This window comes from Streptomyces caeruleatus, from assembly GCF_001514235.1.
Classification (GTDB): Bacteria; Actinomycetota; Actinomycetes; order Streptomycetales; family Streptomycetaceae; genus Streptomyces; species Streptomyces caeruleatus.
On the sequence record NZ_KQ948926.1, the window covers coordinates 4,537 to 60,814 of the forward strand.

The window sequence follows — 56,278 nt, forward strand, 5'->3', positions numbered from 1 at the left end:
CGTGCTCGGGGGCGGACTGGTGTCCTCCGGATCGGGGCCGCGGCTGCGGGTGAGCCCCGGTTGCCTGCTCGGTCATCGGCATTCTCTTCTCGATGCTGAGGGTTTTTGCGAGGTTTGAGCGGAGTTGCGGTGCTGCACGACTGGCGCCTGTGCAACAAAAAACCCCTCGTGCCAAAAGGCAAGCGAGGGGAGCGCGCCGGGTGGGTTCGCTGGGAGTTCCGGGTCTGTCCGGACGTCACCAGCTTCAGCCGACGCGCTTTCCAAGTACGAGAATTCGGGTGCGCATGACACTGACCCTCTCCCCGGCGCACACCCCATGTCAAGTACGTGGGACGGGAGTCTCATTATGTGAACGCAGGACACTTCCGCCTCCCAGAACGGCGGGCATACCACTGGTGTACACCCCGGCGCCGCCCCTTGCCACGGACGTTCATCTCCGGGGCGCCACTGTCGGTGTCGAGGCCGCGAACGCGGGCTCGACCGGCCCGTGCGGCACCGGATAGCGGCCCGCACCGATCGCCCGGCGCAGCCGGTACTCGTCCAGCGGCCCGGAGAACGCCATCCCCTGCCCGTGAGTGCACCCCAGCGCCCGCAGTGCGACGACCTGCTCGGGCAGGTCCACGCCGTCGGCCACGGACTGGAGCCCGAGGTCGCCGGCGATCCGCAGCAGCCCTCCGGTGATCTTGTGCAGCCGCGCGGACTCGACGACCCCCTCGACCAGACCGCGGTCGAGTCTGAGTACGTCGACGGGGAGCCGGCGCAGCGCCGTGAGCGCCGCGTATCCGCTGCCGAAGCCGTCCAGGGCGATCCGGACGCCGAGTCGGCGCAGACCGCTCAGACGGCGCTCCAGCTCATCCAGCGCGACACGGGGGTCGAGGTCGGCCAGCTCGATGATCAGCGACCCGGGCGGCAGCCCGTGCCGGGTCAGCAGCGCCTCGATCGAGCCGAGCGGCATCGACCGGTCCAGCAGCCTGCGCGCGCTCATCCGTACGGCCACGGGTACGGCGAGCCCGGTCGCGGTGCGCTCGGCGGCCTGCTCGACGGCCTCCTCCAGGATCCAGCGGCCCAGCTCGGCGGTCTTGTCGCTGTCCTCGGCCACCCGCAGGAACTCGGCGGGCGTGAACAGCACCCCTTGCGAGGACCGCCAGCGCGCCTGGGTGGCGACCGACGTGATCCGGCCGTTCTCCAGGCACACCACCGGCTGGTGCAGCAGCGCGAACTCGCCGTCGTGCAGCGCGGCACGCAGGCGCGTGGCCAGCTCCGCCTTGCGTACGACGTCCTGCTGCATCTGCGGCTTGTACAGCTCGACGCGGCCCTTGCCGCCCGCCTTGGCGCGGTACATCGCCAGGTCGGCGTTGCGCAGCAGCTCCCCCGCGCCGAGGCCCGGCTCGGCGAAGGCGACGCCGATGGAGGCGTTGACACGGACATCGTTGCCGTCGATGAGGTACGGCTGGGACAGCGTCAGCCTGAGGCGGTCGGCGAGCTCCAGGATGTGTCGTTCTCGCGCGGTGCGGTCACGGGTGCCGTCACCGGCGATCAGGGCCGCGAACTCGTCGCCGCCGAGCCGGGACGCGGTGTCCCCGCCCCGCACGGCGTCCTGGAGTCTGCGGGCGGCCTGGACGAGCAGTTCGTCCCCGGCCTGGTGCCCGATGGTGTCGTTGACGCCCTTGAAGCCGTCGAGGTCGATGAAGAGGACGGCCGTGTTGCGCAGGGCGGGGCCCCGGTCGGAGGCACGGCGGCCGGACAGGGCCTGCTGGACGCGCTTGGTGAACAGTGCGCGGTTGGGCAGGTCGGTGAGCGGGTCGTGCTCGGCGTTGTGCTGGAGCTGCGCCTGGAGGCGCACTCTTTCGGTCACGTCCCGGCTGTTGAAGATGAGGCCGCCGTGGTGCCGGTTGACGGTCGATTCGACGTTGAGCCAGCCGTCGTCGCCGGAGCGGAAGCGGCATTCGATGCGCGTAGTGGGTTCCTCAAGTGGACTGGCGGCGAGGAAGCGGCGCACCTCGTGCACCACGCAGCCCAGGTCCTCCGGGTGGATGAGGTTGGCCAGTTCCGTACCCACCAGGTCCTCGGCGGCGCGGCCGTAGACCCCGGCGGCGGCCGGGGAGACGTACCGGAGGAGGCCGTTGGGTGCGGCGATCATGATGACGTCGCTGGAGCCCTGCACCAGGGAGCGGAAGTGGTTCTCCTTCTGCGCCAGTTCCTGGGTGAGGGTGATGTTGTCGAGCAGCATGATGCCCTGGCGCATCACGAGGGCGAGCACGACCGTGCCGCCGGTGATGAGCACGACGCGGTCGACGCTGCGGCCGTTGAGGACGTTGTAGAGGATGCCCAGGGTGCAGACGGCGGCGGCGAGGTACGGCGTGAGCGCGGCCAGGGAGCCGGCGATCGGCCGGGTGACCGGATACCGGGTGTGGTCACCTCCCTGGGCGGGCGGCGTGTGGTGGTGGCTCGCGCCGCGCTGTCCGGGCACGTGCTCGTGCACCACGCGCGTGTGCCCGGTCCCGTCGTGCCGTTCGCCGTCCGCGTTTCTCGGCGCGGCCCACGGGGCGTACGCCAGGAGCAGCGAGCCGGCGAACCAGCCCGCGTCGAGGAGCTGACCGGAGCGGTAGCTGTTGTGCAGCAGCGGCGAGGTGAACAGGGCGTCACACATCACGGTCAGGGCGAGTGCGCCGATCGCGGTGTTGACCGCGGTGCGGTTCGCCGAGGAGCGGCGGAAGTGCAGTGCGAGCACCATGCTGACCAGGGCGATGTCGAGCAGCGGATAGGCGAGCGAGAGCGCGGTGTGCGCCACGCTCTCGCCGCCGCTTGAGTCGATCTTGGCCGCCTGGGCGAGGGCCAGGCTCCAGGCCAGCGTCAGCAGCGAGCCGCCGATCAGCCAGGCGTCCAGGCCGAGGCAGACCCAGCCGGCCTTCGTCACCGGACGCTTGGCGAGCACCAGGAGTCCCACGATGGCGGGCGGCGCGAAGCAGAGGAAGAACCCGTCGGCGTAGGAGGGGCTGGGCACGGGCTGCAGGAGGACGACCTCGTACCACCCCCAGACCAGGTTTCCGAGGGCCGCCATCGCGGAGGAGAGGGCGAACAGCAGCCAGGCGGGCCGAAAGCGGATACGGCGGCTACGGGCGTAGCGGAAGCAGGACACCGCGGCGGCGCCGGCCGCGGCTGCCAGCCCGAAGTCGCCCATGATCAGCGCTACTTGGTTCGAACCCCAGCCGAGCGCGGAACCGACGGCGTATCCCGCGCACACCAGGGCCAGAACGAGTTGCGGGACGAGTCCCGTGCCGCCCCCGAACGAGGGGCGGGGCAGTGTCGCCGCCGACGAGGGCTGTGCCCGCAGCCCCGCGTCGAGCGTGCTCGTGGGGGGCGGTGGCGAGCTCACCGGGTCCTCCCGGTCCGCGCCGTTCGGGGGTCCCGAGGGTCCCGGTGCGCCGGATGCGCATGCCGCCCGCGGCCGCCGTGTCCCTGGTGGTGGTGAGTGTGACGGCAGCTGTGAGTGCCGTGGCGACCGCGCCTGCGCGCGGCCGTCCGCCAGGGTCGCCGTCGACGGCCCCGCCGCGTCGGATCGCTCGTCCATAGGCCGTGCATCGCCCGTCGCCCCCCTCACAAATCTGAAATGTCCATCCCAAGGCGCCGATCAGTGCGCGGCGCAGCCCCTGTCGGGACGATACACCAGTCTCGTCACTCAGGGACATAGCACCTCTACGCTCCGTGACGACCAGCGCATATGTGAGTACGGACCGCTTCCGAGGGATTGCGGACGGTACTCGAACCGGATGTCCGGCTTGTTGCGCGCGGCGCACGCGACACGCGCTCGATGGTCAGCGGATGAGCCTCACGCGTGTGTCGCGCCCGTCGTAAGGATCACGTTGCGCAGGGGCTCGCGGTTCACGAACCGCGTCAACTGGTCCACCAGGAGCCGCTTGGCGCGGGGCAGGAACGCGGAGGTCGGGCCGCCCACATGCGGGCTGATCAGCACGCCCGGCGCCCGCCACAGGGGGTGGTCGCGGGGCAGTGGTTCCGGGTCGGTGACGTCCAGGGCGGCGGTGAGGCGCCCGGTCTCCAGCTCGGCCAGCAGCGCCTTGCTGTCCACGACGGGGCCGCGGGCGACGTTGACCAGCAGCGCGCCGTCCTTCATGCGGGCGAGAAAGTCGGCGTCGACCAGGTGGCGGGTGGTCTCCGTCAGAGGCGTGGAGAGGATGACGACGTCCGCTTCCGGCAACAGGGCGGACAGTTCGGTGAGCGGATGCACTTCGCCGCGCGCCGTGGTGCGCTCAGAGCGCGCGACGCGCGCCACCCGCGCGAGTTCAAAGGGTGCGAGCCGGTCCTCGATGGCGGCGCCGATCGAGCCGTATCCCACGATGAGGACGTTCTTGTCCGCCAGCGCCGGCCGGAATCCGCCGAGCCACTCCCCCCTGTCCTGGGCCCGGACGAAGTCGGGGATGCCGCGCAGCGAGGCGAGGATCAGCGTGAGTGTGAGCTCGGCGGTGCTCGCCTCGTGCACCCCGCGCGCGTTGCACAGTCGCACGCCGGGTCGCAGGTGCTTCAGGCCCGGTTCGACGTGGTCGATGCCGGCGGAGAGCGTCTGCACGACTTCCACGGAGCTCAACTCCGGCAGGGGACGCTGCCCGAGTTCGGGGGCCTTCATGTACGGGACGACGTAGAAGGCGCACTCGGCCGGGTCGGCGGGAAAGTCCTCGGCGCCGTTCCAGTAGCGGTAGGCGGGGCCCATGGGAAGGCCCTCGATCTCGTCCGGCGGGATGGGGAGCCACACGTCAGCAGTCATGCCTTGGAGGCTAGGGCCTTCCCGTCGGGACAGGCCGGTCGGGCCGGAGGAACGGGACGGCGCCCGCTCATGATCCATGCGCCGGGCCCTTGGTCGGCCGAACAGGTGTGCAGAGGTTAGGTTGGGGTGCCGGAAGAGGGAGGGTTACGGCCAGGTGGAGCGCAGGACGATCGGCGCGGCGGCACTCGCGGTGGGAGCCGTCGGGCTCGGGTGCATGCCGATGAGCTGGGCGTACAGCTCGTCGCGGCAGCGGGGCGAGGAGTCGGTCAGGGCGGTGCACCGGGCGCTCGATCTGGGCTCGACGCTGCTGGACACGGCCGACATGTACGGCCCGTTCACCAACGAGCTGCTGGTGGGGCGGGTGTTGAAGGAGCGCCGGCAGGACGCGTTCCTCTCGACCAAGGTCGGCCTGCTGGTGGGCGAACAGCACATCGTGGCCAACGGCCGCCCCGGCTATGTGAAGCGGGCCTGCGACGCCTCCCTGCGCCGCCTCCAGACGGACGTGATCGACCTCTACCAACTGCACCGCGCGGACCCCGAGGTCCCCGTCGAGGAGACGTGGGGCGCGATGGCGGAGCTCGTCCAGGCCGGAAAGGTACGGGCGTTGGGGTTGTGCGCCGTCGGCGCGCGAGGTGGCCGCCGCTCCGGGACCCGCCTGCACGACGCGACGATCCGCCAACTGCAGCGCGTGCAGCAGGTCTTCCCGGTGAGCGCCGTGCAGGCCGAGCTGTCAGTGTGGTCGCCCGACGCGCTGGAGGGCCTGCTGCCGTGGTGCGAGGCACGCGGCGTGGGCTTCCTCGCGGCGATGCCCCTGGGCAACGGCTTCCTGTCCGGCACCCTCACCCCCGGCCAGGGCTTCGAACCGGACGACGTCCGCGCCCGGCACCCCCGCTTCACCGCGGAGATGATGGCGGCCAACCAGCCCATAGTCGCCGGCCTGCGCCGCATCGCCGCCCGCCACGGCACCGGGGCCACACCGGCCCAGATCGCGCTGGCCTGGGTGCTGTCCCAGGGTCGACACGTGATCGCCCTCCCCGGCACGAAGCAGGAACGCTGGGCCACCGAGAACGCGGCAGCCGCAAGCCTGCGGCTGACGGCAGAGGACCTGGCAGAGGTGGCGGAGCTGCCGAGGGCACTGGGGTCCTGGGACTGACGTTGGCGGTCAGCCCCCCCCTGGCTGGACACCGCCGGGTCCGGGCCCAGCGGCGGTCGCCGGGCAGGGGGTGATTCGAGATTCATGGATCGGGAACCTGTGAGGCTCGAGCGGTGTAAGAAAAGTAGAACCTGCCGCGTCGAAGGGACCGTGATCGTGCAACGTCGAGTGGTGACGGCCGTAATGGCCGCGGCCGTAATGGTGCTGACGGCCGGATGTTCCTCCGACGACGGGGAATCGCCGGGTGGCGGCGGGGCGGCGGCGTCGAGCAGTGACAAGGGAGCGTCGCCCACTGGGCGGGCCGCCGAGGAGACGCCGCCGGCACAGGGGTCCGTGAAGGTGGTGCGTACGGTCGCGGAGGGACTGGACACCCCCTGGGGCCTGGCCCCGCTGCCCGGCGGTGATCTGCTCGTGTCCTCCCGCGACGACGCCACGATCACGCGGGTCGACGGGGAGACGGGCAAGAAGACCGAGCTGGGCGAGGTGCCGGGGGTGTCCCCGGCGGGCGAGGGCGGCCTCATGGGCCTGGCCCTGTCGCCGGACTACGCCTCGGACCACATGGTCTACGCGTACTTCACCTCGGCCTCGGACAACCGCATCGTCCGCATGCTGTACGACGAGCAGAAGCCGAGCGGCGAGCAACTGGGCGCACCCGACACCGTCTTCAAGGGCATCCCCAAGGGCTTCATCCACAACGGCGGCCGCATAGCGTTCGGCCCGGACAAGATGCTGTACGCGGGCACGGGCGAGAGCGGTGATTCGGGCCTGTCCCAGGACAAGGACTCCCTGGGCGGCAAGATCCTCCGCCTGACACCGGAGGGCGAACCGGCCCCGGGCAACCCCTTCACGGACTCTCCCGTGTACTCGTACGGCCATCGCAATGTGCAGGGCCTGGCCTGGGACCCCGAACAGCGCCTGTTCGCCGCGGAGTTCGGCCAGGACACCTGGGACGAGCTGAACGCGATCAAGCCGGGCGACAACTACGGCTGGCCCGAGGTGGAGGGCAAGTCCGACGACGCCAAGTACCACAACCCGCTGGCCCAGTGGGGCACGGACGACGCCTCCCCCAGTGGCATCGCCTATGCCGAGGGGTCCGTCTGGATGGCGGGGCTGAAGGGCCAGCGCCTGTGGCGGGTCCCGCTGAAGGGCACAGCGGCGTCGGCGGACCCGCAGGCCTTCCTGGAGGGTGAGTACGGCCGGCTGCGGACGGTCGTCCCGGCCGGCGGCGACAAGCTGTGGGTGACGACGAGCAACACGGACGGGCGGGGCGACCCGAAGGACGGGGACGACCGGATTCTGGAGGTTCAGGTGAGCTGAGCGGCCTCACTGCGGCCCGTCGATCTTCCTCTCCCCCTCGCCGTCGCCCTCGGCGGTGTCCTCACCGGCCGACGGCTCCGGCATCCGTACGACGACCTTCCCGGACGCGAGGTCTATCGGCCCGCGCCCGGGGTCGTTGTCCCCGACGTCCTCGCGGGTCAGTTCCAGGCGTTTCTGTTCGTCGCGGGTGTGCTTGCGGCCGGGCGCGAAGAGTTCCTCGAACGCGTTGAACACGGAACCTCCCAGGACCAATGTCCCTTACAGCGTAAACCTGGGGCTCATGCCCCCGAGGTGAGGGATTCGGACACGAACAGCCCCATCCGATGCGCCAGCGCCGCGGCCTCGCCCCTGCCGGAGACGCCGAGCTTGCCCAGGATGTTCGACACATGGACGCTGGCTGTCTTCGGGGAGATGAAGAGTTCCTCGGCGATCTGGCGGTTGGTGCGGCCCGCGGAGACCAGACGGAGGACGTCGCGCTCGCGGGTGGTGAGACCGAGGGCGTCGGCCGGGTCGGTCGGGGGCGGGGGCGGGGCCGCCGTGAGGGTGAGGCGGGCTCGCTGGGCCAGGTGGGTCGTGGCGTCGACGAGCGGGCGGGCGCCCAGATGGGTGGCGGCGGCCCGGGTCAGGCGGAGCAGCTCCGTGGCGCGGGAGCGTTCGTCGTCCCCGCCGATCGCGAGCAGCGCCTCGGCCAGGCGGTGGCGGACCTGGGCGAGGTCGTAGGGGCGCTCCAGGGCTTCGAAGGCCGTGACCAGGTCCGACCAGGTGTCGGGTTCGGGGGCCCGGCTCGCGGCCCGGTCGAGTTCGGCTCGGGTCCACTTCTCGTACGCCAGCCACAGGGGCGCGCCCGTGGTGAGCTTGCGGACGGCCTCGAAGAGCCGGTCCAGGAAGGCGGTACGACCCTCCTGTGCGGCGGGCAGCGCGTGGGCGCGGGCGTCGGACTCGGCGATGGCGGCGGCCAGCAGCAGGGGCCAGGCGTAGCGCTGGGTGCCGGGCGGGAAGCCGGCGCTCAGGGCCCGGTCGGCCTCCGCGCGGGCGTCGAGGAGCCGGCCCTCGGCGGCGGATATCCCGAGGGCGACGTAGGACATCGGCAGGTTGTTCTGGGGCATGGGGTCGTGGGTGCCGTAGAAGGCGCGGGCGGCGGCCAGATGCCGGCCGGCCTCGGCGATGTCGCCGCGGGCGAGCGCGAGGCGGGCCAGGCTGTTCGAGCCGCCGCCGCGCGGCTTCGCCGCCTGGCCGGTGCGCTGGGCGTTCACCGCGGCGTCGGCGGCCTCGTCCCAGCGGCCCAGGGAGATCAGTGACTCGGCGAGGTTCGCCCAGACCCAGGCCTCGGAGTCGCGCAGGCCCCACTGCTGGGTGAGCCGCAGGCCCTCGCGCAGGATGCCGACGGCGTCCTCGGAACGGCCGACGCCTTCGAGGACGGACGGCAGGTTCACATGGCTGCGGCCCACCACCGCGGTGAGGCCACGGGCCAGTACCTCGTCCCTGACCTCGTGCATCTGGGCCAGTCCGGCCTCGGTGTCCCCGGCTTCGACCATGAGGCCGCCGAGGGTGAGGCGCGCGTTCAGTTCGATGTCCTCGGCGCCGACCATGCGCGCGTACTCGACGGCCCGTTCGGCGGCCGACATGGCGTCGGGGCCGGGGTCGCGGAGCATCGACCAGTTGGCGGCGGTGGCCAGCACCTCGGCGTGCACCTCGGACGGCGGCAGGCCGCGGACCAGTTCCTGCGCGGTGCCCAGCTCCTTCCAGCCGTCGCCGCGGGCCTGCGCCTGGACCAGCCGGGAGCGCTGGACCCAGAACCAGGCGGCGCGCAGGGGGTCGCCCTCGTCCTCCAGCAGGTGCAGGGCACGCTTGGTGATCTTCAGGGCGCGTTCGCGCTCTCCGCAGAGCCGTCCGGCGACGGCGGCCTCGGCCATGAGGTCGAGGTAGCGCAGGGGCGTGGTGGCGGGGTCGCAGCCGCAGGGCGGGTAGACCTCGGTGTAGTCGACGGGGCGCAGGGTGGCGCGGATGTCCTCGGGGGCGGAGTCCCACAGTTCCATCGCGCGTTCCAGCAGCCGTAGCTGCTCGGAGTGGGCGTGCCGGCGGCGGGCGGCGACGGAGGCTTCCAGGACGGCGGGCAGGGCCTTGGCCGGGTCGTGGGCGTGGTACCAGTAGCTGGCCAGCCGCATGACGCGTTCACCGGCCGGGACGAGCGTCGGGTCGGCCTCCAGTGCTTCGGCGTAGCGGCGGTTGAGGCGGGAGCGTTCCCCGGGCAGCAGGTCGTCGCCGACGGCCTCGCGGACCAGGGAGTGGCGGAAGCGGTAGCCGTCGCCGCCGGGCGCCGCGGTGAGGATGTTGGCGTTGACGGCGGCCCGCAGCGCCTCGATGAGGTCGTCCTCGGCGAGCCGGGCGACGGCCTCGATCAGCCGGTACTCGACGGTGGAGCCGCCCTCGGCGACGATCCGGGCGACCCGCTGGGCGGCCTCGGGCAGCCGTTCCACCCGGACGAGGAGCAGGTCGCGCAGGGTGTCGGTGAGGCCGGTGCAGCAGCCCTCGTGGGTGGCGACGGCGAGTTCCTCGACGAAGAAGGCGTTGCCGTCGGAGCGTTCGAAGATCTCGTCGACCTGGGCGGGGTCGGGTTCGGTGGCGAGGATGCCGGCGATCTGGCGGCCGACCTCGGCGCGGTTGAAGCGGCCGAGGTCGATGCGGCGGACCGTGCGCAGACGGTCGAGTTCGGCGAGGAGCGGGCGCAGGGGGTGGCGGCGGTGGATGTCGTCGGAGCGGTAGGTGGCCAGGACGACGAGGCGGCCGGTGCGCAGGGTGCGGAAGAGATAGGCGAGGAGGTGGCGGGTGGAGGCGTCGGCCCAGTGCAGATCCTCCAGGGCGACGACGACCGTGCGGCGGGCGGCTACGCGCTCCAGGAGGCGGGCGGTGAGCTCGAAGAGACGGGCCATGCCCTCCTCGTCCGAGCGGTTCGCCTGGTGGGCCGGTGCCGTCTCGGCCAACTCGGGCAGCAGCCGGGCCAGTTCCTCCTCCTGGCCGGCCGCGGCCGCGGCCAGTTCGTCGGGCAACTCGCGGCGCAGGGCGCGCAGTGCGGTGGAGAAGGGGGCGAAGGGCAGTCCGTCGGCGCCGATCTCGACGCAGCCGCCGAGCACGACGACGGTGCCCTCGCGGGCGGCGGCGGTGGCGAACTCCTCGACGAGGCGCGTCTTGCCGACGCCGGCCTCGCCGCCGATCACCAGCGCCTGGGGCTCCCCAGCGGCGGCTCGGGCGAAGGCGTCGTGCAGCGTTTCCAACTCGGTTGCGCGACCGACGAACACGGGGCTTACGGACCTGCTCTCCACGGGGTCGAGCTTCGCATGCGTCACCGGCGCTGCGGCACCGGTTTTCGCTGGGCTCGGCGTCGAAGTGACCGTCCACCGGGGGCTGCCGCCCCCAGACCCCCGCTTCGGCCCTGACCGGGCCTCGTCCTCGAACGCCGGGCGGGCTGGTTGCGGCCGGCCCGCGCCGAGTACGACCGACGGCCCGGGGGCCCCTTGCGGGCGGGCGGGGGCCTGCCGCCCGGCATCAGCCCCCGCCCCCGTGCCCCCCGCTTTCACGCGGCCCGTGGATGCCGGTGCCTGCTGCGGCGGGGCATATGGGACTCCGACTCCGCCGCGGCCTGAGCGGAACGTTCGGCACGGCGGCCGCGGACGGCCTCGCGGACCAGGCGTGCGTGCTCGGCCTGGCGGATCAGTTCGGCGGAGCGGAGGCGGTGGAGTTCGTAGCCGTACATCGCGAATCCCTCGTTTTCCCTGGTGAGAAGGCGGTTTCGACGTCGTTCGCCGATGAATCGAGCTTCGTCTGCCAGGGGGGTCCGCCGCATCGGGAGAGTTCCGCATCTTCACGCGGGCGGTGGGGCCTTAGACGCGCGTGAGGGGCCTCAGGGCGCCGTCCGATGTGCTTACGGCGGCTCTGAGGCCCCTCAGGGTCTGCGGTGGTTCAGCCCACGGACGGCACGCCGAGCAGGACGTCGGTGTACTTGAGGACGGCCAGCAGCAGGCCGATCACACCGAGGGCGACGCCGCCCCAGGCGACCGACTTGATCCATGCGGGCTGCGGCTTGCCGGGCGCCCCGAACGCGGGCCGGGCGAGCACGACGACGCCGACGATCAGTGCGGCGAGCGCGAAGACACCGGCCCACAGGGCGGTGGCGTGCCAGGCAGCCCCGTAGCGCTCGTCCAGCAGCTTGGCGACGTCCGGGGACTGCGACGTCGCGGATTCCAACTGGGCGTGGACGTCCTGCCGTGCGGAGGCGATCACACCCAGCCAGCCGCCGCTCAGGGAGACGAGGCCGAGCGCAGCGGAGACGACCGCGCCCGCGCCCTGGCCGACGCCGGAGGGCGCCGCTTCCGTCGCCTCGGCGGCCACCTCCTCCTCGTGCTCGTCACCCTCAACGGCCTCGGTCTCGGCCTCGGTCTCGGCCTCGGTCGCCTTGGTGACGTCCACGTTCTCGTCGTCGGTCTTGGTCTCGGTCGCGGTCTCGTCCACTGTCTTCGTTCCCATGTCTCGCACCGTACGGACGCTCTCTGAGAAGGGTCTTAATGATCCTTGTGCTCGGCACGCGCGCGTGCGTCGCGCCACTCCGGGGCGAGGATCGACCACACCTCCAGGTCGTGGCGCACCCCACCATAGGGGTGTGCCTCGCGGCGGACGCCGTCTCGGGTCATGCCGAGCCTTCGGGCGACGTTCAGGCTGGGCGTGTTGCCGGACGCCGCGATCCACTCGACGCGGTGGATGCCGCGCTCCTCGACCGCCCAGTCGATCAGCACCCGCATCGCCCGGGTGATGAGCCCGCGTCCGGTCGCGGCGGGCTCCAGCCAGCACCCGACCTCGCAGTTGCCGGTCGCGGCGTCGAAGTTCAACGTGAGGACGCCGCCGACGAGTTTTCCGTCCAGCCAGATGCCGTGGTACGACGCCGTGTCCGCGGCGCGCATGTCCGCGTACCGCTGGAGGGTCTCGCGGGCCGACGCCGGGTCGGTGGCGTGCGAGCCGAACGGGATGTACTGCCCGATGAACTCCCGGCCCCGCTCCAGGTGCGCCAGGAACTCCTCGGCGTGCCACGGCTCCAGGGGCCGGAGCTCGGCTCCGTCGTCACCCAGCGGTATCGCGTACATCGCCCCGTTGCTCCTTCTCCAGTTCCGACACGACGTCGGTGAGCCTCTCATGGGCGGCACGCGACTCGGGCGGTTCGATGCTGATGCGGGGCAGGCGCTGGTCGAGCCAGCGGGGCAGCCACCAGTTGGCGCCGCCGAGCAGATGCATCAGGGCGGGGACGAGGAGGGTGCGCAGGACGAAGGCGTCCAGGGCGACCGCGGCGGCCAGCGCGATGCCGAACATGGCGATCACCCGGTCACCGCTGAGGACGAAGGCGAGGAAGACCGAGATCATGATGACCGCGGCGGAGTTGATCACCCGGCCGGTCTCGGCGAGGCCGATCCGGACGGCCCTCCGGTTGTCGCCGGTCTCCAGCCACTCCTCGTACATCCGGCTGACCAGGAAGACCTGGTAGTCCATGGAGAGGCCGAACAGCACCGACACCATGATGACCGGGAGGAACGGCTCGATCGGGCCCGCACGGCCGAGGCCCAGCAGCTCGCTGCCCCAGCCCCACTGGAAGATCGCGACGACGACCCCGAAGGCGGCCGCCACGGCGGCCACGTTCATCGCGGCGGCCTTCAGCGGGATGCCGACGGACCGGAAGGCGAGCAGGAGCAGCAGACAGCCGAGGCCGATGACGACGCCGACGAACAGCGGCAGCTTGCCGACGATCATCTCGGCGAAGTCGTCGTAGCCGGCCGTCACGCCGCCGACCTGCACATCGAGCGAGGTACCGGTCTCGGCGCGCGGCAGGACCTCGTCGCGCAGCCGGTCCACGAGCTCGCTGGTCTGCCGTGACTGCGGGGAGGAGTCGGGTACGACGGTCAGGTACGCCGTGTCGCCGCCGGTGTTGTACGTCACCGGGGTCACCGACGCGACGCCGTCGGTGGTGCGCAGGCGCGCGTCGAGGTTGTCGAGGGCGAGCTTGTCGTCGCCGCCGTCGACCTCGGTGACCAGGGTGAGCGGGCCGTTCACGCCGGGACCGAAGCCGTCGGCGAGCAGGTCGTAGGCCTGGCGGGTGGTGGCGGACTCCGGGTTGTTGCCCTGGTCGGAGGTGCCCAGGCGCAGGCCGAGGGTGGGCAGGGCGAGGACGGTGATGACGGCCAGGGCGAGCACGCCGAGCGTCCTCGGGTGGCGCTCCACGAACGCCGACCAGCGGGCGGCGAACCCGGTCGGCAGCTCGGGCTCGGGGCCGTGCTCCGTCAGCCGGCGCCGCTCGCGTCGGCTCAGGGCGCGCATGCCGATGAAGGACAGCAGGGCGGGCAGCAGGGTCACGGAGGCGGCGACCGTGAGGAACACGGTGAGGGAGGCGGCTATCGCGACGCCGTTGAGGAAGCCGAGCCGGAGGATCAGCATCCCGAGCAGGGCGATGCACACGGTCGCGCCCGCGAAGACGACGGCGCGTCCGGTGGTGGCCACGGCGTTGGTGATCGACTCGGTGACGGACAGGCCGCGTTTCAGGCCGCGCCGGTGCCGGGTGACGATGAACAGGGCGTAGTCGATGCCGACGCCGAGCCCGACGAGCATGCCGAGCATGGGCGCGAAGTCGGCCACGGTCATGGCGTGTGAGAGCAGCGCGATGCCGGCGTACGCGGTGCCGACGCTCACCAGCGCGGTGGCGATGGGCAGCAGGGAGGCGGCGAGCGACCCGAAGGCGAGGAAGAGCACGACGGCGGCCACGGCCACGCCGACGACCTCGGCCAGGTGCCCCTCGGGCGACTCGGTGAGCCCGACGGCGCTGCCGCCCAGCTCCACCTGGAGCCCGTCGGCCTCGGCGGACTTGGCCGCGCTCACGACGGCCTGTGCCTCGCCCTTGTCGAGGTTCTCGACGCCGGTGTCGAAGGTGACGGTGGCGTACGCCGTCCGCCCGTCCGCGCTGATCCGGGCGGCGGCGGCCTGTTTGTCGTACGGGCTGCTCACGGCCGCGACCCCGGGGAGTTCCGCGATGTCGGCGAGGGTGCGCGTCATGGTCTGTTCGACGGCGGCGGCGCGGACGGTGCCGGACGTGGTGTGCCAGACGACGGTGTCGCTGTCGCCGCCGAGTCCCGGGAAGCCGTCCTGCAACAGCTGGGTGGCGCGGCCCGATTCGGTGCCGGGGACCTCGTAGTCGTTGGAGTACGCGGAGCCGGTCACGGCGGCGGCCGCGGTCACTCCGCCGAAGGCGAGGAGCCAGAGCAGTACGGCGACGAGGCGGCGCTGGACACACCAGCGTGCAAGGGCTGCCACGAACGTGCTCCCGGGGGCGGTATGTGGATCTTTGACCGGGAGACGCCGAAACGTCGTTCATGGAGTGAACAGCCCGCAAAGAACGCATGAGCGATGTGAAGCAAACTCTCGCAGGCGCCAGTGATCGTTTGCCCCGTTCGTGGGTTTATTCACACAAGTGGGAGGCAGATCACAGGACAGTAACGACCACTCTGTCGTCGCAGGTGGCGCCTCTCACACAAGCGCGCCCCCGCACCGGGAACTTCTCAGTCGAACTGGTCCCCCAGCGCCATCACCATCACCCCGGTGACAAGCAGCCACAGCGCCCGCCGGGTACGGCCGCGCGAGCCGAGGAACGCGGCGAGGGCGCAGACGGCGGCACCGAGCGCGTAGGCGGCAGGGACGAGGGCCGGAGCCGAGCCGGTGGCCCGGAGCGTCGAGGCGGCCAGCCCCGCGAGGGCGAGCAGCGCCCCGGTCACGGCCGCCGTCCAACGGGCCCGCCGCGCCACCTGCGCCGGGTCGTCGAGGTCTTCTTCGTCATCCGCCGGGTCTTCCATGCCGTCCGCCGGATCGTCTGCGTCGCCCGCCGGGACCTGTGCGTCGTCCTGGACCTCGGCGTCCGCCGGAATCTCGGCGGGGTCGTCCTCGGGCGTCTCGAACCGCTCCTTCCGCGTCTCGGATATCTCGGAATCACCGCGTCCACTCATGGCGGGCGAGCGTAGCGCGTCGCGCCGGGAAATCGGATGCCGGTCCGAAGGGCGGGCTGCTAGCGTCCGAAGGTCCGCCGTTCCCGCGGCACACCGCCGCCGACCTGGGCAGGTGCATTGTTTGAGCGTCCGGCCGAGCTCCTCCGTATCCCTTTCCGCTTCCCCGGACTCAAGGAGCCCGTTCACCGATGCCCGACATCACCCCGAGGACCTCGGATGAGGAACTCACCCAGCGGCTGACCCACGTCCGCTACCCGCGCAGCAACAGCTACGACGTCCGCTGGGTCATCGAGAACCAGATGGGCCCGAACGCACTGTGGCTGCTGGAGTGGCTGGCCCCCGCCCTCGGCCTGGACGCCCTGCGCCCCTGCGCCCGCGTCCTGGACCTGGGCTGCGGCCGGGCCATGACCTCCGTCTTCCTGGCCAGGGAGTTCGACGCCCAGGTCACCGCGGCCGACCTGTGGGTCAAGCCGGACGAGAACGCCCGCCGCGTCGCCGAGGCCGGCTTCGCCGACCGGGTGCTGCCCGTGCACGCCGAGGCGCACGACCTGCCGTTCGCCGAGGCCTGCTTCGACGCGATCGTGAGCATCGACGCGTACCAGTACTTCGGCACGGACGATCTCTACCTGCCCACGTTGACCCGGCTGTTGAAGCCGGGCGGGCGGATCGGGATCGTCGTACCCGCGGTACGGGAGGAGATCGAGGGCACCGAGCCCCCGGAGCACCTCAAGGAGTACTGGGAGCCCGACTGGTGGGTCTTCCACTCCGCCGACTGGTGGCGGCGCCACTGGACCCGCAGCGGGGCCGTCGAGGTCGAGACCGCCGACTGGCTGGACGACGGCTGGCGGGACTGGCTGCTGTGGTGCGACGTCGTCGCCGAGGAGAGCCCGGAGGAGTTCCATCGCACGATGGCCCGCCAGGTCCGCGAGGCGGTACAGGCGGACGAGGGCCGCGCGCTGGGCTTCGTACGACTCGTAGGACGCCGTAAGTAAGCGGAAGGCCCCGGAGGCAGTGCCTCCGGGGCCTTCCGCAGGTCAGGGCTCAGCCCTCGCTGACGCCCAGCTTCTCCAGGATCAGCTCCTTGACGCGGGCCGCGTCCGCCTGACCGCGGGTCGCCTTCATGACCGCGCCGACCAGGGCGCCGGCCGCGGCGACCTTGCCCGAGCGGATCTTGTCGGCGATGCCCGGGTTGCCGGCGATGGCCTCGTCGACGGCGGCACCCAGGGCGCCCTCGTCGGAGACGACCTTCAGACCGCGCTTGTCGACGACCTCGTCCGGGGTGCCCTCGCCCGCGAGGACGCCCTCGATGACCTGGCGGGCCAGCTTGTCGTTGAGGGAGCCCTCGTTGACCAGGGCCGTGACCCGGGCGACCTGCTCCGGCGTGATGGCCAGCTCGTCCAGCGACTTGCCCGACTCGTTGGCGCTGCGCGCCAGTTCGCCCATCCACCACTTACGGGCGGACGCGGCGTCGGCACCGGCGTCGGTCGTGGCGACGATCGGGTCCAGCGCACCGGCGTTGAGGATCGCCTGCATGTCGGTGGCCGAGATGCCCCACTCCGCGAGGAGTCGGGTACGCCGAGCCAGCGGCAGCTCGGGCAGGGCCGCCCGGATCTCCTCGACCCACTCGCGCGAGGGGGCCACCGGAACCAGGTCCGGCTCGGGGAAGTACCGGTAGTCCTCGGCCTCTTCCTTCACTCGGCCCGAGGTCGTCGATCCGGTGTCCTCGTGGAAGTGCCGGGTCTCCTGGATGATCGTCCCGCCGCCGCTCAGGACGGCCGCGTGACGCTGGATCTCGAAACGGGCCGCACGCTCCACGGACCGCAGCGAGTTGACGTTCTTCGTCTCCGAGCGCGTGCCGAACTTCTCGCGGCCGTGCGGGCGCAGCGACAGGTTCACGTCGCAGCGCATCTGGCCCATCTCCATGCGGGCCTCGGAGACGCCGAGCGCCTTGATGAGCTCGCGCAGCTCCCGGACGTACGCCTTCGCGACCTCGGGAGCACGCTCGCCCGCGCCCTCGATCGGCTTGGTGACGATCTCGATGAGCGGGATGCCGGCGCGGTTGTAGTCCAGCAGCGAGTGCGAGGCGCCGTGGATACGGCCCGTCGCGCCGCCCACGTGGGTCGACTTGCCGGTGTCCTCCTCCATGTGGGCGCGCTCGATCTCCACACGGAAGGTCTCGCCGTCCTCCAGCTGTACGTCGAGGTAGCCGTTGAAGGCGATCGGCTCGTCGTACTGGGAGGTCTGGAAGTTCTTCGGCATGTCCGGATAGAAGTAGTTCTTCCGGGCGAAGCGGCACCACTCGGCGATCTCGCAGTTCAGCGCGAGACCGATCTTGATCGCGGACTCGACGCCGGTCGCGTTGACGACCGGGAGCGCGCCGGGCAGGCCGAGGCAGACGGGGCAGGTCTGCGTGTTGGCGTCCTGGCCGAGGGCCGTGGAACAACCGCAGAACATCTTGGTCTTGGTGCCGAGTTCGACATGGACCTCAAGGCCCATGACGGGGTCGTACGACGCCAGCGCGTCCTCGTACGACACCAGGTCGGTCGTGGTGGTCACGGTGAAACTTCCCTCTCAGCCCAGCAGGACGTCGTCGTCGCCCAGCCGCTTCAGCTCGCGGTAGAGGATGGCGAGGCCGGTGACGATCGCGGTCGCGGACACGGCGGCGTCGATCAGACGGAGCGTGTCGCTCTCCACGCGGGCCTTCTTGGCCTGCTTGACGACGTTGACCGCACCGAACGCGGTGGTGGCCATGGACAGGTACAGGCCGGACTTGGAGTTCTTGAAGCCCTTGGCCTTGGACATTGCCTTACTCACAGCGACGGAGCCTCCTCGATCAGCGGGTGACCCCACTTTTCCACGAAGGCCGCCTCGACGGCCGCCCCGACCTTGTAAAGACGGTCGTCCTTCAGCGCGGGGGCGATGATCTGCAGGCCGACCGGGAGGTTGTCCTCCGGGGCGAGACCGCAGGGCAGCGACATGGCCGCGTTGCCCGCGAGGTTCGTCGGGATGGTGCACAGGTCGGCGAGGTACATCGCCATCGGGTCGTCGGCACGCTCGCCGATCGGGAAGGCGGTGGTCGGCGTCGTCGGCGAGACGATGACGTCGACCTGCTCGAAGGCCTTCTCGAAGTCGCGGGTGATGAGCGTACGGACCTTCTGCGCGGAGCCGTAGTACGCGTCGTAGTACCCGCTCGACAGGGCGTACGTGCCGAGCATGATGCGGCGCTTGACCTCGGGACCGAAGCCCGCCTCACGGGTGATCGACGTGACCGCCTCGGCGGAGTTCGAGCCGTCGTCGCCGGTCCGCAGGCCGTAGCGCAGGCCGTCGAAGCGGGCGAGGTTGGAGGAGCACTCGGAGGGCGCGATCAGGTAGTACGCGGAGAGCGCGAGGTCGAAGGACGGGCAGTCCAGCTCGACGATCTCGGCGCCCAGCTCCTTGAGCAGGGCGACGGACTCGTCGAAACGCTGGATGACGCCGGCCTGGTAGCCCTCGCCGCGGAACTGCTTGACGACGCCGACGCGCATGCCCTGGACGCTGCCGTTGCGGGCGGCCTCGACGACCGGCGGGACCGGGGCGTCGATGGACGTCGAGTCGAGCGGGTCGTGGCCGGCGATGACCTCGTGCAGCAGCGCCGCGTCGAGAACCGTACGGGCACAGGGCCCGCCCTGGTCGAGGGAGCTGGAGAACGCCACCATGCCGTAGCGGGAGACCGCCCCGTACGTCGGCTTGACGCCCACCGTGCCGGTGACGGCGGCCGGCTGGCGGATGGAGCCGCCGGTGTCGGTGCCGATGGCGAGGGGGGCCTGGAAGGAGGCGAGCGCGGCGGACGAACCGCCACCGGAACCGCCGGGGATCTTGGTGAGGTCCCAGGGGTTGCCGGTCGGGCCGTAGGCGCTGTTCTCCGTCGACGACCCCATGGCGAACTCGTCCATGTTGGTCTTGCCGAGGATGACGACGTCGGCGGCCTTGAGGCGCTTGGTGAGGGTGGCGTCGTACGGCGGGATCCAGCCTTCGAGGATCTTCGAACCGACGGTCGTCGGGATGCCCTCGGTGGTGAAGATGTCCTTCAGCGCGAGGGGAACACCGGCGAGCGGTCCGAGCTTCTCGCCCCTCTCCCGCTTCTCGTCGACGGCCCGCGCCTGGGCCAGGGCGCCCTCGCGGTCGACGTACAGGAAGGCGTGCACCTTCTCGTCGACGGCCTCGATACGGGCCAGGTGGGCCTCGGTGACCTCGACCGCGGTGAGCTCGCCGGAGGCGATCTTCGCGGCGGTCTCGGCGGCGGTGAGCTTGATGATGTCCGTCATGACTTCTTAGTCCTCCCCCAGGATCTGCGGCACCTTGAAACGCTGCTGCTCCTGGGCCGGGGCGCCGGAGAGCGCCTGCTCGGGGGTGAGCGAGGGACGGACCTCGTCCTTGCGCATGACGTTCGTCAGCGGGAGCGGGTGCGAGGTCGGCGGTACGTCTTGGTCGGCGACCTCGCTGACGCGTGCGACCGCGCCGATGATGTCGTCCAGCTGTCCCGCGAAGTGCTCGAGCTCTTCGGGCTTCAGCTCCAGACGCGCCAGCCGGGCGAGGTGGGCGACCTCCTCGCGCGTGATGCCAGGCATGCAGCGATCCTCTGGGGTGAGAGTTTGTGGTTTGGGGCCAATCCTATGGGGCGGGGAGGGATGCCCGTGAAACGGTTTCCCCGGCCCCGTTCGCGGACCCCGTCCCGGCCTCAGACGAGGAAGAGCAGGACGGCACTGATGAGTACGACCACCGCCGTGGCGAAGTGAATGCCGAAGGCGACGGCCTTCGTACCGCCGTGCCGCAGCACTATCAGCGTGTCGAAGAGCGGCACGATCGCCACCGCGAGCATGAACCAGGCCTCGGCGCGGGCGCCCACGAAGAACAGCAGCGCGAGGCCGAGCAGGCCGAAGGTGCCGTCGCGCAGGCCCTTGATCGACAGATAGGCGCCGGCGTCGCCGTCCGGCCGGGCCGGGACGCCGTAGCCGGCGGCGGCCGAGGCGGGCTGGAACAGGAACCGGTACCCGAGGAACACACAGAACAGATCGAGCACGACGGCCAGGGTGTACGCGGTCACGGTCATGTCCTCACTCCTTGCTAGCAGCGCTAGGGATGGGAGCGAAGCTAGCAGAGCACTGACAGGTTGGCTAGCGCTGCTAGAATTCGTGGCATGTCGATCCAGACGCGCCGGGAGCGCGAACGAGCGGAGCGCGAGCGGCTGATCGTCACGGCCGCCCGGGAGCTGGCGGAGGCCGAGGGCTGGGACGCGGTCACCACGCGCCGGCTGGCGGCCGAGATCGAGTACAGCCAGCCCGTCCTCTACAGCCACTTCAAGGGCAAGACCGCGATCATGGCGGCGGTCGCGGTGCAGGGCTGCGCCGAGATGGCCGTCGAGTTGCGTACGGCCCGGACGGCGGCGAAGGGCAGACACGGGGCGCTCGCTGCGGTGGGCGAGGCGTACACGGCGTTCGCCCGGCGCCGACCGGCCCTGTACGACGCGATGTTCACGCTCCGCGTAGACCTGCCGTTCGCCACGCCCGAGGCCCCGGCCGCGCTCCAGGAGGCCTTCGGTGAACTGCTGGCGGCGGTCGAGCCGATCGCCGCCGAGGGGGACGACCCGGGTCTGCTCACGGAGACGTACTGGGCCGCCCTGCACGGCCTGGTCACCCTGATGCGCAGCGGCCGGCTACCGGAGCGGGCGCATCAGCGGCGACTGGAGCTGCTGACGCGGCACTTCACGGCGGGGGCGCAGCGGGCGGGGGCGTAACGGGCGGGGTGCCGGACGTCGACGAGGTCACTCGGCGGCGGGCAGTGCGGCGCGCGGCCGCTGCCAGCCCCGGGAGCCCCGGGCGCGCAGCCATGCCGTCGTCTCCTCCGGCGGCATCGCCGCCGCGACCAGCCACCCCTGTACGGCGTCGCAGCGCAGGTCCCGCAGGCGTTCCCAGGTCTCGTCGTCCTCGACGCCCTCGGCGACCACGAGCAGGCCCAGGGAGTGCGCCAGGTCCACGGTGCAGCGCACGATCTCCGCGTCCTCGTTGTCCACCGCGAGCCGCGCCACGAACGAGCGGTCGATCTTCAGCTCGCTCACGGGCAGCCGTCTGAGGTGCACGAGGGAGGAGTACCCGGTGCCGAAGTCGTCCAGGGACATCTTCACGCCGTGGCCGGTCAGTCCGGCGAGCGTGTCGGCCGCGCGCTGCGGGTCCTCCAGCAGGACGTGTTCCGTTATCTCCAATTGGAGCGCTCCCGCCGGGACGCCGTGCCGGGCGAGCCGCGCGGCGACGGAGCCGGCGAATCCGGGGGTGTGGACGTCGCGGGGAGAGACGTTGACCGCGACCGGCACGTACAGCCCCTGGGCACGCCATCGCGCCACCTGCCCGAGCGCCGTCTCCAGCACGTACTCCGTCAGCTGCGGCATCAGCCCCGACGACTCGGCGATGGCTATGAACTCGTCCGGCGGCACCTTCCCGCGCTCCGGATGCACCCAGCGGACCAGCGCCTCCAGGCCCGCGACCTGACCGTCGAAGCGGACCTTCGGCTGGTAGTGCAGCTCGACCTCGTGCGCGTCCAGGGCCCGGCGCAGGTCGCCCAGCAGACCCAGCCGGTCCGGGGTGTTGGAGTCCCGCTTCGACTCGTAGACCTCTACGCCCGTACGGTCCCGCTTCGCCTGGTACATCGCCACGTCCGCGCGCCGCAGCATCCCCTCGGCGTCGAGGGCGTGGTCGGGGAAGACGGCGACGCCCGCACTGGCCTCCAGGACCAGGGTGAGTCCGTCGAGGTCGAGCGGGGAGCTGAGGGCGGCGACCAGACTGCGGGCCACCCGGGTCGCGGACGTCGTGGAGTCGGCGACCGGCAGTAAGACGGCGAACTCGTCGCCGCCGAGCCGCGCGGCCTCCGCTCCGCGCGGCAGGGCGAGGCGCAGCCGATCTGCTATCTGCAACAGCAACCGGTCTCCGGCGAGATGACCGAGCGTGTCGTTGACCGATCGGAAACGGTCGAGGTCGATCAGCATCAGGGCGGACCGGGCGCCGATGCGCTCGGCGTCGTCGAGCGCGGTCCAGATCCGTTCCAGCAGCCACTGCCGGTTGGGCAGTCCGGTCAGCGGGTCGCGCAGCTGCTCCTCCGCGCGCGCCCGGGCGATCCACAGGGTGGAGTCGAGGGCGATGAGCGGGATGGCGAACAGCGGCAGCAGCAGGGGCTTGGCGAGGGCGACGACGCACACCAGCGGTGCGATGCCAAGCAGCGCGACCGCGACCAGGCCCTGGCGGACCAGGGCGGTGCGGGCGACGGTGGGCAGGCCGCCGCGCGGGGCGTTCAGATACCACTGCAGGACGCGGGTGACCGCGAGATACGCGGCGGCGACAAGGACCACGCCAGGGGCGGTGTAGAGCGTCCAGGTGTCCGGGTCCCAGGGGTTCTCGACGGTCGGCACCCGGCCGAAGGCGGCCAGCACCAGAGCGCCGGCGGCGATGCCGAGGATGTCCACCGCGCCGTGCAGCACGCCTTGCCGCCAGCGGCCCCGGCGGGCGACGCCGACCAGCACGACCACGGTGAGGCTGACCATGCCGGCGGGGACCCAGCCGTACAGCATCAGCACGGCGAGGGTGAGGGCGGCGCCGGAGCCGGTGCCGCCCCACCAGCGGGCGCGGCCGAGTGCGACGAGGTGGCCGACGATGATGCCGGTCAGCACGGCCAGGGACCAGCCGACGGTGCCGGACGGGAAGAGCGCGTGGTCGCCGGTGAACGCCCGGTAGAACCCGGCGCCGAGGACGAACCCGGCCGCCGCGACGACCGCCGCCGGCAGCGCGGGCCAGGACAGGTGCCGTTCGTGGTCGGAGTCGGGTGGCCCGGTGGTGTGGTCGGCGTCGAGCCGCACGGCGGTGTGACCGTCCGCGGCGGCGCGCTGTCCGGCGCCGCCCGCCGCGCCTCTTTCCAAGCGCGAACGTTCCGCGCTTCGCGCCGCCCACCCCCGCCACGCGCCGGCCATCCGGCGCAGCCGTGAGTCGGGGGCGGCGCTCTCGGTCGGTTCCATTCCCGTCCCTCTCACAGCCGGCGGTGCCCACGCCACGCGGCCCGATGCCCGACAACAACCTTCAACGGCGCCGCGTTGGAAAACCCTTCCCCCGCCCTTCAAGGCTCGTGCAGAGCAAGGGGATGCCCCAACCGCAGCTGGGCACGGCAGGCGCACACCTCAACAGTAGGCCGCAGAAGGCTTCCACGGGCAGCGGTCGTCAACGGTTGCCCGAATGCGCCCCAGGCACCCGTATGCATCTGGTATGCGCCGATCAGGGGGCCTTCAACCGCTACTCCTGCGCGGGGAGGGCAACTTCGGCCGCCGCGTCCGGTCCCTGTTCCAACAGGACGGTGAAGCCGTCCTCGTTCAGAACAGGCACCTTGAGCTGCATGGCCTTGTCGTACTTGGACCCCGGGCTGTCACCCACGACCACAAAAGATGTCTTCTTCGAAACGGAACCGGTGACTTTCGCTCCGCGACTCTGCAACGCCTCCTTGGCGCCGTCGCGGGTGAACTGCTCCAGCGTGCCGGTGACGACGACGGTAAGCCCTTCCAGCGGACGGGGGCCTTCGTCCTCGCCAGTCGACTGCTCCTCCAGCGGGACGCCGGCGGCCTTCCACTTCCGGACGATCTCGCGGTGCCAGTCCTCGGCGAACCACTCCTTGAGCGCGGCGGCGATGATGGGCCCGACGCCGTCGGTCGCCGCCAGCTCCTCTTCTGTGGCCTGTTCGATGCGGTCCACCGAGCGGAACTCGCGCGCGAGGGCCTGCGCCGCCACCGGCCCGACATGCCGGATGGACAGCCCGTTGAGGAACCGGGCGAGCGGGCGCTGCTTGGCCGCCTCGATGTGCTCCAGCAGGGCGAGGGTGTTCTTCTTCGGCTCGCCCTTCTGGTTGGCGAAGACCGTGACGACCTTCTCCTCGCCCGTCTTGGGGTCCCGCTTGGGCAGACCGCTGTCCTGGTCGAGGACATAGGCCTTGATGGGCAGCAGCTTCTCCACCGTCAGGTCGAACAGGTCGCCCTCGTCGACCAGCGGCGGTTCGGCCGGCTCCAACGGGCGGGTGAGCGCGGCGGCGGCCACGCCACCGAAGTGCTCGATGTCCAGGCACTCGCGGCCCGCGAGATAGGAGACCCGCTCCCGCAACTGGGCAGGGCAGGTACGGGCGTTGGGGCAGCGGAGGTCGATGTCGCCCTCCTTCATGGGCCGGAGCGCCGTACCGCACTCCGGGCACTCGCTCGGCATCACGAACTCCCGCTCGCCGCCGTCGCGCAGGTCGACGACCGGGCCGAGGATCTCCGGGATGACGTCCCCGGCCTTGCGGATGACCACGGTGTCGCCGATGAGCACGCCCTTGGCCTTGACGACCTCCTGGTTGTGCAGCGTCGCGAACTCCACCTCGCTGCCGGCCACCGTGACCGGCTCGACCTGGGCGTAGGGCGTCACCCGACCGGTGCGGCCGACACCGACCTTGATGTCGACGAGCTTGGTGTTGACCTCTTCCGGCGCGTACTTGTAGGCGATGGCCCAGCGCGGGGCACGCGCGGTGGAGCCGAGGCGGCCCTGGAGGCGGATCTCGTCGAGCTTGACGACGACTCCGTCGATCTCGTGCTCCACGGAGTGGCGGTTCTCGCCGTAGTAGGCGATGAACTCCCGTACCCCGCCGAGGTCGTCGACCACGCGGTTGTGCGGCGAGGTGGGCAGACCCCAGGTCTTGAGGAGGTCGTAGGCCTGGGAGAGGCGGGTCATGCCCGTGAAGCCCTCCAGCGCGCCGATGCCGTGGACGACCATGTGCAGCGGGCGGGTGGCGGTGACGCGCGGGTCCTTCTGGCGCAGCGAACCGGCGGCGGCGTTACGGGGGTTGGCGAAGGGCTTGTCGCCCGCCGCTACCAGACGCTCGTTGAGGTCGAGGAACTTCTCCATCGGGAAGTAGACCTCGCCGCGGATCTCCACCAGGTCGGGGACCTCGTCGCCCTGGAGGCGGTCCGGGATCTCCGCGATGGTGCGGACGTTCGGGGTGATGTCCTCGCCGGTACGGCCGTCGCCTCGGGTGGCCGCGCGGGTGAGGCGGCCGTTCTCGTAGGTGAGGTTGACGGCGAGGCCGTCCACCTTCAGCTCGCACAGGAAGTGGTACGCCTGCTCGCCCAGCTCCCGGGCGATGCGGTCGAGCCAGGCGGCCAGTTCGTCGTCGTTGAAGGTGTTGTCGAGCGAGAGCATCCGCTGGCGGTGCTCGACCGCCGTGAACTCCGTCTCGTAGGACCCCGAGACCTTCTGGGTCGGCGAGTCCGGTGTGCGCAGCTCCGGATACTTCTCCTCCAGCGCCTCCAGCGTCTTCAGCAGCTTGTCGAAGTCCGCGTCGCTGATGACGGGCGCGTCCTTCACGTAGTACCGGAAGCGGTGCTCCTCGACCTGCTCCGCCAGCTGCGCGTGCTCGTCGCGGGCCTCGGCGGGCACCGCCGTCGTCTCCGCCTGCTTGTCGCCGGCCACCGTATCGTCCTCCCGTTACTCTGGGTTGTCCGCGAGGGATCTCGCCGCCTGGACACAGTGGGCGAGTGCCCTGCGCGCGTACTCCGGGGAGGCCCCCGCGAGTCCGCACGACGGCGTGATGGTGACCGCCTCCGCGAGAAGCCCCGGTGCCAGCCCCAACCTGCGCCACAGCGTCCTGACACCCATGACGCTACCGGCAGGGTCTGACAATCGGCCGTCCGTGCCCGGGACGACACCGGCGAAGAGCCGCGTCCCCGCTTCCACCGCCTCACCGATCACGTCGTCGTCACGCTCGGTGAGGAGGGAGAAGTCGAAGGAGATCGCCGCGGCGCCCGCCCGGCGCAGCAGGGCGAACGGGACGTCCGGTGCGCACGAGTGGACCACGACGGGGCCGTCGCCGTGAACCCCGACGACGTCGCGCAGGCCGGCCTCGACGATCTGCCGGTCCACGGCGCGGTGGGTGCGGTAGCCGCTGGCCGACTTGACCTGCCCGCGGAGTACGGCGACGAGGGAGGGTTCGTCGAGCTGGAGGACGAGCTGTGCGGCGGGTACTCGGCGGTGTACCTCCTCCAGGTGCAGGCGCAGGCCCTCGGCGAGGGAGGCGGTGAGGTCGCGGCAGGCGCCGGGGTCGGAGAGGGCGACCTCGCCGTTCCTCAACTCCAGTGCGGCGGCCAGGGTCCAGGGGCCGACTGCCTGGATCTTCAGCAGTCCCTCGTGTCCCTGGGTGAACTCCTCCAGTGCGTCGAGGTCCTCGCCCAGCCAGGAGCGGGCGCGCCTGGTGTCGCGGCCCGGGCGGTCCCCGATGCGCCAACCGCTGGGCTCCACGCGTGCGTACAGCTCGACGAGCAGTCCCGCGGTGCGGCCGATCATGTCCGCGCCGGGGCCGCGGGCGGGGAGCTCGGGGAGGTGGGGGAAGTCCTCGAAGGAGCCGGTGACGGTCTTGGCCGCCTCCCGGGCGTCGGCGCCGGGCATGGAGCCGACGGCTGTGGCTGCGCCGAAGCGGATGTCTGCGTTCACGTGAGCAGCCTATGTTTCCCGCCCCCGCCGCCCCTACCCGTCCCATCCCTGGGGGCTCCGCCCCCAGACCCCCGCTGTCGGCCCTCCGGGCCTCGTCCTCAAACGCCGGACGGGCTGAAGGGCCTGTAGGGGCGCGGGGAACTGCGCGACCAGCCCCCACCGGCCCGCACCCGAGGAACGACCTCGGGGTCGAAGGGGCGGAGCCCCTGGGGATGGGACGGGTAGGGGCGGCGGGGGCGACGGAGAGGCGGCTATCTGCCGGGGCGTACCGTCAGGTCGTTCACCTCGGCGTCCCTCGGCAGGTCCAGGGCCAGCAGGATCGTCGTCGCCACCGACTCCGGGTCGATCCACTTCGACGCGTCGTACTCCTTGCCCTCCTGCTGGTGGACCTTGGCCTGCATGGGGCTCGCCGTGCGGCCGGGATAGACGGTGGTGACCCGGACGCCGTTGCCGTGCTCCTCGTGCCGGAGGGAGTCCGCGAGGGCCTTCAGACCGTGCTTGGACGCGGCGTACGCGGACCAGTCGGCGTGGGCGTTGAGCCCGGCGCCGGAGTTCACGAAGAGCACGTGACCGCCGGCGGCCCGGAGCTGCGGAAGGAAGTGCCGGGTCAGCTCGGCCGGGGAGATGAGGTTGACGTTCAGCTGGTGGCGCCAGGACTTCGGAGTCAGGTCGCCGACCGGACCGAGGTCCACCACCCCCGCGATGTGGAGCAGGGAGTCCACCCGGTCGGGGAGCGACTGGTGGGAGAAGGCCCACGACAGCTTGTCCGGGTCCGCGAGGTCGCCGACCAGCGTCCTCGCGCCGGGGAACTGAGCGGCCAGCTCCTTCGCACGGCCCGCGTCGCGCGCGTGGAGGACGAGATCGTCCCCGCGCGCGTGCAGCCGGCGGGCGACGGCCGCGCCGATGCCGGAGCCCGCTCCGGTGATCACATGTGTAGCCATGCCCGCCATGCTCGCATCAGGCGGCGGTCAGGCCACGCCCCGGCTCTCTTCAAGGTAGGCCAGCGCCCCGACCGGCTCGTCCGCGAAGAACACCAGGTCGCTCAGCGGGCGGGGCAGGAAGCCCTCGTCCTCCATGCGGCGGAACTGTTCCTTCAGGCCGTCGTAGAAGCCCGCGGTGTTGAGCAGGACCACCGGCTTGTCGGTGTGGCCGTGCTTCTTCAGCTCAAGGATCTCGGTCGCCTCGTCCAGGGTCCCGGTGCCGCCGACCATGATCACCACGGCGTCGGCCTTCTCCAGGAGCAGCCTCTTGCGCTCGGCCAGGTCCTTCGCGATCACCATCTCGTCGACGCCGGGGCGCACCTTGGCGGCCAGGAACTCCACGGAGACCCCGGCCAGCCGGCCGCCCGCCTCCTGCACGCCGTCGGCGACGACCTTCATCAGACCCACGTCGGAGCCGCCCCACACGAGCGTGTGCCCGCCCTTGCCCAGCAGTTTCGCGAACTCGCGCGCGGGGCGTGTGTAGCGGTCGTCGAGGTCGGCGGCGGAGAGGAAGACGCAGATTCGCATGGAGCCACCGTACGCGGGAAGAACCCGGCGCCCGCGAGTGCTTTCCGGATATGGCTGACGGACACACGATCACGATCGAGCAGGGCACGCGGCACGTACGGGTCGTCCACGGCGACCAGGTCCTCGCGGAGAGCGAGCGGCCCCTCGTCCTGCGGGAGACGGGCTGTCCCCCGCGGTACTACATCCCGGCCGAGGACGTACGCCTGGACCTGCTGACGCCCTCCGACACGCACACCTACTGCCCGTTCAAGGGAACGGCCTCCTACTGGTCGCTGCCGGACGCGGCGGACCTCGTCTGGGCGTACCCGGACCCGAAGCCCGACGTGTCCGAGATCAAGGACCACCTCTGCTTCTACGAAGTCGAAGTGTCGTGAACGATTAGTTCCGCCTCGTACGGCAATCTCCACAGACATGGACAAGAACACCAATTCGGCCGACGGCACCTCCATCGCGTACGCGACCAGCGGTGACGGCCCGGCGGTGATCCTCGTCAGCGGCGCGATGTCGACCGGGGGCACGGTGGCGCCGCTGGCCGTGCCCTTGGCGGATCGGTTCAGGGTCGTCTGGTACGACCGCCGAGGGCGTGGTGGGAGCGGGGACACGCACCCGTACGCGGTGGACCGCGAGGTCGAGGACCTCGCCGCGCTGATCGAGGCGGTGGGCGGCGAGGCGGCGCTGTGCGGCGTCTCGTCGGGCGGGGCGCTGGTGCTGGAGGCGGCGGCGAGCGGGCTGCCGGTGCGTCAGGTCGCGGTGTACGAGGTGCCGTTCGCGGACTTCGTGGAGGGCGGCGCGGCGCAGCGCTCCGCGTACACGGCGAACCTGACCGAGGCACTCGCGCAGGGCCGGCGCGGGGACGCGGTCGAGCTGTTCCTGCGGCTGACCGGGATGGCCGAGCAGATGATCCAGGGCGCCCGCCAGTCCCCCATGTGGCCCGGCATGGAGACGATCGCGCCGAGCCTCGCCTACGACGACGCCGTGCTCGGCGACGGCCTGGTGCCCCGGGAGCGGCTGGCCTCGATCGGCGTTCCGGTGCTGTCGGTCGCGGGCGGCGCGAGCCCGGCGTGGATGCGGGAGGCGGCGCGGGCGGTCGCGGAGGCCGTGCCCGAGGGGACGTACCGGTGCCTGGAGGGGCAGACCCACATGGTGGAGCCGGAGGTGCTGGGGCCGGTGCTGGCGGAGTTCTTCGGAGGGTGACCGGTGCCGGGTACGCGCGTGTGCCCGGCGGCCGGCCTCAGACGGTCGTGGGCGTCGCCCGCACCGTGGACGCGATGCCCGGCGGCCGGCCTCAGACGGTCGTGGGCGTCGCCCGCACCGTGGATGCGATCGTCGCCGAGCCCACCACGCGCGTGCCGTCGTACAGGACGACCGCCTGGCCGGGGGCGACACCGCGGACGGGCTCGGTGAAGGTGACCTCCAGGGAGCCGTCGACCAGCTCGGCGCTCACCTCGGTCTCGCCGCCGTGGGCGCGCAGCTGGGCGGTGTAGGTGCCGGGGCCGGTCGGGGCGGCGCCGCACCAGCGGGGCTTGATCGCGGTGAGGGCGCTGACGTCCAGGGCGGCGGCCGGGCCGACCGTGACCGTGTTGTTCACCGGCGAGATGTCGAGGACGTAGCGCGGCTTGCCGTCGGCGGCCGGGGTGCCGATGCGCAGGCCCTTGCGCTGGCCGATGGTGAAGCCGTAGGCGCCCTCGTGCGTGCCGAGCTTGGCGCCGGACTCGTCGACGATGTCGCCCTCGGCCTTGCCGAGGCGGTTCGCGAGGAAGCCCTGGGTGTCGCCGTCGGCGATGAAGCAGATGTCGTGCGAGTCGGGCTTCTTGGCGACGGCGAGGCCCCGGCGCTCGGCCTCCGCGCGGATCTCGTCCTTCGTCGTCACCGTGTCGCCAAGCGGGAACATGGCGTGCGCCAGCTGCTTGTCGTCCAGGACGCCGAGGACGTACGACTGGTCCTTGGCCATGTCGGAGGCGCGGTGCAGCTCGCGGGTGCCGTCCTCGCGCAGGACGACCTGTGCGTAGTGGCCGGTGCAGACGGCGTCGAAGCCCAGCGCCAGCGCCTTGTCCAGCAGGGCAGCGAACTTGATCTTCTCGTTGCAGCGCAGGCAGGGGTTCGGGGTGCGGCCGGCCTCGTACTCGGCGACGAAGTCCTCGACGACGTCCTCGCGGAAGCGGTCGGCGAGGTCCCACACGTAGAACGGGATGCCGATGACGTCGGCGGCGCGGCGGGCGTCCCGGGAGTCCTCGATGGTGCAACAGCCCCGCGCGCCCGTGCGGAAGGATTGGGGGTTCGCGGAGAGCGCGAGGTGGACGCCGGTCACGTCGTGGCCCGCTTCGGCCGCACGGGCGGCGGCGACGGCGGAGTCGACCCCGCCGGACATGGCGGCGAGGACGCGGAGGGGGCGGGAGGGCTGCGCGGTGTCAGTCATAACCCTTCCAGGGTACGGGGCGCGGGAACCAGGGCCCGCGAGTATCCGTTGACGATCACATGGGACAGCGGAAGGCTCCGAAGGACGGCGACCGGAAGGTCGGGCGTCGCGCGTTGCTGATTGGTGGGACGGTGGCAGCGGCGGGCTCGGCCGTGCTGGCCCGCGACGAGCTCGCGCGTTTGTGGTGGCGGGTGCCCGGCGTGGAGAAGCCGCGCAAGGAGGGCGAGGTCGACTTCGCGGGGGCGCGCTGGGTGGCGGCGTCGGACGCGAACTGGCGGCGGGCGGACCGTCCCGACGACTACGGCGTGGACATGGTGATCATCCATGTCACCCAGGGCAGCTTCGACAGCGCGGTGAAGGTGTTCCAGGACCCGGAGCACGGCGCGGCCGCGCACTACATCGTCCGCAAGGACGGTCACATCACGCAGATGATCCGCGAGCTGGACGTGGCGTACCACGCGGGCAACCGCGACTACAACGAGCGCAGTGTCGGCATCGAGCACGAGGGCTTCGTGGACCGGCCGCAGGACCTCACCGACGAGATGTACGAGGCCTCGGCCCGGCTCACGGCCCGAATATGCGCCCGCTACGACATCCCCGTCGACCGCGAGCACATCATCGGGCACGTGGAGGTGCCGGGGACGGACCACACGGACCCCGGGAAGCACTGGGACTGGGACCGGTACATGAAGCTGGTGCGCGCGGCGCGTACGGCGCAGGCGTGATCCCGGGGCGGTCGCCCCGCCGCCCCTCGACCGCCGCGGCCGGCGCCTGCCCTCAGGTGAGGCCGGCCGCCCGCGCCCGCTCCACCGCCGGGCCGATGGCCTTGGCGACCGCCTCGACGTCGGCCTCCGTGGAGGTGTGGCCGAGGGAGAAGCGCAGGGTGCCGCGGGCGAGGTCCGGGTCGGTGCCGGTGGCCAGCAGGACGTGACTGGGCTGGGCGACGCCGGCGGTGCAGGCGGAGCCGGTGGAGCACTCGATGCCCTGGGCGTCCAGGAGCAGCAGCAGGGAGTCGCCCTCGCAGCCGGGGAAGGTGAAGTGCGCGTTGGCCGGCAGTCGGCCGCCGGGCGCCGGGTCGCCGCCGAGGATCGCGTCCGGGACGGCCGTACGGACCGCTTCGACCAAGGCGTCGCGCAGGGCGCCGATCTCGGACGCGAACCACTCGCGCTGCTCGGCGGCGAGTCGGCCGGCGACGGCGAAGGAGGTGACGGCGGGGACGTCGAGGGTGCCGGAGCGCACGTGCCGTTCCTGGCCGCCGCCGTGCAGGACGGGGACGGGGGTCTGGTCACGGCCGAGGAGCAGGGCGCCGATGCCGTACGGCCCGCCGATCTTGTGGCCGGAGACGGTCATCGCGGCGAGGCCGGAGGCGGCGAAGTCGACGGGGACCTGACCGAAGGCCTGGACCGCGTCGGCGTGCAGCGGGATGTCGAACTCGCTTGCCGCGTCGGCCAGTTCACGGATCGGCATGACGGTGCCGATCTCGTTGTTGGCCCACATCACGGTGGCCAGGGCGACGTCGTCGGGGTTGCGGGCGATGGCTTCGCGCAGGGCGTCGGCGTGGACCCGGCCGTGGGAGTCGACCGGGAGGTACTCGATCGTCGCGCCCTCGTGCTCGCCGAGCCAGTGGACGGCGTCGAGGACGGCGTGGTGCTCTACGGGGCTGGCCAGGACGCGGGTGCGTGCCGGGTCGGCGTCGCGGCGGGACCAGTACAGGCCCTTGACCGCGAGGTTGTCGGCCTCGGTGCCGCCGGAGGTGAGGACGACCTCGCTGGGGCGGGCGCCGAGCGCTTCCGCGAGGGTCTCGCGGGCCTCCTCGACGGTGCGCCTCGCGCGGCGGCCGGACGCGTGGAGGGAGGAGGCGTTGCCGGTGACGCTCAGCTGGGCGGTCAGCGCCTCTGCCGCCTCCGGAAGCATGGGGGTCGTCGCGGCGTGGTCGAGGTAAGCCATGGTGGCGACGATTCTACGGGGCCGCGGCGCTGGGCTTGAGCGGCGGTGCGCTCTGCGTTGACGCCGGCGTTTGTCGCGTGGGACCCGGCGCTGCAGGCCGTGCCCGCCAGTTCCGCCATGCGGAACGTTTGCCCACGGGGTTGGACGGCCACAGAGTTGGCTGCCCTCCGGGGTCAGAAGTTCCAGGACAGCGTGTTGTCCATCTGCACGAACGCCAGCAGGACCAGCAGGTCGGCGACGCCCAGGCCCATGCCCAGGTACGCCCGGCCCTTGCGCTGGGTGCCGCGCCACAGGGACGCGGCGGCCAGGACGATGGCGGTCGGGCCGAGGAAGAGGTTGAAGACCAGGAGGCCCAGGAGACCCAGGATGAAGGACGCGACGGCCATGCCGTCGGCGTCGCGGGTGCGCGGGCGGGTGGCGGGACGACCGGTGGCCGGGGCGGTGAGTTGCATGGGTGTCAGCTCCTGAGAAGTCGGTGCGGTGCGATAGCAAGTCGGTCGCGACGGCCGAAGTCGGGCGCGACGGCGGGTCAGTTGCGGCGGCGGGTCAGTTGCGGCGGGCGCGGCGCTCGCGTGCGGCGAAGATGCCCAGCCAGACGGCGATGACGGCGGCGGCCACGGCGGTGAAGGCGAGCGGCGCGTGGGCCACGGTGCCCAGCAGCACGCCCAGCAGCAGGAGCGCGGCGACGAGGAACAACATGGGATCGGATCCCCCTCTGAGATCTCTCTCGTTGATCTCACTCGTTACGTCTTGGTGAACAGTTGTAGTTACAGTTGTTCACTGACTTCAGAGTCTAGCGCGCTCCACGGCTTTTCAATTCCAGAGAACAGTTGTTAACTGCATGGTATGAGTCACACCCTCGGTATCCGGCAGGCCCAGAAGCAGAAGACCCGGCAGGCGCTCCTGGACGCGGCCCTGGGGCTGTTGGAGGAGCAGAGCCTGAGCAGCCTGGGCCTGCGCGAGGTCACGCGCGCCGTCGGTGTCGCGCCGACCGCCTTCTACCGGCACTTCCGCTCCACCGCCGACCTCGGCGTCGCCCTGGTCGAGGAGGCACTGGGCAGCCTCCACCCCATGATCCGTACGACCGTCTCCTCGGCCGGCGACAGCGACCAACGCATAGAGCGGGCCGTCGGGTTGATCGCCCACCACGTCGAGACGCACCCGGCCCACGTCCGCTTCATCGCCCGTGAGCGGCACGGCGGGGTGCAGTCGGTGCGCCAGGCCATCCAGGACCAGCTGGCCCGCTTCACCGAGGAGGTCAAGGCGGCGCTGGCCAAGGACCCGGTCTCCGAAGGCTGGAACGACGACGATCTCCGCATGCTCGCCCACCTCTACGTCGACCAGATGCTGATGACGGCCTCGCTGTTCCTGGACGCCCTGGAGGCGCCGGAGGAGGAGCGCCGACGGGTCGTCCAGGTCGCCACCCGCCAGATGCGGCTGATCAGCATCGGCCGGGAACACTGGCTGGATTGAGCCCCCAGAACATGGCAGGGGCGGCACCCCCGTTCACCGGGAGTGCCGCCCCTGCCGTATGGCTGCCGTGGCCGTATGGCTGCCGTACCGCGCCCCGCGGCCCGCGTCAGCTCTTGGTCGCCGTGGCGGCCACGCTCGGCGCGCCGCTCGGGGCACCGCTCGGCGCCGCCCCGCCGCCCTGGCCACCACCAGGGCCGCCACAGCCGCCACCCTGCCCCCCACCGGGGGCACCCTGACCGCCCTGACCGCCCTGTGCGCCCTGGCCACCCCCGCCCGGACCGCCGGACGGCGCATCGCTGGGCGCGCCGGACGCGCCGGCCGACGGCGCGCCGGAGGGCGCACCGCTCGGCATGCCCGAAGGTGCCCCGCTCGGCGCACCACTGGGGGCGCCCGACGGCTGCTGGCACGACGACGACTGCTGGCCGGAGTCGCCGCTGTTCGAGCTCGACGACGAGTCGCCGGACCCGCAGGCCGCCAGGGCCAGGGGCGAGAGCGCCAACAGGGCCACGGCGGGGAGGAGACGCGCACGCTTCATGAGAAACAGCTCCATGGAAGATGAGGAAGTCCTGGGGCGGGCACTCAACCAACGCCGCTTAGGGCTTCCTTGAGGCCCCGCTGTCGACGACCTGTGCGCCGGGCAAAGCGCACCTCAAGACACCTCGCTGACCTGCGAGTTTGCCCTAATGATCAACCTACTCGCTGGTACAGGGCCGTGACAGAAGCAGCCGCTCGCGCCAGCTCCTCCCGCACCTCGGGGGGGGAGAGACGACCGCCACCCGGTCCGAGAACTGCAGGAGTTGGCGGGCCTCGCCGACAACTCCCAGCGGGAGACGGACCGTGGCCCATTCGCCCCCGACCTCGCCCCCATCCGCGCCCTCGTCCTCGCTCTCACCCTCACCCTCGGGGAGCGAGACCAGCGACGACAGGATCGAGAGCAGGCGGCCGGACTTCACCCCACCACGATCTCAGCCCGTCCCCGCGTCAGCCCAGCCGCACCCGGGCCAGCTGCCTCGACTGGGCCACCAGCCGGTCCGCGCTGTCCCAGACCTCCGCGTCCTCCTCCAGGAAGCCGCCCGCGAGGTTGCGGGTCGTGATGGACACCCGCAGCGGGCCCGGCGCCGGGCGGCAGCGTATGTGGACGGTCAGTTCGACCGTCGGGACCCAGCCGGAGATGCCGATCTCGAAGGCGGTCGGGGGCAGGGCGTCGACCGCCAGGAGCAGCGAGAGCGGATCGGCGTCGCGGCCGTCCGCGAGGCCGAACCAGGCCCGCATCTCGCCGTTGCCGGACGGCTGTCCGAGCGCCCAGCCGAGGGTGGAAGGGTCGAGCTTGAGCATCAGGCGGTCGGCGATGGCCGAGCTGCCGTCGACGGGGGCGGGGCCACCCGACGGTAGTCGGATATCAGATGCAGTCTCGGGGCCGAAGCAGTGCTCCAGGGGCGGGAACGCGGGCGGCTTGGCCGTCGTACGGACGTCGTCCGGGAGGGCGTCGAGGTCGCCGTACGAGGCGAGGACCCGGATCCGCTCGACCTCGCGGCCCTGGTCGTCGTACTGGAAGAGCGAGGCCTGGCCGGTCGACAGGGTCCGCCCGGTGCGCACCACGTCCGTGCGGACCACCGCGGGGCCGGGCTGGGACGCCGTCAGATAGTGCGCGGAGATCGTGAACGGGTCGCTGTGCGGAAGGGCGTCCGCGAGGGCGCGGCCGAGCACGGCCAGCAGATAGCCGCCGTTGACGGCGCTGATGATGGTCCAGCCGGCGGAGAGGTCGATGTCGTAGACGCCGGGCTCGCGCGGGGTGAGCGCGGTGTCGCGGTCGAACTCGCTGTCGCCGATCGTGGCCCGCTGGGCCGCCGGGGCCGTAGGGGCGGAGGCTGCTTCTGGCATGGGTGAACGGTACAACAGCTAGCTACTAAGCGGTAGCTTTCCCGCTTTGGTCATGGACGAGATGTGAGCAACTTTTCGGTAAGTGTCCCCGCCCGTCCGAAACCCGGAGACCCATCTCCCCCTCTATGAGGACATGAGTCTCACCGGGACCCCGTTCCTCTACACGCTGATCGCGCTGTGCGTCGTCGCCGTCGCGCTGCCGCTGGTCCTCTGGTCGCGGGTGCGCGGGCCCAAGGCCGTGCGGGCCGCCGCGCGGCTGCTGATGCTGGTGTTCGCCCAGGGCACCGCGGTCGCCCTGGTCTTCACGATGGTCAACAACTCCAACCAGCTGTACGACAACTGGGGCGACCTGCTCGGCACCAGCGACCATGTCCACGAGGCCGCCGACCTCGGCGCGAGCGGCACCGGCGGCATAGCGCTGGAGAAGCTGCCCAAGGTGCGGCAGGTCTTCAAACCGGCCAAGGGGCCGGGCATGCGCTCGGCGGGCGGTGTGCTCGTCACCCAGCTCAGGGGCCAGGTCTCGGGGGTGGACGCCGAGGTCAACGTCTGGCTGCCGCCGCAGTACCGCGATCCCGCCTACCGCGATCACAAGTTCCCGGTCGTCGAGGTGCTGCCGGGCTACCCGGGCTCGTCGAAGGCCTGGTACGGGACCATGGACGCGCCCGAGCAGCTCGCTCCGCTGATGCGCAGCGGCCAGATCGAGCCGTTCATCATCGTCTCGCCGCGCACCACGCTGCTGCCGGGCAAGGACACCGGCTGCGCGAACATCCCGGGCAAGGTGAACGCCGACAGCTGGCTCAGCATCGACGTACCGAAGATGGTGACGGACAACTTCCGGGCCCAGGCGGCGCCGGACGGCTGGGCGGTCGCCGGGTACTCGGCGGGCGCGCACTGCGCGGCGAAGCTGGCGGTCGCCCACCCGGACCGCTACCGGGCCGCGGTGAGCATGTCCGGCTACAACGACCCGATCGCCGTGCCCCAGTCGCTGGCCGGCAAGTCGCCCGCGCTGCGGGCCGCGAACAACCCGTATGTGATCCTCAAGGAGTCCCGGGTCCCGCCGCGCGTCGCGCTCTACCTCTCGGGTCAGCCGAAGGACGGGTACGAGGCGGCCATGGCGATCCAGCGGGTCGCGAAGGCGCCGACGACCGTGCACGTGGTGTTCGTCCCGAAGAGCGCGGGCGGTCACACCATGGCGCTGTGGAAGCCGCAGGTGGTGCCGGCGTTCCGCTGGCTGACCGAGGTGATGGGGTCGCACCGGATCCGGACGGCGCCGGGCTCCGGCGGCACTACTCCTCTCGCACCGTCGACCGCCGGTTCCAGGCACGCGGAGCTCGCCAGTGGTAGCGCATCGCCAGCAGCCGCAGCACGAAGGCCGTGACGGCCGCGAGGGTGCTGGTGAGCGGGGTCAGGGCGTCGTAGTGGATGCACAGGACGGTCATCGTGGAGCCGACGATCGCCGGGACCGCGTACAGGTCGCGGTCCCAACGCAGCAGTGACGGCACCTCGTTGGCGAGGACGTCCCGCAGCACACCGCCGCCGACGGCCGTCGCGAGGCCGAGGGTGGCGGACGCGGTGAGGTTGAGGCCGTAGTCGTACGCCTTCGCCGTCCCGGCGACGCAGAACAGGCCGAGGCCCGCCGCGTCGAAGACGTTCACGCCGGTCTGGATGCGCTCCACGTGCGGGTGGAGGAAGATCACCAGCAGCGAGGCGAGCAGCGGGGTCAGGAAGTACCCCAGGTCCGTGAAGGCCGCCGGCGGTACGGCGCCGATGACCACGTCCCGGAACAGTCCGCCGCCCAGAGCGGTGACCTCGGCGAGCACGGCGATGCCGAAGACGTCGAAGTTCTTGCGGACGGCCAGCAGGGCGCCGGAGATGGCGAAGACGAAGATGCCGATCAGGTCGAGCGTGTGCTGGACGGACGGGCTGAACAATTGCTGGAGCACTCGTACATTCTTACGTAGCCAAAGGCCCCCACCTTGCAAAGGAAGGCGGGGGCCTGAAGCCGGTTACTGGCTTTCGTCCGTGGACGACTTGGCGGGTGTCTCCTCGGGCGCTTTCGCGGCCTTCCCGGCAGCCGCCGGCTTCCCCGGCTTCCCCGGCTTCCCCGACACCTCGTCCGGCACCAGCTCCGCGGCCTCCTTGGCCACGGACAGCAGCACCGTGTCCTGCGGCTGCTGGTCCGCGAAGTCCTCCGGGTGGTGGCAGGCCACCCGCTGCCCCGGACGCAGCTCCGCCAGCGGCGGCTCCGTCGTCCGGCAGACCTCGGTCGCCTTCCAGCACCGCGTGTGGAAGCGGCAGCCGCTCGGCGGCGCTATCGGCGAGGGCACGTCGCCGCGGAGCAGGATGCGCTCGCTCTTCTGCGTGCGCCGCTTGGGGTCCGGGATCGGCACCGCCGACATCAGGGCCTTGGTGTACGGGTGCATCGGCGACGCGTACAGCGAGTCCCGGTCGGCCAGCTCCACGATCTTGCCGAGGTACATCACCGCGATCCGGTCCGAGACATGGCGTACGACGGACAGGTCGTGCGCGATGATCACGTACGTCAGCCCGAGCTCGTCCTGGAGGTCGTCCATCAGGTTGACGACCTGGGCCTGGATCGACACGTCGAGCGCGGAGACCGGCTCGTCGGCCACGACCATCCGGGGCTTGAGGGCCAGCGCGCGGGCGATGCCGATGCGCTGACGCTGACCGCCGGAGAACTCGTGCGGGTAGCGGTTGAAGTGCTCGGGGCTCAGGCCCACCAGTTCGAGGAGGCGCTGCACCTCCTTCTTGACGCCGCCCTCGGGCTCGACGCCCTGGAGCCGGAACGGCGCCGAGACGATGCTGCCGATGGTGTGCCGGGGGTTCAGCGAGCCGTACGGGTCCTGGAAGATCATCTGCACGTCGCGGCGCAGCGGGCGCATGCCGCCCACGCCCAGGTGCGTGATGTCCGTACCGTCGAACTCGATCCTGCCGCCGCTCGGCTCCAGCAGCCGGGTGATCAGCCGGCCCATGGTCGACTTGCCGCAGCCGGACTCGCCCACGACGCCGAGGGTCTCGCCCCGGCGCACCTCGAAGTCGATGCCGTCCACGGCCTTGACCGCCCCGACCTGCCGCTGGAGCAGGCCCTTCTTGATGGGGAAGTGCTTGACCAGGCCCTCGACCTTGAGCAGCGGTTTCTCGTCGTCGGCCGGCGCGGCTTTCACGGCCGCCGCCGCGGCCCCGGTCTCAGTCTCGCTCACAGCTTCGGCGCAATCTCTTCGGTCCAGATCCGGGTGCGGTCCTCCTGCGACAGGTGGCAGGCGGTGAAGTGCCCGCCGCCGACCTCGTGCAGCTCGGGGCGCTCGGTGCGGGTGATCCCGCCCTTGGGGACGTCCGCGTAGGGGCAACGCGGGTTGAAGGCGCAGCCCGTGGGGACGTTGATGAGGCTCGGCGGCTGCCCCTTGACCGGGATGAGCCGGTCGGTCTGCGCACGGTCGATGCGCGGCATCGAGCCGAGCAGGCCCCAGGTGTAGGGGTGCGACGGCTCGTAGAAGATCTTGTCGACCGGGCCGCGCTCCACACAGCGTCCGCCGTACATCACGAGGATGTCGTCGGCGATCTCGGCGACCACGCCGAGGTCGTGCGTGATGATGACGACCGCGGAGCCGAACTCCTTCTGCAGATCCCGGATCAGGTCGAGGATCTGCGCCTGCACGGTCACGTCGAGCGCGGTGGTCGGCTCGTCCGCGATCAGCAGTTCGGGGTTGTTCACCAGCGCCATGGCGATCATCGCGCGCTGGCGCATACCGCCGGAGAACTCGTGCGGGTACATGTCCACGCGCTTGTTCGGCTCCGGTATGCCGACGCGGTCGAGGAGTTCGACGGCGCGACGGCGGGCGGTCTTCTTGTCGACCTTGTTGTGGACCCGGTACGCCTCCACGATCTGGTTGCCGACCGTGTAGTACGGGTGCATGGCGGACAGCGGGTCCTGGAAGATCATCGCCATCTGCCGGCCGCGCATCCGGCGGACCTCGTCGGGGCTCGCCGAGACGAGCTCCTTGCCGTCGAGCCAGATCTCGCCGGACATCTGCACGTTCTTGCCGCGACTGCCCAGGCGGTGCAGGCCCATGACGGCCAGCGAGGTCACGGACTTGCCGGAGCCGGACTCGCCCACGATGCCGAGGGTCCTGCCCTTCTCCAGCTGGAAGGAGAGACCGTCCACGGACTTGACCAGGCCGTCGTCGGTCGGGAAGTGCACCTTGAGGTCGCGCACTTCGAGGAACGCCCTGGGCGGCTCTCCGGCACGTACGGGCTCGCCCACGGCGGCCCCGGTCTTGGACAGGTCGGTCACGAGAGCCTCACCCGCGGGTCGATCGTGGCGTACAACAGGTCCACCACCAGGTTCATGAAGACGACGAAGAACGCCGCGAGCAGGGTCACCCCGAGGATCGGCGGCAGGTCGTTGGCGGTGATCGCCTGGACCGCGTACTCGCCGATGCCGTGCAGGGAGAACACCGTCTCGGTGATGACGGCACCACCGAGCAGCAGGCCGATGTCCATGCCGAAGACCGTCACCAGCGGGGTCAACGCGGCCCGCAGACCGTGCCGGACGACGACCTTCCGCTCCCGCAGACCCTTGGCCCGGGCGGTGCGGATGAAGTCCTCGCTCATGGTCTCCAGCATGCCCGAGCGGGTCAGCCGGGCGTAGATGGCCGAGTAGAGCAGGGCCAGCGAACACCACGGCAGGAACAGGGTGTTGGCCCACTGGGAGGGGTTCTCGGTGAAGGGGACGTAGGTTCTGCCGAAGATCTCCAGCTTGTAGCTGAACAACAGCAGGGCCAGCTGCCCGGTGAAGAACATGGGCAGGGAGACGCCCGCCAGGGCCACGCCCATGGCGGACCGGTCGAAGAACGACCCCGGCTTGAGAGCGGAGACGACACCGGCCGCGATACCGCCGATCAGCCACAGCACGGCGGCGCCGACGGCCAGCGAGAGGGTGACCGGCAGCCGTTCGGTCAGCTGGGGCCAGACCTCGATGTGGTCCTTGAAGGAGTAGCCGAAGCAGGGTGCGTCACAGCGCACCGTGGTGGGGCCGAGGTCGTAGGTGGCGCCGGAGACGATCCCCTTGACGAAGTCCCAGTACTGGACGTACACCGGCTGGTCGAGGCCGAGGTTCGCCTTGACCGCCGCGATGTCCTCGGGGGTGGGGTTCTTGCCGATGTACTGCTGGGCCAGCTGGTCGGCGGTCTGCCCGGCGAGCTTCGGCAGGATGAAGAAGATGCCGAAGGTGACCGCGGTGACGACGAGCAGCAGGACCAGTGCCGCGATCGTCCGGCGGATGATGTACGAGATCACGAGGACCGGCGCCGGCGCCCGCGGCTGACTTCAGTCCGCGGGCGCCAATGCCTTCACCTGCCTTCCGGGGCTACTTCTCGGCGGTGCCGACGTTGAGGTAGTCGTACTGACCGCTGAAGGCGGACGTCGACACCAGGTTGGTGGCGTGCGGCGTGCGGTACAGCAGGACCTTGAAGTAGGTCAGCGGCACGATCGCGGCCTGCTCCATGATCTTCTGGTCGACCTGGGTGTACGCCTTGGTGCGGGCGGCCTCGTCGGTGTTGCCGATCGCGTCGTCCAGCAGCTTGTTGATCTCGGGGTTGTCCAGCTGGGACAGGTTGGAGTTGCCGGACTGGCTGATGGCCTTGCCGTGCGCGATCTGCTGCAGGAAGCCGTAGCCGGTGGGCCAGTCGGCGCCCCACTGCATCATCATCAGGCCGATGTTGTTCTTCTTGTCGAAGTTGGGCACGCCCGCGTAGTCGGAGAAGTACTTGCCGGACGGGTACTGCTTGATGTCCGCGTCGATGCCGACCTTCTTCAGCGCGCCGACGATCGCGGTGGCCGCGTCGACCTCGCCCTGGCGGTCGGTGCGGGCCGAGATGGAGGTCTTGAAGCCGCCCTCCTTGCCGCAGGCCTTCAGGTGCTCCTTGGCCTTGGCGACGTCACCCTTGCTGCCCGGGGTGGCGTACTGGTCGGCCTTCTCGTAGCCCGAGACGTCGGTCGGCAGGACCGTGGTGGCGATGTCACCGCGGATCGGGCCGCCCATCGCGGTCTGCACGGCGGTCTTGTCGATCGCGTACTCGACGGCCTTGCGGCACTCGACGTTGTTGAACGGCGCCAGCTTGGTGTTGATCGCCGCGTAGATGAGGCGACCGCCCAACGCGTTGTCCGTGTTGGCCATCTCCTCCTTCTTGCCCAGGACCTGCGCCTGCGTCTGCGCGTCGACACCCGTTCCCTGGATGTCGATCATCGTGTCCCCGGACATCACGTCCTTGTCGATCGTGGCCTTGTTGACCTTGAGGTTCACCACGATCTTGTCCGGGTACTGCTTGCGCAGCGGGTCCGTCTTGGCGTCCCACTCGGGGTTGCGGACCAGGACGATCTGCTTGCCCTCGTCGTACTTCTGGAACTTGTACGAGCCGGAGGAGACGACCTTCTTGGTGTAGTCGACACCCGTGTCCTTGGCCCGCGGCACGGGGGCCGTCTGCGGGGCGCTGACGAGGTAGTCGAACTCGGCGAAGGCCTTGTTCAGGTGGAAGACGATCGTGTTGTCGTCCGGGGTCTCGATGGACGAGATGCCCTTTTCGCTCTTGTCCTTGTACGGGCCCTTGTAGTCGTCCGGGTTGTCCAGCAGGTTCTGGAAGTAGTTGGGGCCGAGGGAGAGCACGTCACGCGCGAAGTTCGAGCGCTCCACCGCGTACTTGACGTCCTTGGAGGTGACCGCGGTCCCGTCCTCGTACTTGACGCCCTGACGGATCTTGTACGTCCAGGTCTTGCCGCCGTCGCTGGGCGTGCCCGCGCTTTCCGCGAGGTCCGGGACGAGCTCGTTGCCCGCCTCGCCCGGGGCGGGCTTGAAGGTCATCAGGGGACGCGCGTAGAGGCGGCTGAAGTTGTAGCCGTAGGCGTAGTACATGTTGCCCGGGTCCAGCGACTCGGGAGCGTCGGAGCTCGCGTAGGTGACCGTTCCGCCCTTGTGGGTGGAGGCGTTCACCACTCCCTTGGTCGCGGCGTTCGCGCCGGCGCCCTTGGGCGTGTCGGCGCCGTCGTCGGCCTTGCTGCAGCCCGCGAGAAGCAGGCCGGCGCTACTGGCGACCGCAATCGCGGCCATTGCTGACCTTCGCATGATGGTCGGATTCCCCTTCGTAGGTGGACACTTGGGTGGGACGTCGGGCCGCATTCGGGTGTCGCGACCGCGGACGTCAGCGGCTGCGGGGGTCGAGTGCGTCCCTCAGGCCGTCACCGAGGAGGTTGAAGGCCAGCACCGTGATGAAGATCGCCAGGCCGGGGACGATCATGTACTGCGGGTCGACCTGGAAGAAGTCGACGGCCTCGTTGAGCATTCCGCCCCAGGAGGCCTGGGGCGGCTGGATACCCACCCCGAGGAAGCTCAGCGAGGCTTCGAAGAGGATGTTCGTCGGGATGAGCAGCGTCGAGTAGACGATGATCGGCGCGACGAGGTTGGGCAGCAGTTCCTTGAAGAGGATGTACGGGCCGCCGGCCCCCATCCCCCGGGAGGCGTCGACGAACTCCCGCTCGCGCAGGGCCAGGGTCTGGCCGCGCACGATGCGTCCCATGTAGGGCCAGTTGAAGAAGCCGATGACGAAGATCAGAACGGAGATGTGCAGGGGCAGCCCTTCGAGGCCGAAGGCACCGCCCTGGAGCGTCGCCGAGATGGCGATGGCGAAGAGGAGCAGCGGGAACGCGAGGAACGTGTCCATCAGGCGGCTGACGACGGTGTCGACCCGGCCGCCGTAGTAGCCGGCGACCAGGCCCATCACGGTGCCGATGACGACGGACAGCAGCGTCGCGCCGAAGGCGACGACCAGGGAGACCCAGGAGCCCTCCAGGATGCGCGCGAGGATGTCCCGTCCGAACTTCGGCTCGACGCCCAGCGGGTGGTCCCAGCTCATCCCGCCGAAGTCACCCTTGGGCAACGAGGTGTTGGGGTCGATCAGGTCCTGGTGGAAGGCGTTGGGGTCGAGCCCCAACAGCGCCTGGAGCGGACGGGACAGGGCCGCCACGAGGATGAGCAGCACGACAACGATGCCGCCGACGACGGCTATTTTGTCCCGCTTGAAGCGTGTCCAGGCGATCTGCCCGAGTGACCGGCCCTCGATCCTGCGGGCCTCGACCCCCTTCAGCACGGCCTCCGGCTGGGCGTCGGCCTGCGATCCGGTGGTCTCGATCGGTGCCGTCACGGTGAGTCTGACCCCTCTCGGCCGACGGTCGTCGGCCCCCCTGGCTGCCGCTGTAGCGGTTGCTCGAACTCGCACACAGGGCCTATCGACCCGTGTCTTGCCGGGAGTCTTCAACGCTTTGGCGATCTGTTGCCAGAGTTGGCAAGGAAAGTATGCGCAACCGTGATGCTGTCTGCGGGGTTCCGTTATCCGAACAGCGGGTAACGGCGGTCGGACGCGGGCCAGTTGGGGCGTATGAGGGCGGACCGGGACCTTCCGATCGCATCTACGCGCGGAGATCCACCTGGGAAACGGAAGCCGCGGGCCCTTTGCGCCTACGACAGCCGGGTCGCCGACCGCTCGGTAGGTTAGCCCACGAATGATCAGTAACGGCCCTGTGGCGGTGGGTAGCCGTACCCGGCCGCCGGGGACTGCACCGGCGCGGTGGCGTGGGCCTCGCGGTCGTAGAACGGGCGGGCGGTCGCACGCATCCACATCGCGACCGGGTCGTCCTCGTCCGACATCGCCACGGTCGAGACGGGCAGCCCGTCCGGGACCGCGCCGATCGACTGGAGCATCATCGAGCGCACCGAGTCCACGGCGGGCGGGCTGGTGTCGTACACGTCGAGCCCGATGGCGAGATACGGCGCGCCGAGCGCCGGCTGCACCCAGGCGCGGCGCAGCGCGCGGACGGCGGGCGTGCGGTGGGCGTTCTGCGCGAGCAGGGCGTAGAACTGCGGGATCTCGATGCCGGGCTCCGACAGGCGCAGGGGGCCCGCGGGCTGGCGCTCCAGGCCGGTGGCGATGCGGCGCAGGTCGAGCCACGGGATGCCGACGCCGCCGCCCGGGGCATGCGGGTTCAGCCAGAGGCCGAAGTGGTCCGGGTAGAGGGTGCGGGCCACGTCGATACCGTCGACGACCTCGTAGGAGCGGTTCCAGCCGCTGGCCGACAGCTCCTGGGCGGAGGTGACGCACGGGGCGTAGCCGTGGCCCTCGACCTCCATGTTTCCGTACTGGGCGTCCGGGGAGCCGGCCTGGCCGTGCCAGAGCAGCATCCAGACCTGGCCGGTGTTCGGGGTGGCGAGGGCGCGGAGGAGCGCCTCGTAGGCGTCGTAACGCCCCGGCGTCACCTGGCGCAGCATGTGCTCGACCTGGCCGGTCGCCGCGGTGCCGCTCGCGCTCACCTTTTACCGCCCTTTCGGGAAACGTGGTTTGGAGCCCAGCTTAGGCGCTCCGCTGGGGGAGCCGCTGAGAGCTCGGGACTTGATGTCGGTCGTACGGTGCGGGTTGATTGTGGCTGGTCGCGCCCCGCGGCGGAGCCGCATATGTCACAGCCCCGCGCCCCCGAGGGGGCGCTGCCCGTCACCGGCGCCTAGAAATCCCGCTGATAAAACGGGCGGACCCGCTGACGCATCCAGTCGATCACCGGGTCCTGGGCCACGTCCAGGAGGACCAGGTTGACCGGCCAGGGGGCGGGCGTGCGGCCCAGGGCCCGGGCGAGGGCGCTCATGGGAGCCGCGCGCAAGTCGCCGTCCCAGTGGGAGAGTTCGACGCCGACGAACATCACCGGGTGGGCCGTCTCGATCGCCGCCAGGCAGCGGCGGGCCGTGGTGACGACGCCGGTCTCGGCGAACTCGGCCGAGGCTGCCGCGAGGAAGTCGACCGGGTCGTCCTGCCAGTCGGGTTCGTAGAGCTTGACGCGGCCGCCGGAGGTGAGGCCGTCCAGCGGGGTGCGGCCCACCCGGCAGAGCTCGGCCACCGCGGCCGGGGGCAGCGGGACGCCGACCGTGCCGTCGGGGTTCACGGCGATGCCGACCTGCGGGGGCAGACCGCGGGCGAACTCGACGGCGGGGGCGACGGTGTACGACATGTGGGCCCCGACGACCTGGCGGAACTGTTCCTCGGAGCTGAACACCGGGACGTACGCCTGGCCCGCTATCTCCACGCTCGGCAGGTCCAGCGGGCCGCTGGCGGGTCCGCCGCCGTTGGGCAGCGGCACCCAGACGAAGCTGCGGCCCAGCACCTCGATGATCCGGCCGCCGGCCGAGGGGAGGCCGAGGGAGGCCGAGAGCACCTCCTCCAGTTCGTTGCCCGGCCAACCGCCGTGCGCGTGGAGGTGTGCCCCTGCCGGGAAGTCCGCGGGAAGATCCGCTGCGAAGTCCATCTGTCTGACCGCCTGCTGAGAACCACGTCTGTGACTCAGAAGGCTATCCGGTGTCCGCCCCGCGCGACCCCGCGCCCGCTCAGCCCGTGAAGCCGATCCGGCACAGGGCGTCCGCCGCCTCCCGGTCGATCAGCACGGCGGAGCCGCAACCCTGGGGCAGGTTGCCCTTCTCCACCGAGGTGAGCAGGTGGGCGGCCGCTCGGCGGTGACGCAGGAAGGCGTACCGCGAGACGCCGCGGCCGCGCTCGCGCTGGCCCTCCAGGGCCGCGTCCGGGGGGACGTCGAGCAGCAGCAGGTGCAGGCGGCCGCCGCGGCGACGGGCCTCGCGGGCCAGCCAGCCGCGCACCCAGGCCTGGGTGCCGCAGTCGTGCACGACGACGCCCTCGCCGGAGCGCACGGCGCGGCGCAGTCCGGTGTAGTGGGCGAGGCGGACCAGGGGGCGGTAGACGGCGTAGGGGAGGAAGCGGGGCATGCGGGCGTCCCAGCGGTCCCGGGTGTCCTGGGAGTCGATGCGGGTGCCCTGCACGGCCCGCTTCATCAGCGTGGACTTGCCGCTGCCGGGCAGGCCGGTGATCACGACGACGTCCTGGGGGCCGAAGAGCAGCGCGCGCGGGCTGCGTCCGGAGCGCTCGCGCAGATCACGGACCACGGGTGCGAGGCACGCGCCGCGGGCTTCGGCCGCCGGGGCCGCGGGCTGCTTGGGCAGCGCCATGCCCGAGGTCGTGGCGTACGCCGTAGTGCGGTTCACCGTCATCGTCCTCCTCCGGGGTCAGGATTCCCCATCCCCACTGAGCGTAAAGAGAAGGTAATGGATGATCTCTCACATTTTCGTTCACTTCCTGCCACAAGCCGGTTACAGACACGGCCTGCCGTTGACGGGCACGGGCGTGCAATGATGTGCGCGCCAACTGCATACCGGCCGTTTGAATCCGCGCGGGAGAGTCCCCAGCAGTCCATCGCTGGGGCGCCGAAGGAGCAAGTCCCTCCCTTGAATCTCTCAGGCCCCGTTACCGCGCGGGCGAGGCACATCTGAAAAGCGGGCCGCTCCGTCTCTACCCGGGACGCGTGGCCCCACCCAAGGTGCAAGCCGTTGATCGTCCCTGTGGCGGTCCCGGCGAACCTCTCAGGTTCCGATGACAGATGGGGAGGAACGACCTCGCCCGTCATGCCTTGGGAGACAACGTCCGATGAGCAGCACTGAACCCCGTCGTACCGCGCTCGATGCCCTGCATCGCTCGCTCGGCGCGACGATGACCGACTTCGCCGGCTGGGACATGCCCCTGCGGTACGGCTCCGAGCGCGACGAGCACAACGCCGTGCGGACGAAGGCCGGGCTCTTCGACCTCTCCCACATGGGCGAGATCACCGTCACCGGCCCCGGGGCCGCCGCCTTCCTGAACCACGCCCTGGTCGGCAACATCGCCTCCGTCGGCGTCGGCCGCGCCCGCTACACCATGATCTGCCAGGCCGACGGCGGCATCCTCGACGACCTGATCGTCTACCGGCTCGCCGACACCGAGGCCGGGTCGTCTCACTACATGGTCGTCGCCAACGCCTCCAACGCCCAGGTCGTGCTGGACGCGCTGACCGAGCGCGTGACCGGCTTCGACGCCGAGGTCCGCGACGACCGGGACGCGTACGCGCTGCTCGCAGTCCAGGGCCCCGAGTCCCCGGGCATCCTGAAGTCACTCACCGACGCCGACCTCGACGGCCTGAAGTACTACGCCGGCCTGCCCGGCACGGTCGCCGGCGTCCCCGCGCTCATCGCGCGCACCGGCTACACCGGCGAGGACGGCTTCGAGCTGTTCGTGAAGCCCGAGCACGCCGTCGAGCTGTGGCAGGCGCTGACCAAGGCGGGCGAGGGCGTCGGCCTGGTCCCGTGCGGCCTGTCCTGCCGGGACACGCTGCGCCTTGAGGCGGGCATGCCGCTGTACGGCAACGAGCTCTCGACCTCCCTCACCCCCTTCGACGCCGGGCTCGGCCGGGTGGTGAAGTTCGAGAAGGAGGGCGACTTCGTCGGGCGCGAGGCGCTCGCCGCGGCCGCCTCCCGCGCCTCGGAGAACCCACCGCGCGTCCTCGTCGGCCTGATCGCCGAGGGGCGTCGCGTCCCGCGCGCCGGGTACCCGGTCGTCGCCGGCGGCGAGGTCATCGGCGAGGTCACCTCCGGTGCGCCCTCCCCCACCCTCGGCAAGCCCATCGCGATGGCGTACGTCGACGCCGCGCACTCGGCGCCGGGCACGGCCGGGGTCGGCGTGGACATCCGCGGCAGCCACGAGCCGTACGAGGTCGTGGCGCTGCCGTTCTACAAGCGGCAGAAGTAACCCCGTACGGAGAGACTGGCCCAGCGGCCCCGTGCGTGACCCTGCGCACATTCACGCTGCTCACAGGCGTATTCAGCAGTCCCCCATCCATCACCACTCCCGCGCGTACAGGAGAATTCAGGCCATGAGCAACCCCCAGCAGCTGCGCTACAGCAAGGAGCACGAGTGGCTGTCGACCGCCGAGGACGGCGTCTCGACGGTCGGCATCACCGAGTTCGCGGCCAACGCGCTCGGCGACGTCGTCTACGCCCAGCTCCCCGAGGTCGGCTCGACCGTGACCGCGGGTGACACCTGCGGTGAGCTGGAGTCGACCAAGTCGGTTTCCGACCTGTACTCCCCGGTCACCGGCGAGGTCACCGAGATCAACGAGGACGTCGTGAACGACCCGGCGCTGGTGAACTCCGCCCCCTTCGAGGGCGGCTGGCTGTTCAAGGTACGCGTCACGGAGGAGCCGGCCGACCTGCTCTCCGCCGACGAGTACGTCGCCCACACCGCCGGCTGAGGAGTCGCACCCCCTTATGTCTGACAAGTCGCTTCTGAACACCCCCCTGCACGAGCTGGACCCGGCCGTCGCCGCCGCGCTCGACGCCGAGCTGGAGCGCCAGCAGACCACCCTGGAGATGATCGCCTCCGAGAACTTCGCGCCGGTCGCGGTCATGGAGGCCCAGGGTTCGGTCGCCACCAACAAGTACGCCGAGGGCTACCCGGGCCGCCGCTACTACGGCGGCTGCGAGCACGTCGACGTCGCCGAGCAGATCGCCATCGACCGGGTCAAGGAGCTGTTCGGCGCCGAGTACGCCAACGTCCAGCCCCACTCCGGCGCCTCCGCCAACCAGGCCGCCCTGTTCGCGCTGGCCCAGCCCGGCGACACCATCCTCGGCCTGGACCTGGCCCACGGCGGCCACCTCACCCACGGCATGCGGCTGAACTTCTCCGGCAAGCAGTTCAAGGTGGTCCCGTACCACGTGGACTCCGCCACCGGCCTGGTCGACATGGCCGAGGTCGAGAAGCTCGCCAAGGAGCACCGGCCGAAGGTGATCATCGCGGGCTGGTCGGCGTACCCGCGGCAGCTGGACTTCGCCGAGTTCCGCCGGATCGCCGACGCGGTCGAGGCGTACCTGTGGGTCGACATGGCGCACTTCGCGGGCCTGGTCGCCGCCGGGCTGCACCCGAACCCGGTCGAGTACGCGGACGTCGTCACGTCCACCACCCACAAGACGCTGGGCGGCCCGCGCGGCGGCATCATCCTCGCGAAGAAGGACTTCGCGAAGAAGCTGAACTCGTCCGTCTTCCCGGGCTTCCAGGGCGGCCCCCTGGAGCATGTGATCGCGGCCAAGGCGGTGTCCTTCAAGGTCGCCGCGAGCGAGGAGTTCAAGGAGCGCCAGCGCCGTACGGTGGAGGGCGCGCGGATCCTCGCCGACCGCCTGACCGCCGCGGACGCCCGCGAGGCCGGCGTCAACGTGCTCTCCGGTGGCACCGACGTGCACCTGATCCTGGTCGACCTGCGGGAGTCCGAGCTGGACGGCCAGCAGGCCGAGGACCGGCTCCACGAGGTCGGCATCACGGTCAACCGCAACGCCGTACCCAACGACCCGCGCCCGCCGATGGTGACCTCGGGCCTGCGCATCGGCACGCCCGCCCTGGCCACCCGCGGCTTCACGGCCGAGGACTTCACCGAGGTCGCGGACGTCATCGCCGAGACGCTGAAGGCGCCCTCTCCCTTCGGGGCGGCCGACGCGGACGCCCTGAAGGCCCGGGTCAAGTCCCTGGCCGACAAGCACCCGCTGTACCCCGGTCTGAACAAGTAGTCCCTTTTTGTGGGGTGTCCCGCACACTCGTAGGTGAGCGGGACACCCCACGCCCCTGTTCCACCCCGTATTGAGGAGTCCCACCGTGGCCATCTCGGTCTTCGACCTGTTCTCGATCGGCATCGGCCCGTCCAGCTCCCACACGGTCGGCCCGATGCGCGCGGCACGCATGTTCGCCCGCCGCCTGCGCAACGAGGGTCTGCTGGACTCCGTCGCCGCCGTACGAGCCGAGCTGTACGGCTCCCTGGGCGCCACCGGCCACGGCCACGGCACCCCCAAGGCGGTGCTGCTGGGCCTGGAGGGCGCCTCGCCGCGCACGGTGGACGTGGAGACGGCGGACGAGCGGGTCGAGGCGATCAAGGAGGCGGGCCTGCTGCGGCTGCTCGGCGAGCGGGACATCCCGTTCTCCTTCGACGACGACCTGGTACTGCACCGCCGCAAGGCCCTGCCCTACCACGCGAACGGCATGACGATCCGCTCGTTCGACGCGTCCGGGGCGGAGCTGCTGTCGAAGACGTACTACTCCGTGGGCGGCGGCTTCGTCGTCGACGAGGACGCGGTCGGCGCGGACCGCATCAAGCTCGACGACACGGTCCTGAAGTACCCGTTCCGCACGGGCGACGAGCTGCTGCGCCTCACGCAGGAGACCGGCCTGTCGATCTCCGCACTGATGCTGGAGAACGAGCGGGCCTGGCGCACGGAGGACGAGATCCGGGCGGGTCTGCTGGAGATCTGGCGGGTCATGCGTGAGTGCGTGTCGCGCGGCATGTCCCGCGAGGGCATCCTGCCGGGCGGCCTGAAGGTCCGCCGCCGCGCCGCGAACACGGCCCGCAAACTGCGCTCCGAGGGCGACCCCAAGGCGCTCGCCATGGAGTGGATCACGCTCTACGCGATGGCCGTGAACGAGGAGAACGCGGCGGGCGGCCGCGTGGTCACCGCCCCGACGAACGGCGCCGCCGGCATCATCCCGGCGGTCCTGCACTACTACATCAACTTCGTGCCCGGCGCGGACGAGGAGGGCGTGGTCCGCTTCCTGCTGGCCGCCGGCGCCATCGGCATGCTCTTCAAGGAGAACGCCTCCATCTCCGGCGCCGAGGTCGGCTGCCAGGGCGAGGTCGGCTCGGCGTGCTCGATGGCGGCGGGCGCCCTCGCCGAGGTCCTCGGCGGCTCCCCGGAGCAGGTCGAGAACGCCGCCGAGATCGGCATGGAGCACAACCTCGGCCTCACCTGCGACCCGGTCGGCGGCCTCGTCCAGATCCCGTGCATCGAGCGCAACGGCATGGCGGCGGTGAAGGCGGTCACGGCGGCGCGGATGGCGATGCGCGGCGACGGCTCGCACAAGGTGTCCCTGGACAAGGTCATCAAGACGATGAAGGACACCGGGGCGGACATGTCGGTGAAGTACAAGGAGACGGCGCGGGGCGGGTTGGCGGTCAACATCATCGAGTGCTGACGGACGTCGGGGGCCAGGGGGTGTGGCGTACCGTTTCCCCTGCTGCCGTCACCGGCACGGCACCGCCCCCGACACCTCCACCAGCAGCCGCTCGACCTCCGCACCCCAGCGTGAGGCGATGACCAGATCGCGGGCCGGGTCGACCCACAGCAGATGGTTGCCGCCGTTGCCGCGAGCGCAGCGGCCGGTGTGCGGGGCGCGGGGCCACACCGCGCCCGTGTCGTTGAGCCACCAGGACAGGCCGTACTCGGGCTTGACCCGGCAGGGCGTCCACAGCTCCTCGACCCACCGGCGCGACACGACCTGACGCCCGCCCCAGCTCCCGCCCCGCAGACACAGCAGCCCGATGCGGGCCAGGTCCAGGGCGCTGATCCACAGCCCGCCGCCCCAGTGGGCGCCACCGGACACGACCGGCACCTCGGTACCCTCGATCGCCACGACCGAGCCGGCGTAACCGTGCCAGGACCAGCTGTCCGAGGCGCCGACCGGCGTCAGGACGCGCTCGCGCAGCACCTCCGGCAGGGCACGGCCGAACAGGACCGTGAGCGCCAGTGCCGTCAGGTTCACCCGCACGTCGTTGTACGCCCAGCCCGCACCCGGCGGTCCGCCCGCCGACTCCGTGCCCTCACGGGTGCTCTGCGCGTCCACCCACGTCGGCTTGGACCACAGCTCGCCCTCCCACTGGCTGGTCTGCTCCAGCAGATGCCGCCAGGTGATCGCGCGCCCGTGCGGGCCGTCGAACTCGGGGAGGTCCACCGACTCCGCCACGGGTGCGTCCAGCCGCAACGCCCCGTCGTCGAAGGCGACGCCCGCCACCAGCGAGAGCACGCTCTTCGTGGCGCTGAACGCCATCTCCGCACGCCCCGGATCACCCCAGGACGCCAGCACGGCGCCGCCCCGCACGACGACCCCGCAGGCTCCCCGCCCGTCGAGCAGCGGCCCGACGACCTCCCGGTGGGAGGCGTCCGCCACCTGCTCCGCGAGATACGCCGCCATGTCGTCCACACCGGCCACGGACCGCCCGGCCTGCGCCCGCACGGCCCGCGAGAGCGTCGCCCGGTGCACGCCCTCCCAGGGGTCGCCGCCCCCGTCGCCGCCGTCCAGGACCCTCTCCCCGTACATCGCCGTCCCCCACATCACCGAATGTTGACAATTCCCCGTCAGGTACGCGTCAGACATGCCACCGTGGGGCATACACCCCACCCGATCCAACTCCTCTCCCCCCACCAGCACTTCAGGGAGTCCCCCCATGATCCGTGGCATCGATGTCAGCGCGTACCAGTCCTCGTCCTACGACACCGACGGCATCTCCTTCGTCTTCATCAAGGCGACCGAGGGCCGCTCCTACATCAACCCCAAACTCGCCGCCCAGACCAAACGCGCCCGCGACGCCGGCCTGGTCGTCGGCTTCTACCACTTCCTCTGGCCCGGCAACCTCTCGGCCCAGGCGGACTACTTCGTGAGCAAGGCCCCCGAGCGGGCGGGCGACATCCTCGCCGTCGACTGGGAGACGACGAGCGAGGGGACACACGCGAGCAATGCGGAGAAGGACCTGTTCATCCGGAAGGTGAAGGAGAAGCGCCCGAACAACCCGGTGATCCTTTACGCCAACAGGCACTACTGGCTGAACGTGGACACCACGTCCTACGCCGGCGACGGCCTCTGGATCGCCGACTACGTGACGGCGGGCAAGCCCCGGATCCAGGCGAAGTGGCGTTTCCACCAGTACACCGACAGCCCGCTGGACAAGAACGTGGCGAACTTCGCGAGCAAGGCCGCGCTGCGGGAGTGGGCCGAGAACGCCTGAAGGTCGGCCCGGTACAGCGAGGCGAACCCGCTACCCTCCGAACGGGTCCTCCAACTCCTTCCGCACCACATCCACCGCTCCTTCCGCGTCCCCGTCCACGATCGCCCGCACCAGGGCCTCGTGGGCGTCGTCGGCGGTGTTGGGATCGTGGGTGCGCAGGCCGGTGAGGGTCAGGAGGTCGATCAGACCGTCGCGCAGGACGGGGACGAACTCGCTGAACAGGTCGGTGAGTACGGGGTTGTGGGCCGCGGCGACCACGGCGGCGTGGAGGGCGATGTCGGCGTCGACGAAGGTCGCGTCGTCGCCCGCGGACGCGGTCCGGCGGCCTGCCAGTGCGGCCCGCAGCGCAAGGACGTCCTCGGGGGTGCGACGGTGGGCGGCAAGGCGGGCCGCCTGGACCTCGACGGCCATGCGGACCTCGTAGACGTCGGACACCGCGGCCCGGCGCAGGCGGGCGGGCCAGTCCTCGGCCGGTTCGGTGGCGATGACGAAGACGCCGGCGCCCTGGCGCGGTTGGACGAGGCCCGCGCCAGCCAGGGCGCGCAGTGCCTCGCGGACCGTGGACCGGCCGACGCCGAGTTCCTTGGCCAGGGTGGTCTCGCCGGGGAGCTTCGTGCCGACGGGCCAGTGGCCGTCGGTGATCTGCTCGCGCAGTCGCTCGGCGGCCTGTTCGACCAGCGGGCTGGGGCGGACGGCACCGAGCGGCACGACATTCACCTACATGTCCAAAAAGTCGGGGAGCCGGATCACTTATCCGAGGACTCAGCAAGATTCTACTTGTCTGAGGAGCTGAGGAGTGGATAACGTGCCGAGCATGACGTTCCGCGGTCTGCTTCTTCTCGGCTGCCGCGGCGGGGCGTGACCCGACCGGCACCCCGCCGCGGGGCGCCGTGCTGCCGGTCACTGTCCGACCGAGCCGAAGGCCCCAGCAGACGATGACCACCACCGCGAGCACCCACGCGACCACGACCGCGGCCGTCGCCCCGCGCGAGCCATGGAATCCGCAACGCCCCAGCCCCATGCCCCACCACCGCTACCGCCCGTTCCAGGACCGGGTGGACGTCCCTGTCACGGACCGGTCCTGGCCCTCCGCACGCATCGACCGCGCCCCCCTCTGGGTCCCCGTCGACCTGCGCGACGGCAACCAGGCCCTGGTCGAACCGATGGACACCCCGCGCAAGCGCCGCTTCTTCGATCTGCTGGTCGCGACGGGCTTCAAGGAGATCGAGGTCGGCTACCCGTCGGCGAGCCGCACGGACTTCGACTTCGTACGGCACCTGGTGACCACGGACGCCGTGCCCGACGACGTCACGCCCGTCGTCTTCACCCCGGCCCGGCCGGATCTGATCGACCGGACCTTCGAGTCGATCGCCGGACTGCCGCGGGCCGTGGTGCACCTGTACATCGCGACCTCGCCGGTGTGGCGGAGCGTCGTCCTGGCCCGGGATCGCCGTGCGGTGTGGCGGGCGGTGCGGGAGGCGGCCGAGCGGATGGTGCGCCGGGCGCCCGACGGCGTCCGCTTCCAGTTCTCTCCCGAGACCTTCAACCTCACCGAACCCGACTTCGTCCTGGAACTGTGCGACGGGCTCACCCGGTTGTGGGACGCGAGCCCGGACCGGCCCGTCACACACAACCTCCCGGCGACCGTCGAGATCGCCACCCCCAACGTGTACGCCGACCAGATCGAGTACATGCACCGCAATCTCGCCCGCCGCGACTCGGTGATCCTCTCCGTCCACCCGCACAACGACCGCGGCACGGGCGTCGCCTGCGCCGAACTCGCCGTGCTGGCCGGCGCCCAGCGCGTCGAGGGCTGTCTGTTCGGCAACGGGGAGCGCACGGGGAACGTCGACCTGGTGACCCTGGCGATGAACCTGTACGCGCAAGGGGTGGACCCCATGGTCGACTTCAGCGACATCGACGCGGCCAGGGAGGTCGTCGAGGACTGCAACCGGCTGCCGGTGCACCCCCGCCACCCGTACGCCGGCGACCTTGTCCACACGGCCTTCTCCGGCACCCACCAGGACGCCATCAGCAAGGGCCTGACCGAGCACGCGCGCAGGGCGGCCGAGTCTGGGGTGCCCGAGGCCCAGGCACCCTGGAAGGTGCCGTACCTGCCGATCGACCCGGCCGACATCGGGCGTTCCTACGAGGCGGTGATCCGCGTCAACTCCCAGTCGGGGAAGGGCGGAGCGGCGTATCTGCTGCGTGCCCACCACGATCTCGACCTGCCGCCGCGCATGCGGGCCGGATTCTCGGCCGTCGTTCAGCAGGCCACGGACGACAGCGGGCGGGAGATCACGGCGAAGGAGCTGTACGACCTGTTCCGGGCGACGTACGTCGTCGAGGAAGGGGAGATCGCCCTGGTCACGTGGTCCGTGCAGCTGGACGCCGGCGGTGGGCAGGGCGACGGTGGCCGCGAGCACCGGTTCGTCTGCACCCTGCGCGCCGGGGACCGCACGGGCGACCACGAGGGCACCGGCACCGACCCGCTCTCCGCGTTCGTCGACGC

Annotated in this window: 50 protein-coding genes, 2 pseudogenes and 2 riboswitches (1 of these 54 cut by a window edge); of the genes and pseudogenes, 15 read left to right on the forward strand and 37 right to left on the reverse strand. The window is 71.1% G+C overall.

The annotated features are described in order from the left end of the window. Positions 1 to 319: 319 nt before the first annotated feature. Both AQJ67_RS08835 and AQJ67_RS08840 read right to left on the reverse strand, forming a co-directional pair. Positions 320 to 3,376: pseudogene (locus AQJ67_RS08835) on the reverse strand (putative bifunctional diguanylate cyclase/phosphodiesterase). A gap of 453 nt (positions 3,377 to 3,829) precedes the next feature. Next, positions 3,830 to 4,780, reverse strand: coding sequence for a 2-hydroxyacid dehydrogenase (locus AQJ67_RS08840; protein WP_062717543.1), 951 nt, complete (start codon positions 4,778 to 4,780; stop codon positions 3,830 to 3,832). A 154-nt stretch (positions 4,781 to 4,934) separates the two neighbouring features. On the opposite strand from AQJ67_RS08840, the gene AQJ67_RS08845 reads away from it, so the two are divergent. After that, complete coding sequence (locus AQJ67_RS08845) at positions 4,935 to 5,933, forward strand: aldo/keto reductase (protein WP_062717544.1); 999 nt, start codon at positions 4,935 to 4,937, stop codon at positions 5,931 to 5,933. Positions 5,934 to 6,116: 183 nt separating this feature from the next. Further along, the gene (locus AQJ67_RS08850) at positions 6,117 to 7,250 is read left to right on the forward strand and encodes a PQQ-dependent sugar dehydrogenase (protein WP_244190401.1); all 1,134 of its coding nucleotides are present in this window, start codon (positions 6,117 to 6,119) and stop codon (positions 7,248 to 7,250) included. A 6-nt stretch (positions 7,251 to 7,256) separates the two neighbouring features. On the opposite strand, the gene AQJ67_RS08855 is transcribed toward AQJ67_RS08850, so the two are convergent. The 7 genes from AQJ67_RS08855 to AQJ67_RS08885 all read right to left on the reverse strand — a co-directional run bounded on the left by AQJ67_RS08855 (position 7,257) and on the right by AQJ67_RS08885 (position 15,277). Continuing rightward, positions 7,257 to 7,484, reverse strand: coding sequence for a DUF6191 domain-containing protein (locus tag AQJ67_RS08855; protein ID WP_062717545.1), 228 nt, complete (start codon positions 7,482 to 7,484; stop codon positions 7,257 to 7,259). A gap of 44 nt (positions 7,485 to 7,528) precedes the next feature. Beyond that, the gene (locus AQJ67_RS08860; protein ID WP_079055845.1) at positions 7,529 to 10,594 is read right to left on the reverse strand and encodes a helix-turn-helix transcriptional regulator; all 3,066 of its coding nucleotides are present in this window, start codon (positions 10,592 to 10,594) and stop codon (positions 7,529 to 7,531) included. 227 nt (positions 10,595 to 10,821) lie between these two features. Next, a complete protein-coding gene (locus AQJ67_RS08865; RefSeq protein WP_062717547.1) occupies positions 10,822 to 11,001 on the reverse strand; it encodes a hypothetical protein in 180 nt (59 codons plus the stop codon). 206 nt (positions 11,002 to 11,207) lie between these two features. Continuing rightward, the gene (locus AQJ67_RS08870; protein ID WP_062717548.1) at positions 11,208 to 11,771 is read right to left on the reverse strand and encodes a hypothetical protein; all 564 of its coding nucleotides are present in this window, start codon (positions 11,769 to 11,771) and stop codon (positions 11,208 to 11,210) included. Positions 11,772 to 11,806: 35 nt separating this feature from the next. Next, positions 11,807 to 12,382, reverse strand: coding sequence for a GNAT family N-acetyltransferase (locus tag AQJ67_RS08875; RefSeq protein ID WP_062717549.1), 576 nt, complete (start codon positions 12,380 to 12,382; stop codon positions 11,807 to 11,809). Continuing rightward, positions 12,360 to 14,591, reverse strand: coding sequence for an MMPL family transporter (locus AQJ67_RS08880; protein WP_062717550.1), 2,232 nt, complete (start codon positions 14,589 to 14,591; stop codon positions 12,360 to 12,362). Before AQJ67_RS08880 ends, AQJ67_RS08875 begins: the two co-directional genes overlap by 23 nt. A gap of 245 nt (positions 14,592 to 14,836) precedes the next feature. Continuing rightward, positions 14,837 to 15,277 carry a DUF1275 domain-containing protein gene (locus tag AQJ67_RS08885; RefSeq protein ID WP_244190402.1) on the reverse strand — a complete coding sequence of 147 codons (441 nt, stop codon included), beginning with the start codon at positions 15,275 to 15,277 and terminating at the stop codon, positions 14,837 to 14,839. Positions 15,278 to 15,465: 188 nt separating this feature from the next. Between AQJ67_RS08885 and AQJ67_RS08890 the strand changes: the two genes are divergently transcribed. Then, a complete protein-coding gene (locus AQJ67_RS08890) occupies positions 15,466 to 16,269 on the forward strand; it encodes an SAM-dependent methyltransferase (RefSeq protein ID WP_062717551.1) in 804 nt (267 codons plus the stop codon). Between the two features lie 49 nt (positions 16,270 to 16,318). Here the strand turns inward: AQJ67_RS08890 and gatB are convergent, their stop codons facing one another. From gatB to AQJ67_RS08915, 5 genes are all read right to left on the reverse strand, one after another. Next, positions 16,319 to 17,833 carry an Asp-tRNA(Asn)/Glu-tRNA(Gln) amidotransferase subunit GatB gene (gene gatB / locus AQJ67_RS08895; RefSeq protein WP_062717552.1) on the reverse strand — a complete coding sequence of 505 codons (1,515 nt, stop codon included), beginning with the start codon at positions 17,831 to 17,833 and terminating at the stop codon, positions 16,319 to 16,321. A 15-nt stretch (positions 17,834 to 17,848) separates the two neighbouring features. Next, positions 17,849 to 18,091: a hypothetical protein gene (locus AQJ67_RS08900; RefSeq protein WP_079055846.1), complete on the reverse strand. Its 243-nt coding sequence runs from the start codon at positions 18,089 to 18,091 to the stop codon at positions 17,849 to 17,851. After that, a complete protein-coding gene (gene gatA / locus AQJ67_RS08905) occupies positions 18,088 to 19,581 on the reverse strand; it encodes an Asp-tRNA(Asn)/Glu-tRNA(Gln) amidotransferase subunit GatA (protein ID WP_062717553.1) in 1,494 nt (497 codons plus the stop codon). Before gatA ends, AQJ67_RS08900 begins: the two co-directional genes overlap by 4 nt. Positions 19,582 to 19,587: 6 nt before the next feature. Further along, positions 19,588 to 19,884: an Asp-tRNA(Asn)/Glu-tRNA(Gln) amidotransferase subunit GatC gene (gene gatC, locus AQJ67_RS08910; protein WP_030851400.1), complete on the reverse strand. Its 297-nt coding sequence runs from the start codon at positions 19,882 to 19,884 to the stop codon at positions 19,588 to 19,590. A 110-nt stretch (positions 19,885 to 19,994) separates the two neighbouring features. Continuing rightward, a complete protein-coding gene (locus tag AQJ67_RS08915) occupies positions 19,995 to 20,366 on the reverse strand; it encodes a DUF4267 domain-containing protein (protein WP_062717554.1) in 372 nt (123 codons plus the stop codon). Positions 20,367 to 20,453: 87 nt separating this feature from the next. On the opposite strand from AQJ67_RS08915, the gene AQJ67_RS08920 reads away from it, so the two are divergent. Further along, positions 20,454 to 21,050, forward strand: coding sequence for a TetR/AcrR family transcriptional regulator (locus AQJ67_RS08920; RefSeq protein WP_062717555.1), 597 nt, complete (start codon positions 20,454 to 20,456; stop codon positions 21,048 to 21,050). A gap of 27 nt (positions 21,051 to 21,077) precedes the next feature. Here AQJ67_RS08920 and AQJ67_RS08925 read toward each other — a convergent pair whose 3' ends face one another. The 5 genes from AQJ67_RS08925 to AQJ67_RS08945 all read right to left on the reverse strand — a co-directional run bounded on the left by AQJ67_RS08925 (position 21,078) and on the right by AQJ67_RS08945 (position 28,304). Next, positions 21,078 to 23,312: a putative bifunctional diguanylate cyclase/phosphodiesterase gene (locus AQJ67_RS08925; protein WP_062717556.1), complete on the reverse strand. Its 2,235-nt coding sequence runs from the start codon at positions 23,310 to 23,312 to the stop codon at positions 21,078 to 21,080. A gap of 271 nt (positions 23,313 to 23,583) precedes the next feature. Then, complete coding sequence (gene ligA / locus AQJ67_RS08930) at positions 23,584 to 25,779, reverse strand: NAD-dependent DNA ligase LigA (protein WP_062717557.1); 2,196 nt, start codon at positions 25,777 to 25,779, stop codon at positions 23,584 to 23,586. Between the two features lie 15 nt (positions 25,780 to 25,794). Further along, positions 25,795 to 26,796, reverse strand: a complete 1,002-nt coding sequence (locus tag AQJ67_RS08935; protein ID WP_079055847.1) for a methionine synthase — start codon at positions 26,794 to 26,796, stop codon at positions 25,795 to 25,797. A 251-nt stretch (positions 26,797 to 27,047) separates the two neighbouring features. Further along, the gene (locus tag AQJ67_RS08940) at positions 27,048 to 27,746 is read right to left on the reverse strand and encodes an SDR family oxidoreductase (protein ID WP_079055848.1); all 699 of its coding nucleotides are present in this window, start codon (positions 27,744 to 27,746) and stop codon (positions 27,048 to 27,050) included. A gap of 18 nt (positions 27,747 to 27,764) precedes the next feature. Then, entirely contained in the window at positions 27,765 to 28,304 is a 540-nt protein-coding gene (locus AQJ67_RS08945) for an LOG family protein (protein ID WP_062717559.1), read from the reverse strand. A 50-nt stretch (positions 28,305 to 28,354) separates the two neighbouring features. Between AQJ67_RS08945 and AQJ67_RS08950 the strand changes: the two genes are divergently transcribed. Together AQJ67_RS08950 and AQJ67_RS08955 are read left to right on the forward strand one after the other, a co-directional pair. Then, complete coding sequence (locus AQJ67_RS08950) at positions 28,355 to 28,678, forward strand: DUF427 domain-containing protein (RefSeq protein ID WP_062717560.1); 324 nt, start codon at positions 28,355 to 28,357, stop codon at positions 28,676 to 28,678. A gap of 37 nt (positions 28,679 to 28,715) precedes the next feature. Next, the gene (locus AQJ67_RS08955; RefSeq protein WP_062717561.1) at positions 28,716 to 29,498 is read left to right on the forward strand and encodes an alpha/beta fold hydrolase; all 783 of its coding nucleotides are present in this window, start codon (positions 28,716 to 28,718) and stop codon (positions 29,496 to 29,498) included. Between the two features lie 91 nt (positions 29,499 to 29,589). Here AQJ67_RS08955 and mnmA read toward each other — a convergent pair whose 3' ends face one another. Continuing rightward, entirely contained in the window at positions 29,590 to 30,720 is a 1,131-nt protein-coding gene (gene mnmA, locus AQJ67_RS08960) for a tRNA 2-thiouridine(34) synthase MnmA (protein WP_062717562.1), read from the reverse strand. 59 nt (positions 30,721 to 30,779) lie between these two features. Between mnmA and AQJ67_RS08965 the strand changes: the two genes are divergently transcribed. Continuing rightward, positions 30,780 to 31,445, forward strand: coding sequence for an N-acetylmuramoyl-L-alanine amidase (locus tag AQJ67_RS08965; RefSeq protein ID WP_062717563.1), 666 nt, complete (start codon positions 30,780 to 30,782; stop codon positions 31,443 to 31,445). A gap of 52 nt (positions 31,446 to 31,497) precedes the next feature. Here AQJ67_RS08965 and AQJ67_RS08970 read toward each other — a convergent pair whose 3' ends face one another. The 3 genes from AQJ67_RS08970 to AQJ67_RS48155 form a co-directional block, all read right to left on the reverse strand. Continuing rightward, positions 31,498 to 32,667 (reverse strand): cysteine desulfurase family protein, encoded by a 1,170-nt coding sequence (locus AQJ67_RS08970; RefSeq protein WP_062717564.1) that lies wholly within the window; start codon positions 32,665 to 32,667, stop codon positions 31,498 to 31,500. A gap of 173 nt (positions 32,668 to 32,840) precedes the next feature. Next, complete coding sequence (locus AQJ67_RS08975; RefSeq protein ID WP_062717565.1) at positions 32,841 to 33,119, reverse strand: hypothetical protein; 279 nt, start codon at positions 33,117 to 33,119, stop codon at positions 32,841 to 32,843. Between the two features lie 94 nt (positions 33,120 to 33,213). Continuing rightward, positions 33,214 to 33,366, reverse strand: a complete 153-nt coding sequence (locus AQJ67_RS48155) for a hypothetical protein (protein ID WP_167366195.1) — start codon at positions 33,364 to 33,366, stop codon at positions 33,214 to 33,216. Between the two features lie 147 nt (positions 33,367 to 33,513). On the opposite strand from AQJ67_RS48155, the gene AQJ67_RS08980 reads away from it, so the two are divergent. After that, entirely contained in the window at positions 33,514 to 34,140 is a 627-nt protein-coding gene (locus AQJ67_RS08980) for a TetR family transcriptional regulator (protein WP_062717566.1), read from the forward strand. 106 nt (positions 34,141 to 34,246) lie between these two features. Here AQJ67_RS08980 and AQJ67_RS44880 read toward each other — a convergent pair whose 3' ends face one another. The 3 genes and pseudogenes from AQJ67_RS44880 to AQJ67_RS08995 form a co-directional block, all read right to left on the reverse strand. Further along, complete coding sequence (locus AQJ67_RS44880) at positions 34,247 to 34,675, reverse strand: hypothetical protein (RefSeq protein WP_079055907.1); 429 nt, start codon at positions 34,673 to 34,675, stop codon at positions 34,247 to 34,249. 152 nt (positions 34,676 to 34,827) lie between these two features. Continuing rightward, positions 34,828 to 35,057, reverse strand: a pseudogene (locus tag AQJ67_RS46645) (WCX domain-containing protein); the annotation flags it as partial. A gap of 64 nt (positions 35,058 to 35,121) precedes the next feature. Continuing rightward, positions 35,122 to 36,021 (reverse strand): thioesterase family protein, encoded by a 900-nt coding sequence (locus AQJ67_RS08995; protein ID WP_062717569.1) that lies wholly within the window; start codon positions 36,019 to 36,021, stop codon positions 35,122 to 35,124. Between the two features lie 133 nt (positions 36,022 to 36,154). Between AQJ67_RS08995 and AQJ67_RS09000 the strand changes: the two genes are divergently transcribed. Further along, entirely contained in the window at positions 36,155 to 37,399 is a 1,245-nt protein-coding gene (locus AQJ67_RS09000; protein WP_062717570.1) for an alpha/beta hydrolase, read from the forward strand. Here the strand turns inward: AQJ67_RS09000 and AQJ67_RS44885 are convergent. The 9 genes from AQJ67_RS44885 to AQJ67_RS09045 all read right to left on the reverse strand — a co-directional run bounded on the left by AQJ67_RS44885 (position 37,308) and on the right by AQJ67_RS09045 (position 47,131). Continuing rightward, positions 37,308 to 37,964 (reverse strand): trimeric intracellular cation channel family protein, encoded by a 657-nt coding sequence (locus tag AQJ67_RS44885; protein ID WP_079055849.1) that lies wholly within the window; start codon positions 37,962 to 37,964, stop codon positions 37,308 to 37,310. The genes AQJ67_RS09000 and AQJ67_RS44885 overlap by 92 nt on opposite strands. Before the next feature lie 63 nt (positions 37,965 to 38,027). After that, positions 38,028 to 39,242, reverse strand: a complete 1,215-nt coding sequence (locus AQJ67_RS09010; protein ID WP_062717572.1) for an ABC transporter ATP-binding protein — start codon at positions 39,240 to 39,242, stop codon at positions 38,028 to 38,030. After that, positions 39,239 to 40,333: an ABC transporter ATP-binding protein gene (locus AQJ67_RS09015; protein WP_062717573.1), complete on the reverse strand. Its 1,095-nt coding sequence runs from the start codon at positions 40,331 to 40,333 to the stop codon at positions 39,239 to 39,241. Before AQJ67_RS09015 ends, AQJ67_RS09010 begins: the two co-directional genes overlap by 4 nt. Further along, positions 40,330 to 41,337, reverse strand: a complete 1,008-nt coding sequence (locus AQJ67_RS09020) for an ABC transporter permease (RefSeq protein ID WP_062717574.1) — start codon at positions 41,335 to 41,337, stop codon at positions 40,330 to 40,332. The genes AQJ67_RS09015 and AQJ67_RS09020 overlap by 4 nt, the downstream gene beginning before the upstream one ends. A gap of 70 nt (positions 41,338 to 41,407) precedes the next feature. After that, a complete protein-coding gene (locus AQJ67_RS09025; protein WP_208614930.1) occupies positions 41,408 to 43,159 on the reverse strand; it encodes an ABC transporter substrate-binding protein in 1,752 nt (583 codons plus the stop codon). Between the two features lie 76 nt (positions 43,160 to 43,235). Beyond that, entirely contained in the window at positions 43,236 to 44,234 is a 999-nt protein-coding gene (locus AQJ67_RS09030; RefSeq protein ID WP_062717576.1) for an ABC transporter permease, read from the reverse strand. Positions 44,235 to 44,596: 362 nt separating this feature from the next. After that, entirely contained in the window at positions 44,597 to 45,397 is an 801-nt protein-coding gene (locus tag AQJ67_RS09035) for an enhanced serine sensitivity protein SseB C-terminal domain-containing protein (protein ID WP_062717577.1), read from the reverse strand. 188 nt (positions 45,398 to 45,585) lie between these two features. Next, complete coding sequence (locus AQJ67_RS09040; protein ID WP_062717578.1) at positions 45,586 to 46,377, reverse strand: enhanced serine sensitivity protein SseB; 792 nt, start codon at positions 46,375 to 46,377, stop codon at positions 45,586 to 45,588. A gap of 79 nt (positions 46,378 to 46,456) precedes the next feature. Then, positions 46,457 to 47,131: an AAA family ATPase gene (locus tag AQJ67_RS09045; protein ID WP_062717579.1), complete on the reverse strand. Its 675-nt coding sequence runs from the start codon at positions 47,129 to 47,131 to the stop codon at positions 46,457 to 46,459. A gap of 170 nt (positions 47,132 to 47,301) precedes the next feature. Next, a riboswitch (glycine riboswitch) is annotated at positions 47,302 to 47,400 on the forward strand. Beyond that, a riboswitch (glycine riboswitch) is annotated at positions 47,401 to 47,527 on the forward strand. A 37-nt stretch (positions 47,528 to 47,564) separates the two neighbouring features. On the opposite strand from AQJ67_RS09045, the gene gcvT reads away from it, so the two are divergent. From gcvT to AQJ67_RS09065, 4 genes are all read left to right on the forward strand, one after another. Beyond that, positions 47,565 to 48,698 carry a glycine cleavage system aminomethyltransferase GcvT gene (gene gcvT, locus AQJ67_RS09050; RefSeq protein ID WP_062717580.1) on the forward strand — a complete coding sequence of 378 codons (1,134 nt, stop codon included), beginning with the start codon at positions 47,565 to 47,567 and terminating at the stop codon, positions 48,696 to 48,698. A 124-nt stretch (positions 48,699 to 48,822) separates the two neighbouring features. After that, on the forward strand, positions 48,823 to 49,200 hold the full coding sequence (gene gcvH / locus AQJ67_RS09055; protein WP_062717581.1) for a glycine cleavage system protein GcvH: 378 nt from the start codon (positions 48,823 to 48,825) through the stop codon (positions 49,198 to 49,200). A gap of 16 nt (positions 49,201 to 49,216) precedes the next feature. Beyond that, the gene (glyA, locus tag AQJ67_RS09060; protein ID WP_062717582.1) at positions 49,217 to 50,506 is read left to right on the forward strand and encodes a serine hydroxymethyltransferase; all 1,290 of its coding nucleotides are present in this window, start codon (positions 49,217 to 49,219) and stop codon (positions 50,504 to 50,506) included. A gap of 85 nt (positions 50,507 to 50,591) precedes the next feature. After that, positions 50,592 to 51,959, forward strand: a complete 1,368-nt coding sequence (locus AQJ67_RS09065; RefSeq protein ID WP_062717583.1) for an L-serine ammonia-lyase — start codon at positions 50,592 to 50,594, stop codon at positions 51,957 to 51,959. A gap of 48 nt (positions 51,960 to 52,007) precedes the next feature. Here AQJ67_RS09065 and AQJ67_RS09070 read toward each other — a convergent pair whose 3' ends face one another. Then, the gene (locus AQJ67_RS09070) at positions 52,008 to 53,081 is read right to left on the reverse strand and encodes a serine hydrolase domain-containing protein (RefSeq protein WP_079055850.1); all 1,074 of its coding nucleotides are present in this window, start codon (positions 53,079 to 53,081) and stop codon (positions 52,008 to 52,010) included. A 127-nt stretch (positions 53,082 to 53,208) separates the two neighbouring features. Between AQJ67_RS09070 and AQJ67_RS09075 the strand changes: the two genes are divergently transcribed. Next, on the forward strand, positions 53,209 to 53,766 hold the full coding sequence (locus AQJ67_RS09075; protein WP_062717584.1) for a glycoside hydrolase family 25 protein: 558 nt from the start codon (positions 53,209 to 53,211) through the stop codon (positions 53,764 to 53,766). A 30-nt stretch (positions 53,767 to 53,796) separates the two neighbouring features. Here the strand turns inward: AQJ67_RS09075 and AQJ67_RS09080 are convergent, their stop codons facing one another. Beyond that, on the reverse strand, positions 53,797 to 54,474 hold the full coding sequence (locus AQJ67_RS09080; RefSeq protein WP_062718460.1) for a FadR/GntR family transcriptional regulator: 678 nt from the start codon (positions 54,472 to 54,474) through the stop codon (positions 53,797 to 53,799). A gap of 227 nt (positions 54,475 to 54,701) precedes the next feature. Between AQJ67_RS09080 and AQJ67_RS09085 the strand changes: the two genes are divergently transcribed. Further along, positions 54,702 to 56,278: the 5' portion of a 2-isopropylmalate synthase gene (locus AQJ67_RS09085; protein ID WP_062717585.1), read on the forward strand. The gene runs 184 nt beyond the window's last position; the window shows 1,577 of its 1,761 coding nt (coding positions 1-1,577); it begins with the start codon at positions 54,702 to 54,704; its stop codon lies beyond the right edge, outside the window.

Excerpts from the sequence above, each read along its gene's own strand:
- AQJ67_RS08840 (WP_062717543.1), bottom strand. The coding sequence starts at position 4,780 with ATGACTGCTGACGTGTGGCTCCCCATCCCGCCGGACGAGATCGAGGGC.
- AQJ67_RS08850 (WP_244190401.1), top strand. The coding sequence starts at position 6,117 with ATGGCCGCGGCCGTAATGGTGCTGACGGCCGGATGTTCCTCCGACGAC.
- AQJ67_RS08865 (WP_062717547.1), bottom strand. The coding sequence starts at position 11,001 with ATGTACGGCTACGAACTCCACCGCCTCCGCTCCGCCGAACTGATCCGC.
- AQJ67_RS08870 (WP_062717548.1), bottom strand. The coding sequence starts at position 11,771 with ATGGGAACGAAGACAGTGGACGAGACCGCGACCGAGACCAAGACCGAC.
- AQJ67_RS08875 (WP_062717549.1), bottom strand. The coding sequence starts at position 12,382 with ATGTACGCGATACCGCTGGGTGACGACGGAGCCGAGCTCCGGCCCCTG.
- AQJ67_RS08885 (WP_244190402.1), bottom strand. The coding sequence starts at position 15,277 with ATGAGTGGACGCGGTGATTCCGAGATATCCGAGACGCGGAAGGAGCGG.
- AQJ67_RS08890 (WP_062717551.1), top strand. The coding sequence starts at position 15,466 with ATGCCCGACATCACCCCGAGGACCTCGGATGAGGAACTCACCCAGCGG.
- gatA (WP_062717553.1), bottom strand. The coding sequence starts at position 19,581 with ATGACGGACATCATCAAGCTCACCGCCGCCGAGACCGCCGCGAAGATC.
- gatC (WP_030851400.1), bottom strand. The coding sequence starts at position 19,884 with ATGCCTGGCATCACGCGCGAGGAGGTCGCCCACCTCGCCCGGCTGGCG.
- AQJ67_RS08915 (WP_062717554.1), bottom strand. The coding sequence starts at position 20,366 with ATGACCGTGACCGCGTACACCCTGGCCGTCGTGCTCGATCTGTTCTGT.
- AQJ67_RS08920 (WP_062717555.1), top strand. The coding sequence starts at position 20,454 with ATGTCGATCCAGACGCGCCGGGAGCGCGAACGAGCGGAGCGCGAGCGG.
- AQJ67_RS08925 (WP_062717556.1), bottom strand. The coding sequence starts at position 23,312 with ATGGAACCGACCGAGAGCGCCGCCCCCGACTCACGGCTGCGCCGGATG.
- AQJ67_RS08940 (WP_079055848.1), bottom strand. The coding sequence starts at position 27,746 with ATGGCGGGCATGGCTACACATGTGATCACCGGAGCGGGCTCCGGCATC.
- AQJ67_RS08945 (WP_062717559.1), bottom strand. The coding sequence starts at position 28,304 with ATGCGAATCTGCGTCTTCCTCTCCGCCGCCGACCTCGACGACCGCTAC.
- AQJ67_RS08950 (WP_062717560.1), top strand. The coding sequence starts at position 28,355 with ATGGCTGACGGACACACGATCACGATCGAGCAGGGCACGCGGCACGTA.
- AQJ67_RS08955 (WP_062717561.1), top strand. The coding sequence starts at position 28,716 with ATGGACAAGAACACCAATTCGGCCGACGGCACCTCCATCGCGTACGCG.
- mnmA (WP_062717562.1), bottom strand. The coding sequence starts at position 30,720 with ATGACTGACACCGCGCAGCCCTCCCGCCCCCTCCGCGTCCTCGCCGCC.
- AQJ67_RS08965 (WP_062717563.1), top strand. The coding sequence starts at position 30,780 with ATGGGACAGCGGAAGGCTCCGAAGGACGGCGACCGGAAGGTCGGGCGT.
- AQJ67_RS08970 (WP_062717564.1), bottom strand. The coding sequence starts at position 32,667 with ATGGCTTACCTCGACCACGCCGCGACGACCCCCATGCTTCCGGAGGCG.
- AQJ67_RS08975 (WP_062717565.1), bottom strand. The coding sequence starts at position 33,119 with ATGCAACTCACCGCCCCGGCCACCGGTCGTCCCGCCACCCGCCCGCGC.
- AQJ67_RS48155 (WP_167366195.1), bottom strand. The coding sequence starts at position 33,366 with ATGTTGTTCCTCGTCGCCGCGCTCCTGCTGCTGGGCGTGCTGCTGGGC.
- AQJ67_RS08980 (WP_062717566.1), top strand. The coding sequence starts at position 33,514 with ATGAGTCACACCCTCGGTATCCGGCAGGCCCAGAAGCAGAAGACCCGG.
- AQJ67_RS44880 (WP_079055907.1), bottom strand. The coding sequence starts at position 34,675 with ATGAAGCGTGCGCGTCTCCTCCCCGCCGTGGCCCTGTTGGCGCTCTCG.
- AQJ67_RS08995 (WP_062717569.1), bottom strand. The coding sequence starts at position 36,021 with ATGCCAGAAGCAGCCTCCGCCCCTACGGCCCCGGCGGCCCAGCGGGCC.
- AQJ67_RS09000 (WP_062717570.1), top strand. The coding sequence starts at position 36,155 with ATGAGTCTCACCGGGACCCCGTTCCTCTACACGCTGATCGCGCTGTGC.
- AQJ67_RS09025 (WP_208614930.1), bottom strand. The coding sequence starts at position 43,159 with ATGCGAAGGTCAGCAATGGCCGCGATTGCGGTCGCCAGTAGCGCCGGC.
- AQJ67_RS09040 (WP_062717578.1), bottom strand. The coding sequence starts at position 46,377 with ATGGACTTCGCAGCGGATCTTCCCGCGGACTTCCCGGCAGGGGCACAC.
- AQJ67_RS09045 (WP_062717579.1), bottom strand. The coding sequence starts at position 47,131 with ATGACGGTGAACCGCACTACGGCGTACGCCACGACCTCGGGCATGGCG.
- gcvT (WP_062717580.1), top strand. The coding sequence starts at position 47,565 with ATGAGCAGCACTGAACCCCGTCGTACCGCGCTCGATGCCCTGCATCGC.
- gcvH (WP_062717581.1), top strand. The coding sequence starts at position 48,823 with ATGAGCAACCCCCAGCAGCTGCGCTACAGCAAGGAGCACGAGTGGCTG.
- glyA (WP_062717582.1), top strand. The coding sequence starts at position 49,217 with ATGTCTGACAAGTCGCTTCTGAACACCCCCCTGCACGAGCTGGACCCG.
- AQJ67_RS09070 (WP_079055850.1), bottom strand. The coding sequence starts at position 53,081 with ATGTACGGGGAGAGGGTCCTGGACGGCGGCGACGGGGGCGGCGACCCC.
- AQJ67_RS09075 (WP_062717584.1), top strand. The coding sequence starts at position 53,209 with ATGATCCGTGGCATCGATGTCAGCGCGTACCAGTCCTCGTCCTACGAC.